The following is a 47,946-nucleotide window of genomic DNA, read 5'->3' as shown; positions in this document are numbered from 1 at the left end:
ACCGTGACCCCACAAGCCCGCCGAGCCGCCCGCGCCACCCGGGCCGCCATTGGCGCCGGCGACACCCGACCCACCATCGCCGCCGTTTCCAATCAAGATCCCGCCCGGCCCACCCGCCTGCCCCGTGCCCGCCGCGCCATTGGTGCCATTGCCAATCAGTGGCCGCCCCATCAACAGCTCGGTGGGCGCATTGATCACATCCAAAACGCTTTGCTCCAGAGCCTGCAACGGTGACACATTCGCCGCCTCGGCCGCCGCAAAGGCGCTGCCGGCCCCCGACAGCGCTTGCACAAAACCGTCGTGAAAGACCGCCGCCCGCGCGCAGAGCGCTTGGAACTCATCACCGTGACCGCCGAACACCGCCGCGATCGCGGCCGACACTTCATCACCAGCGGCCGGCAACACTCCCGTCGTCGACGCCACTGCCGCCACATTGGCCGCGCGGATCGCCGACCCGATCCGGGCCAAATCCGCCGACACCGCTTCTAACGCCTCCGGCGCCGCAAGCACAAAAGATGACATGGGGCACCTTCCGCGAATACCTCGAGAACGGTGACAATACAGTTGTATCGTCGATTGGTCGATGGTAGTCCCGCTCGCGATGATTCGTACCGCTTCGCCGGAAATTCACGTGTTACGTACCAACAGTTCAGTAAATGGGACGGTTGCCGCCGATTTGGATACCATACAACTGTATGGCTAGCCCGTATGCGCGTTGCCCCGCCGCGGGGGCGCGCGTGTTTACCCTGAAATGATGTCCAGCGAGCCGGCGCCGAGGGAATCCGTTAGTACGAGCGAGCCGTCGCGCGTGGAGCGGATCCTCAACGCAGCGCTGAAGACGTTCGCCGCCCGTGGCACCGAAGCGACCTCATTGCGAATGATCGCCGCGGCCGCGGGCGTCTCGCTCGGGCTGGTGCAGCATCACTTCGTCACCAAGGCCAACCTCATCCAGGCGGTCGACGATCACGTGACGGCGGTGCTGACGGCCTCACTGGCCACCACCGCATCGGCACCGGACGAAGACCCCGTCGCCGACATCGCGAACCGGGTGACCTCACTACTCGTCGACCACGGTGACGTCGTCGACTATCTATGTCGCGCACTCGTCGACGCCACTCCCACCGGGACGCGGGTCTTCGACACGCTGGTGGCGGTCGCGGGCGGGCACTGGGCTCAGCTCCAGGAGCAAGGGCTGGCCAAGCCCGACCTCGACCCGGTCTGGATGACACTCAACCCGCTGGTGCTGGTGCTGGGCATGTTCATCCTGCGCGCCCAACTGAACCGGCACCTGCCCGAACCCCTCACCAGCCCAACCGAAGTGGAGCGCTGGCGAAACGCCACCGAACAGATCATTGCCGACGGCCAACTGCGAAGGCCGCCAGGCGCCTAGCTTTCCAGCGTGTAGCCCATCGGCATCAGCACGCTCTTCTGCTGCGTGAAGTGCTCGACTCCCTCGGGGCCGTTCTCGCGGCCGATGCCGGAGTTCTTGTAGCCGCCGAACGGGCAGCACGGATCGAACGCGTACCAGTTGATCGCGTATGTCCCGGTGCGAATCTTCTCAGCGACCTCGATGCCGTGCGGCACATCGGAGGTCCACACGCTGCCGGCCAGCCCGTACGCCGAGTCGTTGGCGATCTTGATCGCGTCCTCCTCGGAGTCGTAGGGGATGATGCTCAGCACCGGGCCGAAGATCTCCTCCTGGGCGATCGTCATCTTGTTGTCGACGTCGGCGAACACGGTCGGCTGCACGAAGAACCCGCTGTCCAGGCCCTCGGGGCGGCCGCCGCCGCACACCAGGCGGGCGCCCTCCTCGACGCCCTTGGCGATGTAACCCTCGACGCGGGCACGCTGCTTCTCCGAGATCAGCGAGCCGATTTGCGCGGCCGGGTCCGACGGCAGCCCGACCGGCAGCATCTGCACGAAGTTGCTGACCGCCTCCACCACCTCGTCGTAGCGGGAGCGGGGCGCCAGGATGCGGGTCTGGGCCACGCAGGCCTGCCCGGTGTTCATGATCCCGGAGAACACCAGCATCGGGATCGACGAGGCCAGGTCGACGTCGTCGAGGACGATGGCCGCCGACTTGCCGCCCAGCTCCAGGGTGCACGGCTTGAGCATGTCCGCGGCGCGACGGCCGATCTCCTTGCCGACGGCGGAGCTGCCGGTGAAGGAGAAGAGGTCGACGTTCGGGTTGGAGGTCAGCGCCTGGCCGGTCTCGATGCCGCCGGGCACCACCGACAGCACGCCCTCGGGCAGGCCGGCCTCGGTGAGGACCTCCGCCAAAAGGTTTGCGCTCAAGGGTGTTTCGGCGGCCGGCTTGAGCACCACGGTGCAGCCGGCCAGGAGCGCCGGGCCCAGCTTGTTCACCGCCAGGAACAGCGGCACGTTCCACGCGACGATCGCGCCCACCACGCCGATCGGCTCCCGGTAGACGATGGTCTGCCCGTAGCCGCCGGTGCGGACCTCGCGCCACTTGACTTCGTCGGCGGCGGGGCCGGCGAAGTAGCCCATCGCGCCCATCGTGCTCATCCAGTGCATCGTTTCGATGCCGGTGGGCGGCTGACCGGTTTCGCCCGCGAGCACCGCGGTGAACTGGTCCTTGCGCTCCTCCAGCAACTTGAGCGCGTTGGCCAGGACGGCCGCGCGCTCCTTCGGCGGCGTGGTGGGCCAAGGGCCGTTGTCGAACGCGGCGCGGGCCGCGGCCACCGCGGCGTCGACGTCGGCGGCCGCCGCCAGGGGGGTCTTGCCGACGTACTCGCCGGTGGCCGGGCACCGCACCTCGATGACCTCGGCGGTGGACGGCTCCGTCCACTTGCCGCCGATGAACAGCTTGTCGTATTCGGTCGTGGCCGCAGTCTTGGTGTCGCTCATCTAGCGCCGCTCCTCCTCAGTGCTGCGCGCTGCATCGTCGCCGGCGCGCATGAAACGCCACCCTACCCAAGCGAGGGCGAAACGAGAACACGTTCATTACTGCGGTGACAGCACCAGGACGAGATTGCTGACGAGGAACTCGCGCAGCACCGGAACGGAGGTCAGCTTCCACGCCCATCGCGGGTGGTAGCGCGGAAATGCCGCCACCAGGGCGCCGGTGCTGGCGGCCCAGTCCAGCCCCTCGGCGACCGACACGGCGAACAACGACGACCCGTAGTTGTTTTTCGGGGGACGGCCGTGGATGCGGGCGTAGCGCCGGGCCGCGCGTGCGCCGCCGAGGTAGTGTGCCAGGCCCGTCTCGTGCCCGCCGAAGGGACCGAGCCAGACGGTGTAGGACAGCACGGCCAGCCCGCCCGGCTTGGTGACGCGCAGCATCTCAGCACCGAGTTGCCACGGCCGCGGCACGTGCTCGGCGACGTTGGACGACAGGCAGATGTCGACCGAGTCGTCGGCGATCGGCAGCGCCATCCCCGACGCCCGCACGGTGGTTCCGGGCGCGCGGGCGACGGCGGGGCCGCCGGCGTGCATCTCGCGCGGGTCGGGTTCCACGCCGATGTAGCGGACACCGGCGTCCGCGAACGCCGCCGCGAAGTACCCGGGGCCGCCGCCGACGTCGAGCACCGTGCGCCCGGCTGGGGATTCGCCGTGCAGCCCCCGCCACAGGTCGCCGACCATCGCGGCCGTGTCGGCACCCAGCGCACGGTAGAACCGGGCCGGGTCGTCGCGCTCGAAGCGGAACTCGGCGAGCAGCCGCACCGACCGGGGGAGGGTTGCCCGCCGCGCGAAAACGTTCGTGATGGGAGGGGCGACGGCCACCGGCCAACACTAAGGCCCGGGGTTCGCCTGCCCAGGCTGCTGCGTCCTAACGGCCCGCACAGGTCCGACGGTTAGGCTGACCATCGATGTCCGATCTCCGTTCCGTGTTGCTGCTGTGCTGGCGCGACACCGGCCACCCCCAGGGCGGCGGCAGCGAGGCCTACCTGCAGCGGATCGGCGCCCAGCTCGCCGCGTCGGGGATCGCGGTCACGCTGCGCACGGCGCGCTACCCCGGCGCCGCCCGGCGGGAAGTGGTCGACGGGGTGCGGATCCACCGCGCCGGCGGCCGGTACTCGGTGTACGTCTGGGCGTTGCTGGCGATGGCGGCGGCGCGGTTCCTCGGCCTCGGGCCGCTGCGGCACGTGCGGCCCGACGTGGTGGTCGACACCCAGAACGGGGTGCCCTTCCTCGCGCGGCTGGTCTACGGGCGCCGGGTCATGGTGCTGGTGCATCACTGCCACCGCGAGCAGTGGCCGGTGGCCGGTCCGCTGCTCGGCCGGGTGGGCTGGTTCGTCGAGTCCGCGGTGTCGCCGCGGGTGAACCGGCGCAATCAGTACACGACCGTCTCGCTGCCGTCGGCCCGCGACCTCGTCGCGCTGGGCGTGGACAACGGGCGAATCGCGTTGGTGCGCAACGGACTCGACGAGGCGCCGGCGCAGTCCCTGTCCGGCCCGCGCGCGGCGGGGCCGCGGGAGGTGGTGCTGTCGCGGCTGGTGCCGCACAAGCAGATCGAGGATGCGCTGGAGGCGGTCGCGGAGCTCAACCGCCGGACGCCCGGCGTGCACCTCGACGTGGTGGGTGACGGCTGGTGGCGGCCGCGCCTCGTCGACCACGTGCGACGCCTCGGCATCGCGCAAGCGGTCACCTTCCACGGCCACGTCGACGACGTCACCAAACACCATGTGCTCCAAAGCGCGTGGGTGCACGTCCTGCCGTCCCGCAAGGAGGGCTGGGGGCTGGCCGTGGTCGAGGCGGCCCAGCACCGGGTGCCGACGATCGGGTATCGATCCTCCGGCGGGCTGTCCGACTCGGTGGTCGACGGGGTGACCGGGATCTTGGTGGACAGCCACGCCGAACTGGTGGACCGCCTCGACGAGCTGTTGGCGGATGCGGTGCTGCGCGACGAGCTCGGCGTCAAGGCGCAGGCGCGCTGCGGCGAGTTCTCGTGGGCGCAGAGCGCCGACGCCATGCGCACCGTCCTCGAAGCGGTGCACGCCGGCGAGTTCGTCAGCGGCGTCGTCTAGCCGCGGCGAGGCGGGCCAGCTCGCCGGCGCCTCCCACCACCAGCAACGCCAGCCACGCCAGGTGCGCGCCGACGGCCGCGCGGCGCCGCGGGGCGGGGACGCCGGGGGTGTCACCGCCGATGCGGTAGAGCGCCAGGTCGCGGTCCCGGTACGTGGGCGTCAGGGCGTCGACGGTGCGCGCGGCCGAGCCCGTGTCCCCGGCGGTGTCCGATTCGGCGACCAGCCAGCCCACGCCCGCCGAGGCCAGCGCCGGGGGATTGGCCCCGGCCAGCAGCGACGACTGGACGCTCCGCGCGCGATCGCCCTCGCCCGGCACCACGACGCCCGAGATCACCAGGTCCCCGGTGCTCAGCACGTCGGCGCGTACCCACCGCGGCAGCGGGTCCAGAACCGGCGCGGGACCGGACCAGGAAAACCGCCGCATGGTGCCCGCGGGCAACACCGCGACCGTCCGGGGATCGGCGTTGATCCGCGCCGCCACCGCCGCCCACCCGGGCGGGTAGCGCACCGGGAGCACCCGGCCCCACACCCCCCACGCCAGGTCGGGCAGCGCGAGGATCAGCGCCACGCAGCACGCCGACGCCACGACCGCCGGCCGGACGCGACGCAGCGCCAACACCGCGCCGGCGCCCGCCAGCGCGTAGCCGGGCAGCGCCAGCGCGACCCACTTCTGGCCGTCGCGCAGCACGCCGAAGCCGGGCGACGCGTCGACCACCGCGCCCAGGAGGCGCAGCCCCGGGCCGGTCGCCAGGGCGGCCGGCACCAGCACCGCGACCGCGGCCAGCGTCAGCAGCGGCGCCGCCGCGCGCCGCCGCGCCGCCATCACCATTCCTGCTCCCACTATCGCCAGCAGCACGGCGGCCGACGGCAGCGCGAAAAGCGTTGCCCGCGAACCGGGCACCGCCTGTCCGTTCCAGGTGCCACCCAGGCTCGCCAGCGTGACCAGCGTCCCCAACCCGGGTTCGGCGCGCGGCGCGAAGGCGTTCACCCCGAGCGCGTTGGCGGCGGTGTGCGCGGCCGGCGCGGATCCCGTCAGCGCCGCCGTCAGCCAGGGCAGCGCCCCCACCACCGCACATGCGACGGCGACGGCCGCGCAGCGCAGGCGCGACCACCCGTCCCCGGGCGCGACGACGCACACCAGCGCCACGGTCGCGGCCAGCAGCAGCCCGGTCGGGGTGAGCCCCGCCAGCGCGACCCAGAACGCCAGCGCGAACGCAAAAGCCCCACCCGACGTGCGCAGCGCCAGCATCGCCGTCGCGACCCAGGGCAGGCAGCCGTAGCCCAGCAGCAGGCTCCAGTGGCCCTGCAGAAGTCGTTCCGCCACATAGGGATTCCAGATCGCGAGCGTGGTCGCGACGAACTCGCCGGGCGCGCCGGCGTCGGGCAGCACGGTCGCGGCCAGCCGCGCCGCGCCCCAGCCCGCCAGCCACAGGCCCGAGACGAGCAGCGCCTTGACCACGACGCCGCCGTCCAGCAGGTGGGAGGCGAGCGCGACCGCGAAGTCCTGCGGCGTCGCCCGCGGCGCCGAGGTCAGCCCCAGCGCGGCGTCGGACAGGTACGAGCGCGGCGTCGACACCGCGTCGCGCAGCAGCAGGTAGCCGGGCGCCAGGAGCGGGGCCGCCACCAGCAGGGCGAGGGCCAGGGCGTAGCCCGGGCGGATCCAGCGCACGGTCAAAGCATCCCGGGCGGGACTACTCCCGTTCGGGCGGGCCGGGCGGCTTGGCTTCGGGCGGCCCGGGTTCGGTCGGCTCAGCCCGGGCATCGCTCCGCCCCTCACCAAGGGCCGTCGTGGGCGGGTCGGCCCCGGCCGTGGGCGACTCCCCCTCGACGGGGCGCTGGGTGGGCAGCTTCTCCGTCTCGGCCTCGGCGCCGGGCACCGGTTGGTCGGGACCGCGGCCGAACAACTCGTCGTCGCCGCGGTCCAGGCCCGGGTCGGTCAGGGCGCTTTCGGTCCGCAGGCTGAACGAGGCGAGCAGGCCGCCGCCGACCAGCGCGATCAGGCCCACCGCGGTGAACGTGATGGGCAGCACGCGCGACCACAGCGCCAACCGGTCGCGCTCGTCGCGGGCCGTGTTGACCTGCGATTCGACGGTCTCCTGGTTGGAGGTCACCTTGTAGTCGACCAGCGTCAGCTCGGGCTTGAGCGGATCGCGGGCGAAGTAGTGGTGGGCGTGCTCGGTCTCCTTGACGATGGTGCCCGACACCGGGTCGACCCAGAAGGTTCGCTGGGCCGCGTAGTAGCGCGTCATCGTGATCTGCTCGCCCGGATCGCCGGGCACCCCCCACATCGCCGCCGAGGTGGTGAACTTGGAGTCCGTCGTCTGGTCGGCGTACAGGGTCGGGTAGGTCACGGGCGCCACGAGTCTGCCGTCGGCGTTGTAGCCGACGTTCTGGGTGAACTTGTAGGCGGTGAGGCCGTTGACGTCTTCCTGGCTGTCGTAGTTGACGTCGAACGGCTTCTGCGCGATCGGGTCGAAGAAGGGGTACGTCTTCTTCTCGGTGTGGAACGGGAACCGGTAGGCCAGCCCGTCGTGGTGCAGCGGGATCGCGGTCGGCGGGTTCTCGTCGCCGAAGGCGCGTGGCTTCTGGACCGAGCCACCGGTGTGGGTGTCGTCGGAGACGGCCATCGCCGTCTTGCGGTTCAGGGTGACGGTGTCGACGATCGCCAGCAGGAGCCCGCTGTCCTTCTGCTTGTCGGTGCGCCGCAGCGACGAACCGACCTGCAGCGTGACGACGTCGGCGTTGGCGGGCGACTCGACGCTTTCCTGCTGCTGCGACACCAGCGGCACGTTCTGGTTGACCACCAGGTGGTCGGTCGACAGCGACGCCGCGTCGAGCGCGCTGCCCGTGCCGTCGCTGACCAGCGTGGCGTCGATGTCGAGGGGGACCTTGGTGATCCGGTGACTGGTGTAGGTGGTCAGCAGGAGCGCGGCGATCAGCAGGGCGGCCCCGAGCCCGATGATCCCGCATGCGGCAAACCGCAACATGACTGCTCGGTTCACGTTGCCGTGCCCTCCTCGTGTCCCCAGAATCGGCCGCCGCGACCCGTTGCGACCCCGACGCGAAGCAAACCCGTTCGACCCTAACAGCAGGTTCTAAGGCCTCGGCTTATGAACCCATCGCACCCTGGGGGCCCCGCGTCCGGTGCAGACTGTGATCGTGAGCGACAACCCGCTTGTGGGAGGCGTGCGCAGCTTCCTGCCCGCCGTCGAGGGCATGCGTGCGTGCGCGGCCGCGGGCGTGGTGGTCACCCACGTCGCGTTCCAGACCGGGCACTCGAGCGGTGTCTTCGGCCGGCTGTTCGGCCGCTTCGATCTGGCGGTGGCGGTGTTCTTCGCGCTGTCGGGCTTCCTGTTGTGGCGTGGGCACGCCGCGGCGGCGCGGAACATCGCGCCGCGCCCCCGCACGGGTCATTACCTGCGGTCCCGCGTGGTGCGCATCATGCCCGCCTACCTGGTGGCGGTGGTGGTGATCCTGTCGCTGCTGCCCGACGCCGACCACGCCAGCCCCACCGTGTGGCTGGCCAACCTGACGCTCACCCAGATCTACGTGCCCCTCACCCTCACCGGCGGCCTGACCCAGATGTGGAGCCTGTCGGTCGAGGTCACCTTCTATCTGGCGCTGCCAGTCCTGGCGCTGCTGGCCCGGCGCCTGCCCGTGGGGGCCCGGGTGCCGGCCATCGCCGCCCTGGCCGCCCTCAGCTGGGCCTGGGGCTTTTTGCCGGTGCACACCGCTCCCGGAACCAACCCGCTGAACTGGCCGCCGGCGTTCTTCTCCTGGTTCGCCGCCGGCATGCTGCTGGCCGAGTGGATCCACAGCCCCGTCGGACTGCCGCACCGGCTGGCCCGCCGAAGGCCGTTGATCGGCGCCGTGGCGGTGGCGGCCTTCCTGGTGGCGGCTTCGCCGCTGGCCGGGCCCGAGGGCCTCACCCCGGGCACCGCCGGCCAGTTCGCCGTCAAGGCGGCCATGGGTTCGCTGGTGGCGTTCGCGCTCGTCGCGCCGCTGGTGCTGGACCGGCCCGACACCCCGCACCGCCTGCTGGGCAACGCGTTCATGGTGACGCTGGGCCGGTGGTCCTACGGGCTGTTCGTGTGGCACCTCGCCGCCCTGGCCATGGTGTTTCCGGTGCTGGGCATCTTCCCGTTCTCCGGCCACATGCCCTCGGTCCTCGCGCTGACGCTGGTGTTCGGCTTCGCGATCGCCGCCGTCAGCTACGCCCTGGTCGAGTCTCCGTGCCGGGAATGGCTGCGCCGCTGGGAGAAACGCGCCACGCGGACCCCCGACGCGGACGAGGCCGTGGACGCGGAGGCGGACGCCGTCGCGCCGTGACGGAAATTTTGGGTAGCCTGCGAGTGAACGGTCGTTCGCCGACGGCGACCGTCCACCGGGCGCGACCCGGTTAGCGTCGCGATCGCGAGCGCGGCGTAGCCGGGCGAGACGGGTCGCGACCATCGAGCTAGTCAGGGGGGAGGGTTCGACGCATGGACGACCAGATGACCGCGACACAGACACTCGCACGTGCGCCGCACGAGCGGTTACAGCCGGGGGAACGTCCACTTCCGCCGAACGAGGACCCCTTCTACCAGCCGCCGCCGGGGTATCAACACTCTCTGCCCGGCGCCGTTCTGCGCTCACGGACCGTCGAGCTGGGCTTCCTCGGAGTGATCCCGCAGAGCTGCACGGCCACCCAGCTGCTGTACCGCAGCACGAACCTGCACGGTGACCCCGAGGTCGCGGTGACCACCGTCCTGGTGCCTGAACAGCGCGACCCGCAGGCCCAGTGTCCGATCCTGTCGTATCAGTGCGCCATCGACGCCGTGGACTCGCGGTGTTTCCCGTCTTACGCGCTGCGCCGGGGGGCCGGGCCGATCGGCGCGTTCACGCAGGCGGAGTATCTGCTCGTGGCGGCGGCATTGGCCGAAGGCTGGGCGGTTTCGGTGCCCGACCACGAGGGCTGTCATGGCATGTGGGGTGCGCCGCGCGAGCCGGGCTACCGCATCCTCGACGGGCTGCGCGCCGCCGTGAATTGCGAGCGGCTGGGGCTGTCATCGGCCGCCCCGATGGGCCTGTGGGGGTACTCGGGCGGCGGGCTGGCCTCCGCCTGGGCCGCCGAGCTGTGCGCGGACTACGCGCCGGAACTCGACATCGCCGGCGCCGTCCTGGGCTCGCCGGTCGGTGACCCGGGCAGCGTCGCCCGCCGCCTGAACCGGTCCGTGTTCGCGGGGCTGGCCGCGCTGATGATCGCGGCGCTCACCGACGTGTTCCCGGAAGCGCGGCGAGTCGTCGACCACCACGCCAGCGACGAGGGCAGGTCGCTGCTGGAGGAACTGCGGTCCTTCACCACCGCGCAGGCGGTGTGGCGACTGCGCCGTTCCGACATCGGGACGTACGTCGACATGTCCGCCGACGAACTGTGGGACCTCCCCGAGGTGCGCCACATCTTCGACGAGACCCAGCTCGGCAAGACCCCGCCACGCCCGCCGGTGCTGGTCGTGCAGGCGGTCCACGACCGGATCATCAGCGTCACCGATATCGATCGACTCGTCGACACCTACGCGGCCGGCGGGGTGGCGATCGCTTACCACCGCGACCGGTTCTGCGGTCACCTGCTCCTGCACCCGCTGTCCACGCCCATGACGCTGCGCTGGCTGCGCGACCGGTTCACCGGTCAACCCCTGGACAAAGACCGCATCGAGACGATGTGGCCGACGCTGTTCAACCCGCTGACCTACTTGGGGATGCTCAAGCTCGGCGTCGTCACGGGGAAGGTCATCCTCGGGCGGCCGGTGCGACGTCGCCCCCGGTAGCGGCCGCCGCCACCGACCGACGGCGCGCGATGACGTCGGCGCGCACCGCCGACCGCCGCGCCTTACCCGCGTCGTCGCGCAGGGGGGTGTCGACGAACTCGATGACGTGCGGCACCTTGTACGACGAAACACGTTCGTGCAGAAAGCTTTTCACGCCCTCGGCGTCCAGCGCCGAACCGTCGGCCGTGTGGACCAGGGCGTAGGGCACCTGGCCCAGGTCCTCGTGCGGGACGCCGACCACCAGGCAGGACAGCACGTCGGGGTGCGCCGACAGCGCGTTCTCGATCTCGGCGGGGTAGACGTTGCGGCCGCCGACGGTGAACATGTCGACCCGGCGGTCCGACAGGTAGAGGAATCCGTCTTCGTCGAAGTACCCGAGGTCGCCCAGCGAGTCCCAGCCGTCCCGGGTCTTGGCCGTGGCGCCGACGTAGCGGTAGGTCGGGGCGCTGCCGGGGGCGGGCCGCATGTAGATCTCGCCGACGACGCCGGGCGGGCACGGGTTGCCGTCGTCGTCGAGCACGGTCATCTCCCCGGCGACCACGACGCCGACCGAGCCGCGGTGGGTCAGCCACTGGTCGCCGCGGATGAACGTCAGCGCCTGTAACTCGGTGCCGCCGTACAGTTCCCAGACGACCTCGGGCCCGAGCAGCTCGATCCACGCCTCCTTGACGGCGGGCGGGCACGGCGCGCCCATGTGCCAGAACCGGCGCAGCGACGACAGGTCGTAGGCGTGCGGGGCCACCCGGTAGACGGGCAGCGCCCGCTGCATGATCGTCGGCACCGTGGTCAGGAACGTGACGCGATGGTCGGTGATCAACTCGAGGAAGCGGTGCGGGTCGAAGCGGCTCATCAGCACCAGGTGGTGGCGCATCAGCAGCGCGATCGTCGCGGTGGTGAAGCCGGTGTTGTGGGACAGGGGGATGGGCACCAGGGTGGTGTCCCCCTCCTGCGCGCCCAGGGGGTAGCCGATGGCGGCCGGGATGCGGCTGTCGCCGCCGGACTCGATCAGCTTGGGCCGGCCGGTGCTGCCACCCGACCCCATCGCCTTCCACACCGGTGAGACCGCTTCGGGCAGCTCGGCGTCCGACAGCGCCGGGTCGGGCGTGAAACCCGCTGGCACAGAAAAAATTTGGTCGCTTTCGCGCCCCACGAGCAGGGCGGGCGGCCGCAGCTCCAGCAGACCCTGTAGCTCCGCGTCGGGCAGCCGCGCCGACAGCGGCTGGGGCACCGCGCCCAGCTTCCAGCACGCCACGGCGGCCTGAATCCACTCGATCGAGTTGGGCAGCACCATCGTCACGTAGTCGCCCACCCCGACGCCGCGCTCGGCGTAGGCCCGGGCCAACCGGTTCGTGGAGGCGTCCAGCTCGGCGCGGGTGAGGGTCACCCCGTCGCAAGTGACCGCGGGCTCGTCGGGGGCCAGTGCCGCCAGCGCGGAGATCTGCTTCCCGATCGGTTGGACCGGCTGGGTCATCAGTACGCGCCCTGCCGTTCGAAGATGCGGCGCGGGTTGTCGACCAGCATCGCGTGCAGCTGCTCGTCGGTGACGCCGCGCTCCTTGAGGGCGGGGATCACGTCGTTGTGGATGTGCAGGTAATGCCAGTTCGGCATGACCTGCGGCACCAGCTCCTCGGGCAGCGCGTCGAAGTAGCAGTTGGCGTCGTGTGAGAGCACCATCTTGTCGGCGTGCCCGCGCTCGCACATCTGCGCCACGATGTTGACCCGGTCCTCGAACGGGGAGATCGCGTCGATGCCGAACCGGTCCATCCCGAGGTAGGAGCCGGCGGCGATGAGCTCCTCGAGATAGCCGACGTCGGTGCTGTCGCCGGAGTGGCCGATGACCACGCGGGTGAGGTCGACGCCCTCCTCCTCGAAGATCTTCTGCTGCTCGAGGCCGCGCCGCAGCCCGGCGTGGGTGTGCGTCGAGATCGGCACACCGGTGCGCTTGTGCGCCTGGGCGACCGCGCGCAGCACCCGCTCGACGCCGGGGGTGACGCCGGGCGCGTCGGTGGCGCACTTGAGGATCCCGGCCCTGACGCCCGTGTCGGCGATGCCCTGCTCGATGTCGCGGACGAACATGTCGGTCATGATCTCCGGGCCGCCCAGCTCGGCGCCGGGACCGAGGTAGTGGAAGTAGAAGGGCACGTCGTTGTAGGTGTAAAGACCCGTCGCCACAACGATGTTCAGGTCGGTCTGGGCCGCGACGCGCGCGATGCGCGGGATGTAGCGGCCCAGCCCGATCACGGTGAGGTCGACGATGGTGTCCACCCCGCGCGACTTCAGCTCGTTCAGCCGGGTGATGGCGTCGGCCACCCGCTGCTCCTCGTCGCCCCACCCTTCCGGATAGTTCTCGGCGATCTCGGTGGTCATGATGAACACGTGCTCGTGCATGAGCGTCACGCCGAGTTCGGACGTGTCGATGGGCCCGCGGACGGTATTGAGTTCTGACACCCGTCTGATGCTAGGGCGCAGCGGCGGTTCACCGACAGGGCTTTCTGCAGTACGTTGCCCCCATGCTCCTCAATCCGCACCACCTGCAGCGCAAGTACCCGGACCGCCGCTCGGGGGAGATCATGGCCGCGACGGTCGACTTCTTCGAGTCGCGCGGGAAGGCGCGGCTGAAGTCCGACGACCACAACCGGGTGTGGTACTCCGACTTCCTCGACCACATCGGCCGCGAACGCATCTTCGCGTCGCTGCTGACGCCGTCCGAGTACGGCTCCGACGATTGCCGCTGGGACACCTACCGCATCAGCGAGTTCGCCGAGATCGTCGGCTTCTACGGCCTGAGCTACTGGTACCCCTTCCAGGTCACGGCGCTGGGGCTGGGCCCGATCTGGATGAGCGACAACGAGGACGCCAAGCGCAAGGCCGCCGCGCAACTCGAGGCGGGGGAGGTCTTCGCGTTCGGGCTCTCGGAGCGGACCCACGGCGCCGACGTCTACCAGACCGACATGATCCTCACGCCCTCCGAGCGCGGCTGGACCGCGAGCGGCGAGAAGTACTACATCGGCAACGCCAACGTCGCGCGGATGGTGTCGACGTTCGGCAAGATCGGCGATACGGACGAGTACGTGTTCTTCGCCGCCGACTCCCAGCACGACCGCTACCGGCTCATCAAGAACGTGGTGAACTCGCAGAACTACGTCGCCAACTACGCGCTCGACGACTACCCCGTCACCGAGGCCGACCTGCTGCACCGCGGCCCCGACGCCTTCCACGCCGCGCTCAACACCGTCAACGTGTGCAAGTACAACCTCGGCTGGGGCGCCGTGGGCATGTGCACCCACGCCATGTACGAGGCCGTCACCCACGCGTCCAACCGCATCCTGTACGGCACCGTCGTCACCGACTTCAGCCACGTGCGCCGGCTGCTCACCGACGCCTACGTGCGGCTGGCCGCCATGAAGCTGGTGTGCACCCGCGCGTCGGACTACATGCGCAGCGCCTCGGCGACCGATCGTCGCTACCTGCTGTACAGCCCGCTCACCAAGGCCAAGGTGACCAGCGAGGGCGAGCGGGTGATCATCGCGCTGTGGGACGTCATCGCCGCCAAGGGTGTTGAGAAGGACACCATCTTCGAGGCGATGACCCGCGAGATCGGTTTGCTGCCAAGGCTCGAGGGCACCGTCCACATCAACATCGGGCTGCTGGGCAAGTTCATGCCCAACTTCCTGTTCGCCCCCGACGCCGCGCTGCCCGCGATCGGCCGCCGCGACGAGGCCGCCGACGACGCGTTCCTCTTCGCGCAGGGGCCGACCGGCGGCCTGGGCAAGGTGCGCTTCCACGACTGGCGCGCCGCGTTCGACAGCTACGGCCACCTGCCCAACGTCGCCCGGCTGCGCGGGCAGATCGACGTGCTCACCGAGATGCTCGCCAGCGCCACCCCCGACGCGGCGCAACAGCGCGACGTCGACTTCGCGTTCGCGGTGGGGCAGCTGTTCGCGACGGTCCCGTACGCCCAGCTCATCCTCGAGGAGGCGGCGCTGTCCGGCGTCGACGAGGCCCTGCTCGACCAGATCTTCGCCGTCCTCGTGCGGGACTTCAACGGCTACGCGGTCGAACTCGGCGACAAGCCGTCGACCACCGACGAGCAGGCCCGGTTCGCGACGCGCATGATCCGCCGCCCCGTCCACGATGCCAGGAGCTACGACCAGGTGTGGAAGGAACACGTCCAGCCGCTCAACGGCGCCTACGAGATGCGGCCCTAGGCCGCGCGGGTCAGCGGCTGGCCCGGGCGGCCTCGATCGGGACGATCGCCGTGAGCGTGTCCTCGTTGACCACGTGGTAGGCGTCGTACCGGTCCACCGTCGGGTCGCAGTGGGGGGTGACGAGTTCGACGCGATCGCCGAGGCCCAGGGGTGTATCGGCGGGCCGGGTCAGGGCGCCGTGCTCGTCTCCGAAAAACCCGTACCGGGAGTCGGCGAAACGTTCACCCGCCGGGCGCGGCGGGGGCCCGTCGGTGGCGAACGCCTTCAGGCCCGCGTCGACGGTGACGACGGGTCCGGCGTTGACGCTGATCACCTGGGCCGACACGAACAGGCTGGTGCGAAACTCGCCATCGGCGTCTTCCCCCAGCGCGTCGCGGTATTGCGCGTCCATGAATACGTAAGAGCCGGGCTGTAATTCGGTGAGCAGTCCGATGTCCAGATCGGACTGCACGGTCCCCGTGCCGCCGCCGGTGATGGTCTCGATGCGGTGGCCGGCGCCCCGTAGCGCCTCGACGACGCCCGCGAGCACGTCCATCCCCGCGCGCACCGCGTCGCGACGGGCCGTGAATCCGGCGATGTGTTGCCAGTGACCGCCGTAGCCCTGAACACCGGCCAGTGTCAGCGAGGGGCGCCGCGCGATGTGATCGGCGAGCGTGAGGGCCTCGGCCGGGCCCGGCACGCCGGTGCGCATGAGCCCGACATCGACGTCGATGACGACCCTGATCGAGCCGCCGCGCTCGGCCGCCTCCCTGGCCAGCGCCGAGACGGGAGCGGGATGGTCGACGACGCAGGCGAATCCGGGGTCGACCGCCGCCAGGTCGCACAACCGTCCCGGCATGGCGGGATCGGCGACCGGCGAGGTCAGCAGGATGTTGCGCACACCGGCCGCCGAAAGCGCCTCGGCCTCACCAACTTTCGCGCAACAGACGCCCACTGCCCCCGCGGCCGTCTGCTTGTGGGCGATCCATGAGCACTTGTGCGTCTTGGCGTGTGGCCGCAGGGCGACCTTTCCCCGGGTGCGTTCGGCCATGCGGGCGATGTTGGCGTCCAGCGCCGCCTCGTCGAGGATGAGGGCCGGCGTCGGCACCCGGGCACGCGAACCCGGCCGCCCAATCTCCGCCCGCGCCAACGCTTCCGCGACCGACACGGCTATCCGCGGGCCGCGATCGGGGTCAGGTGTTCGAATCCGGCTATCGACGCGACCTCCGGCAGGCGGCGAATGGTGCCGTTCTGCGCCCACTGCCCTTCGGGCACTTCGTGGATGACGCACGACGTGACCACCATCCGGTCGCCGGGGACGGCCACGGCCGATTCGGCCGCTTCCTGAAGATCCTGGGCGAACCGCGCTTTGCGCGCGCCGTCGAGCACGCCGGCGCTGACCTGCCAGTCGATGAACACGCCGGCGACGGCGGCGTCCGCGCTGACTCCTGCGGAATAGAAGTTGTTCGGACCCAACTCCTGCAGGAGCACCAGTGCCCGCATCCGGCTCTCGGGGCGGTCGGGCACCGACTCGGCGCGGCAGGCCGCCTCGGTGAGGGCCGCGGCGAGGCGCGCCTTCTGGGCGTCGTCAAAAGCGCCGGGCGTCAGGGTCACTCGCATCAAGGGCATGACATGACCTTCCGGCAATGGACGCCCGCAAGCCAGTGGCGAGAACGACAATTTTCTTGCATAATTCGCCACATGATCGGCGTCGACGTCCTCGTGCTCGACGGGGCGAGCGCCAGCGCCGTCGGCGCCACCGTCGATGTCGTCCACGCGGCCAATCGAATTCACGGCAAGGCGATCTTCGACCTCCGGTTCGTGGCGCCCGACACCCGCGCCGTCCTGCGCGGCGGTCTGGCCGCCACGGCCCAGCCGCTGGAGCGCGCCAGGCCGCGCGATGTGATCGTCATCCCCGGGCTGGGGGCGGCCGAGCCGGCGGAAATCGACGCCCGACTCGGCGCCGCCGACGTGGGCGCCGCCACGCGATGGCTGGCGGGGGCGGGCGGCCGCGGCGCCGACATCGCGGCCTCCTGCACGGCGGTGTTCCTCCTCGGGGTCGCCGGCCTGCTGGACGGTCGGCGCTGCGTGACGACGTGGTGGCTGGGGGCGGACCTGGCCGGCGTCGCGCCCGCCGCCCATGTCGTCATCGACGAGATGGTCGTCCGGGACGGATCGATCTGGACCGCGGGCAGTGCCTTCGCGCACATCGACCTGATGCTGGCGCTCATGCGCCACTTCGGCGGGGCGGCGCTGACCGACGAACTCGCCAACCGGCTCGTCGCCGATCAGCGCACCTCGCAAGCCAGCTTCCTCATCCCGTCGCATCTGGCGGCCCGCGACGAGACCGTCGCCGCGCTCGAGAGATTTCTGCGCTCCCGCATGGACGAGGCGCACACGCTCGATTCGTTGGCGCACCGGTGCGGGCTGAGCCCGCGGACGCTGGCGCGCCGGACGCAGAAGGCGGTCGGTCTCAGTCCCCTGCAGCTCGTGCAACGAGTGCGCCTCGAACGCGCGCTGCACCTGCTGCGGACCACCCGCATGCCGCTCGAGGAGATCACCGCGGCCGTGGGGCTCGCCGACCCGGCTACGCTGCACCGACTGGTCAAGCGGCACACGGGTCGGTCCCCCGGCGCGCTGCGTCCGGGCGCCCGGCCGAGGTCTGCCTAGGCTCGCCGGGCGTTCATTTCGCGGGCAGCTTGAGAACCCGGTCGTTGCCGTAGTCGGTGACGTAGACGTTGCCTGCGGCGTCCGCCGCCACCGCCTCGGGGTGGCTGAGCCCCGTGAACGGCAGCTCCACCGAGGTGTTCGAATCCGCCGGCAGCTCGAGGACGCGGCTGTGCCAATAGTCGGTGACGTAGACGTTGCCGCGGGGGTCGACCGCCACCCCCTCGGGATGGTCCACGCCGGCGAACGGCAGTTCGACGGCGGCCTTCGCCCCCGCCGGCAGCTTGAGCACCCGGTCGTTGCCGTAGTCGGTGACGTAGGCGTCGCCGGCCGCGTCGACCGACACCCCGGCCGGGTTCTTCAGGCCGCTGAACGGCAGCTCGACCTGGGCCGTCGATCCGGACGGCAACTCGAGCACCCGGTTGTTGTTGGCGTCGACGGTGTAGACGTTGCCCGCGGTGTCGACGTCCACGTCGGTCGGACCGTTCAGGCCGGCGAACGGCAACTCGACCTGGGTGACGGACCTCGCCGGCAGCTCGAGCAGCCGGTTGTTGTTGGTGTCCGCGACGTAGACGTCGCCCGCGCTGTCGACGGCCACGCCCGAGGGATTCTTCAGCCCGTTGAACGGCATGATGGCGGCGATCGTCGACCCCGCGGGCAGCTTGAGCACGCGGTTGTAGGTGGAGTCGGGGGAGTAGACGGCGCTGGTGTTGTTGGCGTCGGCGATGTAGACGTTGCCCGCCGTGTCGACCGCCACGCCGTAGGGTTCGCGGATGCCGGCGAAGGGCATCACGACCTGTCCTCGCTGATGGGTGTGGCGCGAGAAGAGCCAGGCTCCGATGCCGCCGGCCACCAGGACGACAACCAGGGCGGCGCCGCCCAGCAGCAGCCATCTCCTGCGTGTGGCCGGGTGCGGCGAAGGGCTCGGCGCCGGTGGGGAATCGGTGCCTTCGGTGGCGGATGCCCGCCCGTCGTCGATCACGGTCGGTCAGCCCCCTTTCCGCCCAACGGTCCTTCGCCTGTCTAACGCTTCAAACCTCGCAGATTGTGGGCATCCCAGCCGGTCGATCTTGTCGCGGTTGCTTGATGTTGGCCGGTCGTTAACGTCTGGGGCGCGACGCCCTTGACTGTGGTGTGGCTCACAGTAGGATGACCACTGGTCATCAATTCCCGAGGGGGCCCAGTGCCAACAGTGACGTGGGCGCGCGTCGACCCCGCCCGCCGCGCGGCCATCATCGAGGCCGCGGAGTCGGAATTCGGCGCGCACGGATTCTCCGGCGGCAGCCTCAACGTCATCGCCCGCCGCGCGGGCGTGGCCAAGGGCAGCCTGTTCCAGTACTTCGCCGACAAGCGCGACCTGTACGCGTTCATCGCCGACATCGGCAGCCAGCGGGTGCGCTCCTACATGGAGGACCTGATCCGCCGGCTCGACCCGAGCCGGCCGTTCTTCGAGTTCCTCACCGACCTGCTCGACGCCTGGGTGGCCTACTTCGCCGAGCACCCGCACGAGCGCGCGCTGCACGCCGCGGCGACGCTGGAGGTCGACACCGAGGCGCGCGTCAGCGTGCGCAGCGTCATCCACCGCCACTACCTGGAGGTGCTGCGGCCGCTGGTGCGCGACGCCCTGGCCCGCTGCGACCTGCGCGCCGACGCGGACACCGAGGCGTTGCTGTCGCTGCTGCTGCTGCTCTTCCCGCACTTGGCGCTCGCCCCCTACATGCGCGGCCTCGACCCCATCCTGGGGCTCGACGAGCCGAGCCCCGAGCAGCCGGCGCTGGCCGTGCGCAGGCTCGTGGCCGTGCTCTCGGCCGCGTTCTCGGGCCAGCCGGTCAAACAGCCCGTCAAACGATCGGAGGAGGTCACATGAAACGGACCCACGTCGGCGCCCTAGCCGCAGGCGGACTCAACTGGGACAGCTTGCCGCTCAAGCTGTTTGCCGGAGGCAACGCGAAGTTCTGGAATCCGGCCGACATCGACTTCTCGCGCGACCGCGCCGACTGGGAGAGCCTCACCGACCTCGAACGTGACTACGCCACCCGCCTGTGCGCGGAGTTCGTCGCCGGCGAGGAGGCGGTCACCGAGGACATCCAGCCGTTCATGTCGGCGATGCGGGCCGAGGGCCGATTGGGCGACGAGATGTACCTGACCCAATTCGCGTTCGAGGAGGCCAAGCACACCCAGGTGTTTCGCATGTGGCTCGACGCGGTCGGTGTCAAAGACGACCTGCACCGCTACCTCGACGACCTTCCGGCGTACCGGCAGATGTTCTACGACGAGCTGCCCGAGTGCCTGCACGCGCTGTCCATCGACCCGTCGCCGTCGGCCCAGGTCCGGGCGGCCGTGACGTACAACCACATCGTGGAAGGCATGCTGGCGCTGACCGGGTACTACGCGTGGCACAAGATCTGCGTCGGCCGGGGCATCCTGCCCGGCATGCAGCGACTGGTCGGCCACATCAGCGACGACGAGCGGCGCCACATGGCGTGGGGCACCTTCACCTGCCGGCGCCACGTCGCCGCCGACGACGCCAACTGGGGCGTGTTCGAGCAGCGGATGAACGAGCTGCTGCCGCTGGCGCTGAAGGTCACCGAGGAGAGCTTCGCCCTCTACGGCGACGACGTGCCCTTCGGCATCTCCCCGGAGGAGATGACGCAGTACGCCGCCGACAAGGGGATGCGGCGGTTCGGCACGATCTCCAGCGCCCGCGGGCGGCCGGTCGAGGAGATCGACCTCGACTACTCGCCGGTGCAACTCGAGGACACCTTCGCCGACGAGGACGAGAAGGCGCTGGCGGCAGTCGGCTGAACCTCGCCGGCTACTCGACCTTCTTGCCGCTGCCGGAGTCGCCGGTGTCGGGTGAGCCGATCCAGACGGTCTTGGCGTTGCAGAACTCGCGGATCCCCAGACCCGCCAGCTCGCGGCCGTAGCCCGAGCGCTTGACGCCGCCGAACGGAAGCTCGGGGTAGGACACCGTCATCCCGTTGATGAACACCTGCCCGGCCTCGATGTCGTCGATGAACCGCTGCTGCTCGGCCTCGTCGCGCGTCCAGGCGTTGGAGCCCAGCCCGAACGTCGTCGCGTTGGCGATCTCGATCGCCTCGTCGATGTCCGCCGCCCGGTACACCGACGCGACGGGCCCGAACACCTCCTCGGTGTAGAGCGCCATGTCCTTGGTGATGTCGGTGACCACCGTCGGTGGGTAGAACCACCCCGGCCCGTCGGGACGCTTTCCGCCGCAGCGGATCACCGCGCCCGCCGCGGCCGCGTCCTCCACCTGCTTGGCGACGTCGTCGCGGCCGGACTCGGTCGCGAGCGGGCCGACGTCGGTGTCCGGGTCGGTCGGGTCGCCGACGCGCAGCGCCTCCATCTTCTCGACGAACTTCTCCACGAACTCGTCGTAGATGTCGGCGTGGGCGATGAACCGCTTGGCCGCGATGCAGGACTGGCCGTTGTTCTGCGTCCGCGCGGTGACCGCGGTCTTGACCGCGGCGTCCAGGTCCGCCGACGGCATGACGATGAAGGGGTCGCTGCCGCCGAGTTCCAGCACGGACGGCTTGATCTCGTCGCCGGCGATGGCGCCCACCGACTGGCCCGCCGGTTCGCTGCCGGTGAGGGTGACCGCGGCGACGCGGGGGTCGCGCACGATGCGCTCGACGGCGCTGGACGAGACGAGCAGCGTCTGGAAGCAGCCGTCCGGGAAGCCGCCCCGGGCGATGACGTCGGCCAGGTACAGCGCGGTCTGGGGGACGTTCGACGCGTGCTTGAGCAGGCCGACGTTGCCGGCCATCAGGGCGGGCGCGGCGAACCGGACGGCCTGCCACAGCGGGAAGTTCCACGGCATCACGGCCAGCACCACGCCGAGTGGCTGGTAATGGGAGTAGGCCTTGGCGGCGTTGACCTTGGCGGCGTCGGCCGGCTCGTCGGCGAGCAGCGCCTCGGCGTGCTCGGCGTAATAACGAAATCCCTTGGCGCACTTGATCACTTCTGCCTTGGCCGAGGCGAGCGTCTTGCCCATCTCCTCGGTCATCATGGCGGCGGTCTGGTCGGCCTCGGCCTCGAGCAGGTCGGCGGTGGCGTTCGCCCACTGGGCGCGCTGGGTGAAGCTGGTGCGGCGGTAATCGGCGAAGCGCTGGTGGGCGCGGGCGATAGCCGCGTCGACCTCGTCGTCGGTGGCCGGGGTGAAGGTCTTGATTGTCTCGCCGGTAGCCGGGTTGATGGTGGCGATGGGCACGTTGACGTCCTTCGCGTTTAAGGGTTGATAAAACGTCCAACACCTAGCCTGCCACTATCGTTCCCGACAGGGAGGTGCCGGATGACCAAAGCGGCCGAGTTGATGATCAAGTGCCTGGAGAACGAGGGGGTCGCCGTCATCTTCGGGGTGCCGGGCGAGGAGAACATCCGCTTCGTGACGGCGCTGGCCAACTCGGAGATCCGCTACGTGCTGACCCGGCACGAACAGGCGGCGTCGTTCATGGCCGAGATGTACGGGCGCGTCACCGGGCGGGCGGCGGTGGTCTCGTCGACCCTGGGGCCCGGCGCGATCAACATGCAACTCGGCGTCGCCGACGCCACCACCAACAGCACCCCGCTGGTGGCGATCTCCGCGCAGGTCGGCCAGGACCGCGAGTTCAAGGAATCGCACCAGTACGTCGACCTGGTGCGGATGTTCGCGCCCATCACCCGCTGGGCGGCCGACATCCCGACCTCGCGCGCCATACCGGAGATGTTCCGCAAGGCGTTCAAGGTCGCCGAGACCGAACGCCCCGCCGCGGTCTACCTGGCGGTACCGGAACACATCGACGCCGACGAAGCGGACTACGACCTGAAGCCGCTGCCGCGCAACGTCGTTCGCCCCGACGCCCCCGCCCCGGGGCAGGTCGAGCGGGCGGTCGACATCCTGCGGCACGCCAAGCGTCCGGTGCTGCTCGCCGGGCACGGCGCGGCGCGCGCCGGCGCGACCGACGCCCTGGTCCGGTTCTCCGAGGAGATCGGCGTCCCGGTCGCCAACACCTTCCACGGCAAGGGCGTGATGCCCGACGACCACCCGAACAGCATCGGCACGTTGGGCTTCATGCGCCACGACTACGTCAACTTCGGGTTCGACAACGCCGACGTGGTGATCGCGGTCGGCTACGAGCTCCAGGAGTTCGACCCCGTCCGGATCAATCCGCAGGCCGACAAGAGGATCATCCACATCCACCGCTTCCCCGCCGAGGTCGACGCCCACTACTCGGTGGACGTCGGGATCATCGGCGACATCAGCGCCTCCCTCGATGCGCTCACCGACTCGCTCGCCGGTCACGCCTACGAGGCGAGTCCGGAGGTGCCCGGATCCGGGTTGCTGTCCGAGGAATTCGCACGGGGACAGCAGGATTCGCGCTATCCGCTGGCGCCCGCGCGGCTGGTGGCGGACACCCGGGCCGCGCTGGGCCGCGGCGACGTCGTTCTGGTCGACACCGGCGCCACCAAGATGTGGATGGCCCGGCTCTATCCGACCTACGAGCCCAACACCTGCCTGGTCTCGAATGGCTTGTCCACCATGGGTTTTGCGCTGCCCGGCGCGCTCGGGGTCAAGCTGGCGCGGCCCGAAGTCAAGGTGCTGGCGGTCGTGGGCGACGGCGCTTTCATGATGAACTCCCAGGAGATCGAGACGGCCGTACGCGAGAGGATCCCGCTCGTCGTGCTCATCTGGGAGGATGGCGGCTACGGCCTCATCGAGTGGAAGATGGACCTCGAGCTGGGTGAGCACGCCTACGTCAACTTCGGCAATCCCGACATCGTCACGTACGCGGAAAGCTTTGGCGCGAAGGGATATCGGATCAGCAGCGCCGACGAACTGTTGCCGACGCCGCGGGCCGCGCTCGACGACGACGGGGTCTCGCTGATCTGCTGCCCGGTCGACTACTCCGACAACTTGCGGCTCACCGACCGGCTGGGCGAGCTGGACGAGACGCTGTAGCGGCCACGTCCGAGCTCTATGGCCCGCACCGCGCGGCGCCCGCCAGCCACGAACGGCTGTCCCGACCAATAGGCATGTTTCGAATCCGCTAGCAGAGGTGATAGCGCTTTCGAGAGTCACCTTTCTCCCTTCAGAGACCGGCGGCACACCTTCGCTGACCGCGAGGTGGGAAAGCCGCCGTAGAAAGGGCTGGTTGCGAGTACCCTCTCATCGGTGCCCTATGTCGTCACGACGCCCGATGTGCTGACGGCCGCGGCCGGGGACGTCGCCGGGATCGGAAGGGCGGTCAACGACGCGGCATCCGCCGCGGCGGCTGCCACCACATCGATGGCGACCGCAGGCGTCGACGAGGTGTCGACAGGCATCGCGGCGGTGTTCGCCGCGCACGGCCGCTGGTACCAGGCGGCCATCGCGCAAGCGGCACAGGTTCACCAACGATTCGAGTCCGCGCTGGCGGCAAGCGCCGACGCCTACCTCACCACCGAGATCGACAACGCCGCCGCCGCGGCCCCGACGGCCGCGGCCGCCACGAGGATCACGATCCCCGGCGCGGGACCGCTCTACTATCCGAGGTTCATCACCGAGCTGCCGTACCTCGGTCGCCTGGTCGTCTCGGGGATCGGCATGCCGGGGCCGATGTCCGCATCGATTCTGCAGGAATACGACGCACTGAACCGAGCGATCGGGGAGAACTGGTTCCCCGGCACCACCTCCCAGGTGGTCGACTACCCGGCGAGCATCGGCATCGTGAGCGGGAGCCTGGCCGCCCCCACGGTCAACAGCGCCGTGACCATGGGGCAACAGGCGCTCAACAGCCAGATCATGAACGCGTTCGCCAGCGGCAGCGGTTCGCCCGTGTACGTCGCCGGTTTGTCCGAGGGAACCGTCGTCGTCAACCGGGAGTTGGCATTCCTCGCGTCCAGCCCGAGCGCTCCGCCGCCGAATGCCCTGAAGTTCGCCATGTTCTCCAGCCCCGAAGTCGGTTTGGTCAACACCTACCTTCCCGAAGGGTTCACCATTCCGGTGATCGACTACACCGCGCACACCGTGCTCAACACCCAGTACGACGTCAGCGTCGTCTCACCCCAATACGACTTCTTCAGCAATCCGCCCGACCGGCCGTGGAACCTGCTCGCGGATGTCAACACGCTGTTCGGCGCGTTCTACTACCACAACACGGCATCACTCTTGACCCCCTCGAATGCGGTCGTGATGTCCAGCGTGACAACGCCTTTGGGGGGCACGGTCACCGACTACATGATCCCGTCGCCGACGCTGCCGATGTTGCTGCCGCTCGAGCAGATCGGCGTGCCACAGCCGATCGTCGACGGCCTCAACGGGTTCTTGAAACCGATCGTCGACGACGGGTACTCGTCCCTGACGCCGGGTGCCGGGCCGTACTTCTCGCACGGGTCACTGGTCGGCTGGCCGCAGTTCGGCCCGTGACGTGGGCCTGACGTAGCCGCCGATCAGCTCGCGATGCCACCACGCCCGATCCCGGCGCAGCTCGGCGAAGGTCGTGAAGCGGTACTCGTACAACATCGCCCGCACAAAGCGGGGCGGCGCGTCCGGGAAAGGGTTGTGCCGCAGCAGCTTCAGTGTCGGCCCGTCGTTGCGCAGCAGCCGTTGCAAGAAGGGGCCCAGCCACGGCTGCGCGTACCCGGGGGAGATGGCGGCGAACCACATCAGCCAGTCCAGTCGCAGGTGGTAGGGCGCCCACTGCCGCGGCAACCGGCGCACGTCTCCCGGCTTGCCCTTGAACTCGTATTCCCGCCATACGGTTTCGGGGCCGAGGCGCTCGTCGCCGGTGCCCTCGATCACCACCTCGTGGCGCACGCGCCCGATGCTGCCGAAGGCGCCGTAGGTGTTGATGAGGTGAAAGGGGTTGAAGGACATGTTCATCCGCTGCCGCGACGAGAGCATGTTACGCACCGGCCAGTAGCTCAGGAACAGCACGCCGGCACCGAAACCGACCACCAGCCCGGCGAACCACTGGGGCGGGGCCGGCCAGTGGTGCGGCGGCACACCGACCAGGGCGCGCACCGACGCGTCGTCGATCGCGCTGAACGCCAACAGGATCGTCAGCCAGTTGAGCCACGCGAAGTTGCCCGACGCCACCAGCCACAGCTGCGTCACCACGACGATCGCCCCGGCCACACTGGCGATCGGCTGCGGCGCGAACAACCCGAACGGCACGATCAGCTGCGCAAAGTGGTTGCCCGCCACCTCAATCCGGTGCAGCGGCCTGGGCAGGTGGTGGAAGAACCAGCTCAACGGCCCGGGCATGGGCTGGGTCTCGTGGTGGTAGTACAGGCAGGTCAGGTCGCGCCAGCATTCGTCGCCGCGCATCTTGATCAGCCCGGCGCCGAACTCGACGCGGAACAGCAGCAGCCGGGCCGCCCAGAGCGTCACCAGCGGGGGCGCCACGGCGTCGTTGCCGAGGAAGACCATCAGGAACCCGCTCTCCAGCAGCAGCGATTCCCAGCCGAACGAGTACCAGGCCTGCCCCACGTTGACGATCGACAGGTACAGCGCCCACAGCGCCAGCCACATCAGCATCGCGGCCCACAGCGGTGCGAGGTCGGCCACGCCGGCGACGGCGGCCGCCGCGAGCGCCGCGCCGAACCACGAGACGCCCGCGAAGAGCCGATCCGAGTAGCGCAGGTGAAAGACGCTGGGCGCCTGCCAGAACGACCGTCCCGCCAGGAACCGCGGCACGGGCAGGATGCCGCGCTCGCCGATGAGCGCGCGGAACTGCGCGGCGGCCCCGACGAACGCGATCAGGTAGACGGCCGCGACGCCGCGCTCGAGCACCAGCCGGCCCAGCCAGTATCCGGGTGCCGAGAACCATCCCATGCCCGTCACGTATAGCCACTCAACCAGCCGATAACCCGGCGGCCAAGGCTATTCCGCGTCGCGCCGATGCCTCCCGGGCGCCGTGACGACCGACGCCGCGACCGCCGCCAGCGAAATCAGCGCCAGCAGTTGCACACTCGCCGTATGGCCGGCGTAGCCGCCGACCGAGTGCCACGGATGCCGCGACAGCGCCGCCCCCGCCAGGATCAGGCCGCCCGCGCTCAGCCCGACCGTCACCCGCGACCGCCACGGCTCGCGCAGCCCCCACCGCAACCCGAGCGCCGCCGCGACCACCGCGACACCGGCGAACCCCGCGATGACGGCCGCGGCCGCCAGCACTCCGCCCGCCGCCCAGGCGCCGGGCGCCCACGGCCGCGCGGGCGGGTCGTCGTCGTCGCGGTCCCTGCGCCACCAGGCGAGCGCGGCCAGCAGCGGCAGCAGCGCCAGCCCGAGGGCCAGGCCCGCGCGGTAGAGCCCGTTGGAGGCGAACGTCAGCGTGATGGTGCCGGGGTCGCCCGCGGGAACCACCCAGCCCTGCTGCCAGCCATTGACCGCGACGGGCGTCAGCCGGGCGCCGGTGGCGGTGCGCGCGACCCACCCGGGGTTGACACTTTCGGGGATGACCAACACGCGGGGGGTGGCCGACGGCGACGCCCGCACCTCGCGGCGGGCCTCGGTCCAGGCGCCGGTCGACGCGGGAGCCGTTGCCGCGCTGGATATTTGGTCGGGGCCCGTCAGCTCGGCCCCGTCGACCACGAACTGGGCGCCCGGGCTGATCAGCAGCTCTTGCCGGCCCGACGGCAGCTCGACCGGGTCGCGCTCGCACGGCACCGCGGCCAGCGGGTCGCCGTCGAGGAGCGCGCCGACGGTGGTGTGGATGGCGGTGTGCACGAAGCGGCCCGCCACCGCGATGACGGGCCCGTGCTCGCAGTCGACGGTGACCTGCCGGCCGCGGTTGCGGCCGGCGTCGGCCGGTGCGATCGGGTTGCCGTCGCCGCCCAGCACCGCGATGTCGGCCAGCCCCGGCGGCTTGAGCTGGTCGAAGCCCAGCGCATTGCGGTCGATCACGTCCTCCCAGTCGAGCAGGCTGACGCTGACGGTGTCGGTGACCCGGGGCCGCAGCGCGAGGGTCTGCGGCTGGTCGCCCTCGAGCTGCCGCACCTGCGGCCCGTCGCCGAGGTTGACGGCCACCATCGTCGGGTGGGCCGGCAGCGTCGACCGGCTAGGGGTCAGCCGCAGGCCGGCGACCTCGGCGGGCCGCGGCAGTGTGAGGGTGAGGGACGGCGCGGTCTTGTGCTGGACCACTCGCTGCGGTGCGGTCCACGCGGTCGCCGGGTCGCCGTCGGTGGCCGCGTACGCCGAGCCCTGTACGTCCACCAGGTCGGAGTCGCCGCGGGCGCGGGTGGTGCCCGGCTCGGCGACCAGATCGGCGAGCCGGGGGCCCTGCCGGGGGCGCACCCACACCACCGGTGTCAGCGACGTCGGCGCCGGCACCGTCAGCGTCCGGCTGAAGGTGACCGGTTCCTCGGGCGTCAGGGCCATCGACGCGGCGCAGTGCACGCCGTCGGGGCCGCGGGCGCAGCCGGGCCGGCCCAACAGGTCCGACCCGAGGTCCCAGCCCGTCACCGCCGACCCGGACGGCGGCCCGGGCACCGCCACGGTGTGCCGCAGGTCGACGGGGTGGGCGAAGCCGGACGCGTCGTACTGGGTGATGGACAGGTCGGTGATGCCGAACTGCACGCCCGCCGAGCCGTCGTCGGTGCCGGCGGCGGTGATGCGCACCCACGGCGTCTCCCCGTAGGGCAGCGCGGCCGCGAGCGGTTTACCGGGCTCGTCGAACCGCAGCGTCGTGCTGCCGTTGGCGGTCTCGACCAGGATGCGGCGGACCTGGGCCCCGACGGCCGTCGCGCTGGGGGTCAGCGTGATCGCGGCGTTGGTCAGCGGGTGGTCGAAATCCACCTGCAGCCACTGCCCGACGGCCGCCTGCAGCGAATTGGAGACCCACGCGGTGGCCGGGTCCCCGTCGACCGCGGCGACGGCCGAGGTGGCCGGCGCGACGTCGGGCATCGCGGTGGAGTCCGCCGACGAGCTCGACACCGTGATCCGCCCGCCGGACCAGGCGCCGGGCACCGGGTCGGCGCCGGGCACGGGGTAGTCGGGCACCCGGTTATACGTATGGCGGGGGTCGCCGGGCGCCCGGATCGCCGACGAGTGCTGGTCGACGCGGCCGTAGTCGGTTTCGCGGGCCAGCGGCGTGTCGGTGACGGTGATGTCCGGCGCGGGCAGGCCCGCGGCGCGGGCGTCCGCCGTCATCAGCACCGGCCCGAGCGGCGGCCGGCCCAGCACGCGGCGACGCTCGTCGAGGCGCAGCAGCACCTCGGGCCCGCCGTCGACGCGGGCCAGGGCGCCCGCGTCGGCGAAGTAGGGCGCCCCGGGATCGCCCGGCGCGCCGACGCGGAAGATCTCGACCGCCGGGTAGCGCGGCCGCAACCCGCTGTCGGCGACGAAGCCGGCCAGCGTGCCCGGGCCCACCGGCGCGCCGAACTGCGCCACCTTCTGCAGGCCGGGTGACCCCTCGATGGCGCGGTGCACCAGGATCGGGCGCGCCGACCGAGACGTCTCGGGGTCCAGGTCGTTGCGGACGGCCACATACGAAATGCCTTGCCGCGCAAGGGTATCGGCCAGGCCGGCCGACGGCCGCCCGTCCGCGATCAGGCGTTGCACCGAGTCCAGCGCCCGGATGGTCTGCGGCGGGGTCAGCGGGATCGAGTCGCGCACCCCCCACGGGCCGCTGCCGAGCACCTGCAGCGGCTCGTCGTGGCTGTTGCCCCAGACCTGGGTCGCGAACGGCGCCCCGGGGACCACCAGCACCCGCCCGGGCGCGGGCGTCCCGGTGTTGTGCGCGGTGAGCCAGTCGGCGGCGTCCTGCCAGTAGCGGGGTATCGCGCGGAACGTCCCCGGCGGGGCGAGCCGGCCCGTCCACGCCAGGGACGTGCCGACCGCCAGGGCGGTCAGCACCACGGCCGTCACCGCCACCCGCCTGTCGCGTTCCGGGTGGGCGAACGCCCGCACCCACACGCGCGCCGGCGCGCTGCCCGGCAGCGGAACCCGGCTCAGCAGCGCAGCGATGCCCAACGCGACCGGGATGCGGATGACCGACCCGAGCTTGTGCACGTTGCGCAGGGGCGCGCCGGACGCGTCGAGGAACGCCTGCACCTCGTGGGCGAAGGGGGAGCCCAGCCCGCCGCTGTAGCCGGCGGCCATCAGCGTTACGCCCACCAGCAGCATGGTGACCAGCCGCCCCCGGGCCGGCAGCGCCGCGTTGGCGAGACCGGCCAGGCCGGCGGCCGCGACCAGGCAGGTCGCCAGGATGGCCGCCGACCCCGTCACCAGCGGCGCGCCCGCGGTGGCGGTCGGCGCGACGAACGGGGTCCAACTGTCGGTGCCGCGCAGGATCTCCGTCAGCGACGACCATTGCGTGGTGACGCCGGAGGATTCGATGAAGTCGAGGAAGGGCGGGCTGATGGCCCGCAACAGTGTCAGGGCCACGACCCACCACAGCGTCGCCAGAACCAGCGCGACCGCCCACCAACCGGTGTAGCGCCACCAGCGCCGATTCGGCCGGTGGCACGCCCACCAGATCACCGCCGGCAGGCACCCGGCCAGGGTCGCGATCGCGTTGACCGCGCCCATCAGCGCCACGGCCACTCCCGCCTGCGCGGCCAGCACCCGCACCGGCCGGCCCGCCGTGCCCCGCAGGGCGAGAATCGTCGGCAGCAACACCCAGGGCGCCAGCATCATCGGCAGGGTCTCCGACGAGATCGACCCCAGGGTGGTCAGCACCCGCGGCGACAGCGCGAACGCCAGCGCGCCGATCACGCGCGACGGCGTGCTGCCGATGCCCAGCGCCTCGGCGACCCGCAGCAGGCCCCAGAACCCGACCGTCAGCAGCAGCGCCCACCACAGTCGCTGCGTCACCCAGCCCGGCAGGCCCAGCGCGTGGCCGGCAAGGAAGAACGTGCCGTGCGGGAACAGGTAGCCGTAGGCCTGGTTCTGCGCCTGGCCGAATGGCAGTTCGCTGTTCCACAGGTTGGTGGCACGCGCCAGGAACCGCAGCGGGTTGGCGGTGAGGTCGAGCTTGGTGTCGGGGGATATCTGCCCCGGCGACTGAAAGAACGCCAGCACCAGGGCGATTGCGCCCACCAGCCACAACCACCGGCGTGACAGAGGCGCGACCGGCGAGGGATCGGCGGCCGGAGCCCCGGCCCTAGTCCTGGCCGGGCTACAGATGAGCGGCGACCCGCTTCGCCCGGCTTCGCCGCGCTTGCGATCGCCGCTAGCTACGGTTGCCGTACTCGACCCGGTTGAGCACTGACGACTGCGGATCGCCCCCGGGAAGTGGCGGCTTCGTGTCCTGCTGCACCATCAAGGTGATCCCGAAAATGGCGGCCGCGCCGAGCAACAGACCGACCAGCACGCTCGCGGCGGCGGGCGCAACGATCCGGTTCATCGAGGGCTCCTTCGGGGCTTGGCGGTCTTTCGCGACTACGTCGTGGCGACCTAGCGCCAACCTAGCAGAACCGCCCGCGGCCGCCCCGAAGCTAGGGACGCAGCGCCGGCGGCAGCTCGTTCAGGCAGCTCGCCTTGCTGTCGCACGGCAGGCAGTGCCCGTGGAAACACCGATCGCCGTATTCGACGAGATTGGGTCCGGCCGGGACCGCCGGGCCGCGCGCCGGTGCCGCGCTGTGGCGGTCGGCCGCGAGCGTGACCCCAACCGTCGCCGCCGCGCCGATCGACAACCCCACGGCGACGCTGGCCGCCGCCGCCAACGTCAGCCCACTCATCCTGGCTCCTCCCTGCCAGTCAAAGGGTGCGCTGGCCAACGTAACAGGGGGTTGCCGTGCCGGCCGGGCAAGAAACGCCGTCGGCGCGCCCCGATGGCCGCCCGCGGTTCCTGGCCTGAAACCATGGCCCGATGGCCTTCCCCCGCATCCTCGCCGTGCTCGTCGCCGCATCGGCTTCGGTGGCGCTGGTGGCGGGCTGCGGCCACCACGGCGCGCGGCCGCCGGCCGCGTCGTCGACCAAAGCCACCACCCCCGCCCACCCGCCGCCCAGTTGCGGCGACGTCACCGCGCTGCCGCCGCGCGACAAGCTCGCTCAACTGCTGATGGTCGGCGTGAAGAACGCCGACGACGCCAGGGCCGTCGTCAGCGAACAGCACGTCGGCGGGATCTTCATCGGCAGCTGGACCGACCAGTCGATCTTCGACGGCCCCCTGGCCGAGATCAAGAACGGCGCCGGCCCGCTCGCCCTGGCCGTGAGCGTCGACGAGGAGGGCGGCCGGGTCTCGCGGCTGAAGAAGCGGATCGGCGACGCACCGTCACCCAAGCAGCTCGCCCAGACCATGACGCCGGAGCAGGTCCACGACCTCGAGCTGGACCGGGGCAAAAAGATGCACGACCTCGGCATCACCGTCGACTTCGCGCCCGACATCGACGTCGTCACCAACGCCCCCGACGACAGCGTGATCGGCGACCGGTCGTTCGGCGCGGACCCGCAGCGGGTCACCGACTTCGGCAAGGCCTACGCCCAGGGGCTGCGGGACGCCGGGATCGAGCCGGTCTTCAAGCACTTTCCCGGCCACGGCCGCGGTTCCGGCGACACCCACAAGGGCTCCGTCGTGACGCCGCCGCTTGACCAGATGCAGGACGTCGACCTCGTCCCCTTCCGCAACCTGGTGGGCGTCGTCCCCGCCGGGGCGATGGTGGGCCATCTGGAGGTGCCGGGGTTGACGGGCGACCTGCCGGCCAGCCTGAGCCGCGAGGCCGTGCAGATGCTGCGCACCGGAAACGGCTACGGCGGCAGGCCTTTCGACGGGCCCATCTTCAGCGACGACCTCTCCAGCATGGGGGCGATCTCGGACAAGTACGACGTTCCGGAGGCCGTGCTGCGGACGCTGCAGGCCGGCACCGACGTCGCGTTGTGGGTCACCACCAAGGAGGTGCCGGCGGTGCTCGACGGCCTGGTCAAGGCGCTGGACTCCGGGCAGCTGCAGATGCCGGCGGTCGACGAGGCGCTGGGGCGGCTGACCCGGATGAAGGGCGAAAGCCCCAAGTGCGGCCACTGATTGCTTACCCTTGAGTAAGAGTGTTCTGAAAGGGAAGCGAATGGCGGGTGGCACCAAGCGGTTACCGCGTGCTGTCCGCGAGCAGCAGATGCTCGACGCGGCCGTGCAGATGTTCTCCGTCAACGGCTATCACGAGACCTCGATGGACGCCATCGCCGCCGAGGCGCAGATCTCCAAGCCGATGCTGTACCTGTACTACGGCTCCAAGGAGGACCTGTTCGGCGCCTGCCTGAACCGCGAGATGACCCGGTTCATCGACGTGGTGCGCGCCGACATCGACTTCACGCAGGGCCCAAAGGATCTGCTGCGCAACGCGATCGGGTCGTTCCTGCGCTACATCGACGCCAACCGTGCGTCGTGGATCGTAATGTACACCCAGGCCATCAGCTCCCAGGCGTTCGCCCACATGGTCCGCGAGGGCCGCGAGCAGATCATCGAAATCGTCGCCGGCCTGATGCGGGCGGGCAGCCGCGTCCCGCGGCCGGAGCGCGAGTACGAGCTGATGGGCGTCGCGCTGGTGGGAGCCGGCGAGGCGATGGCCACCCGGCTCAGCGCCGGCGACATCGACGTCGACGAGGCGGCCGAGCTCATGATCGACCTGTTCTGGCACGGCCTGCGCGGCGGCCCGGAGGAGCGGGAAGCCGCCTCGGCCGCGGCCGCGGGTTAGCCGCATGCCGGCTGCCGTCGACCCACGAACGTGCAGCCAACGTCACGGTGGGCGACGAGGGTGAAGCCGGTTTCACACTCGTCGCGCAACGTCGAGTTCTTCTGCGCCGTCGTCATCGTCGGGCTGCTGGCCGGGGTCGCCGGGCTGGCGACGACGTGGCTGCTGCGTTTCGTCGAACACGCGACGTACCACTACACGTTCGGCACGCTGCTCGAAGGAATCGCGGGCAGCAGCCCCACCCGCCGCATCCTGGGCCCGATGGTCGGCGGCGCGCTGGCCGGCTTGGGGTGGTGGATTTTGCGCCGCCGCGCCGAGGTGCCGCCGCTGGCGCACACCATCGCGCGCCGCGACCCCGTTCCGCGCCGGGCGTGGAGCATCGACGCCGCGCTGCAGGTGCTGCTCGTCGGCAGCGGGGCGTCCCTCGGCCGCGAGGGGGCGCCGCGCCAGTTCGCGGCGGCGCTCGGCGACCTCGCGACCGGCTGGCTTCAGCGCCTGTCGGGCCGCGACCGGGAAATCCTGCTGGCCTGCGCGGCCGGCGCGGGCCTGGGGGCCGTCTACGCCGTCCCGCTGGGCGGGGCCTTGTTCGCCGTGCGCATCATGCTGAAGACGTGGCATCCGCGTGCGCTGGGGGCTGCGCTGATCACGTCCAGCCTGGCCGTCGCGGTCGGCTCGGCGGTCACGCACGACCAGTCCTCCCTGACCTGGCCGCAGGGCGAGTCGTCGTACCTGCTGACCGCCCACGCCCTGATCCTCGCGCCGGTGACCCTGGCGGTCGGCTTGGCATTCAATCGGCTGATGGCGGCGGCACGCCCGGCCGCCACCAGACGGACGTGGGTGCTGGTTCCCGCGCTGGCCGGCGCCGGGCTGGTGATGGGCGTGTGCTCGCACCGGTGGCCGGAGCTGCCGGGCAATGGCCGCAGCATCCTGACCGTCAGTCTGGCCAGCGGGATGACCCTGTCGGCCGCCGCGGCAATCCTCCTGCTCAAACCGCTGCTCACCGCGCTGTTCCTGCGCGCCGGCGGCGCCGGGGGAATGCTGACGCCCTCGCTGGCGACCGGTGCCGCGGCGGGATCGGTCCTCGTGCTGGCGATGAACTGGGCCGTCGGCTCCCACCTGCACGTCGCGGCCGTCTCGCTGGCCGGTGCGGCCGGCGTGCTGGGCATCACCCAGGGGTCACCGATCTGGGCCGCCATCTTCGTCTGGGAACTCGCCCGGCCCCCGCTGTGGCTGTTTTTCGTCTTCCTGACCACCGCCTGCGGCGCCCACGGGTTGAAGGTGCTGGCGCTCGGACGCAGGCAGTCTGGCTAGAGGCGATCGCGAGCGCGGCGAAGCCGGGCGACGCGGGTCGCCGCCATCTGGCTAGAGGCGATCGCGAGCGCGGCGAAGCCGGGCGACGCGGGTCGCCGCCATCTGGCTAGAGGCGATCGCGAGCGCGGCGAAGCCGGGCGACGCGGGTCGCCGCCATCTGGCTAGAGCGGTCGGACCGTCCCCGTCAGGTGCGGATAACCCTTGGCGAGGTTGCGCAGCGAGATGTCCCAGCAGCCTTCGTCATCCTGCTCGATGTAGAGCCCAGCGGTGGCCGGCAGCACGAGCGGCTTGCCGAACCGCACCGAATAGCGCACCGCGTCGGGGAACCGGGCCTCGATGTTCGGCAGCACCGCCGCGGCGCTGAACATCCCGTGCGCGATCACCGTCGGGAACCCGAACAGCCGCGCGGCGATCGGGTTGGTGTGGATCGGGTTGTGGTCGCCGCCGACGACCGCGTAGCGCCGGATCTGTCCCGCGCTGACGCGTAGGACGCTGCTGGGCGGGGGCAGCTTCGGCCGCTTCTCCGGCGGCGGCTTCGGCTCGTCGGACAGGCTGGTGCGCTGTTGATGCAGGAACGTCGTCACCTGGTGCCAGGCGGTCTCGCTGCCGACGCTGACGTCGGTGACCAGGTCGACCAGCAGGCCCTTGCGGTGCTCGCGCAGGTTCTCCGCGTGCACCCGCACGCCCACGGTGTCGGTAACGGCGATCGGGCGGTACTGGGTGATGTGGTTCTCGGTGTGCACCGCGCCCATGGCCGCGAACGGGAAGTCGAAGCCCGTCACCAGCGACATCACCGCGGGGAACGTCAGCGCGAAGGGATAGGTGAGGGGCACGTGATTGCCGTAGCGCAGGCCGGTGACCTCTGCGTACTCCGCCACGTTGGCGCGGTCGATCGCCAACTCGTCGATGGTGACCGTCCGGGTGGGCACCTGGCCGCCGCGCGACACCACCGGCAGCGCCCCGGCCACCGCGCGCAGCATGTTCCTCAGGCCGCTTGGCTGGTTCATCGCGTCACCCTCACGCGCCCAGCATGGCCTGGCCGCAGACGCGGATGACGTTGCCCGTCACCGCGTTCGACGCCGGGCTGGCGAAGTAGGCGATGGCCTCCGCGACGTCGACCGGCTGGCCGCCCTGCAGCAGCGAGTTCAGCCGGCGACCGACCTCGCGGGTGGCCAGCGGGATGGCGGCCGTCATCTGGGTCTCGATGAAGCCCGGCGCGACGGCGTTGATCGTGATGCCCTTCTCGTAGAGCCCCGGCGCCAGCGCCTGGGTGAGCCCGATCATCCCCGCCTTGGTGGTGGCGTAGTTGGTCTGCCCGCGGTTGCCCGCGATGCCGGCCATCGACGACAGGCCGATCACCCGGCCGCCCTCGCCGATGCTGCCGTTGCCGACCAGCCCCTCGGTGAGCCGCAGCGGCGCAAGGAGATTCACCGCCAGGACGGCGTCCCAGCGGGCGTCGTCCATGTTGGCCAGCAGCTTGTCGCGGGTGATGCCGGCGTTGTTGACCAGGACGTCGGCGTGCCCCGCGTAGTGGTCGCGCAGGTGCTCGGCGATCTTGTCCACGGCGTCGTCGGCGGTGACGTCGAGCCACAGCGCCGTGCCGCCCACCCGGCTGGCGGTCTCGGCGAGCGTCTCGGACGCGGACTCGACGTCGATCGCGACGACGCGGGCGCCGTCGCGGGCGAACACCTCGGCGATCGTGGCGCCGATGCCGCGCGCGGCGCCCGTGACGATGGCGACCTTCCCGTCCAGCGGGCGGTCCCAGTCGGCCGGCGGCGTGGAGTCGGCCTCGCCGACGTAGAACACCTGCCCGTCGACGTAGGCGGACTTGCCGGACAGGATGAACCGCATCGTCGATTCCAGGCCCGTGGCGGCGGGCTTGGCGTGCGGCGACAGGTACACCAGCTGCACGGTGGCGCCGTTGCGCAGCTCCTTGCCCAGCGAGCGGGTGAAGCCCTCCAGGGCGCGCTGCGCGATCCGCTCGTCGGTGCTCGACGCGGCGTCGGGCGTGGTGCCCACCACCGCGACGCGCGCGCTGTGGCCCAGGTTGCGCAGGACGGGCGTGAAGAATTCGTACAACCCCTTGAGGCCGGCGGGTGTGGTGATGCCGGTGGCGTCGAACACCAGCCCGCCGAACTTGTCGGCCCAGCGCCCGCCCAGGTTGTTGCCCACCAGGTCGTAGTCCAGGTCGAGCGCCGCCCGCAGCGGCTCGACGACGCGGCCCTCGCCCCCGATCAGCAAAGACCCGGCCAGCGGCGGCTCGCCGGGCCGGTACCGGCGCAGCGTCTCGGGCTGGGGGATGCCGAGCTGCTTGGCGAGGAACGAGCCGGGGCCGGAGTTGACCACCTGCGAGAACAGATCGGACGAAACTTTGGGAGCCACTGAGCTGCCTTCCGTGTCGTGCTGGGGTTGAGGTTCTAGGGCAACCGTATCGGGGGCGAACTTACTTGAGAGTAAGAACAATGGGTATTATGGCCCTAGACGGCCGACGCCTACTCATGTACCCCCCGGAGACGAACGAGACCCGAGACGGAGAAAAACAGTGGCCCCTGAACGTTCCGAGACCAGACGACGTGTCGCCGTGCTCGGCGGAAACCGGATCCCGTTCGCCCGATCGGACGGCGCGTACGCCGAGGCGTCCAACCAGGACATGTTCACGGCGGCCCTCGGCGGTCTGGTTGACCGGTTCGGGCTGGCCGGCCAGCGGCTCGGCGTGGTGGTCGGGGGCGCGGTGCTCAAGCACAGCCGCGACTTCAACCTGGTTCGCGAGTGCGTGCTCGGATCCGAATTGTCCTCGTACACACCGGCGTTCGACATCCAGCAGGCCTGCGGCACCGGCCTGCAGGCGGCCATCGCCGCCGCCGACGGCATCGCGTCCGGCCGCTATGAGGTGGCCGCCGCCGGCGGCGTGGACACCACGTCCGATGCCCCGATCGGCCTCGGCAACAACCTGCGGCGCCAGCTGCTCAAGCTGCGCCGGTCCAAGTCCAACGTGCAGCGGTTGAAGCTGGTGGGAACGCTGCCCGCCACGATCGGGCTGGAGATCCCGGCCAACAGCGAGCCGCGCACCGGCCTGTCGATGGGCGAGCACGCCGCCATCACGGCCAAGGAGATGGGCATCAAGCGCGTCGATCAGGACGAGCTGGCGGTCGCCAGCCACCGCAACATGGCCGCCGCCTACGACCGCGGCTTCTTCGACGACCTCGTCACGCCGTTCCTCGGGGTCTACCGCGACGACAACCTGCGGCCCAACGCCAGTGTGGAGAAGCTGGCCTCTCTGCGCCCGGTGTTCGGGGTGAAGGCGGGCGACGCGACGATGACGGCGGGCAACTCCACCCCGCTGACCGACGGCGCCTCGGTCGCGCTGCTGGCCAGCGAGGACTGGGCCGCCGAGCGGTCCCTGACCCCGCTGGCCTACCTGGTGGACGCCGAGACCGCCGCGGTCGATTACGTCAACGGTCGCGACGGCCTGCTGATGGCGCCGACGTATGCCGTCCCGCGGCTGCTGGCCCGCAACGGCCTGAACCTGCAGGACTTCGACTTCTACGAGATTCACGAGGCGTTCGCGTCGGTGGTCCTGGCGCACCTGCAGGCGTGGGAGTCCGAGGACTACTGCAAGGAGCGGCTCGGCCTGGACGCCGCCCTGGGGTCGATCGACCGGTCCAAGCTCAACGTCAACGGTTCGTCGCTGGCGGCCGGGCACCCGTTCGCGGCCACCGGTGGGCGCATCCTCGCGCAGATGGCCAAGCAGCTCGCCGAGAAGAAGGCGGCGAACGGCGGCAAGCCGGTGCGTGGTCTGATCTCGATCTGCGCCGCCGGCGGCCAGGGCGTCGCCGCGATCGTCGAGGCCTGATGGTGGGCGATGAACTTGGTCACAGGGAGTTAGGCATGAGCGGGACGAGGGTATGCAGCAGCGTGGACGGCTCCGTGTTGTGGTCTGACCCCCCGACCCCGACGACAACACGGGGCCTCCCCTAAGTCGACCGCCCGCCGGTTGCTGATGCCGCCGGGCGTACGAAAAGGACCGCCGCTGGTTTGAGGGGATCCAGCGGCGGTCTTTTTCGTGCCCGGACCTTACAACGCCCCGCCGAGCCCGCGCCCAGCGCGCCGAGCCTGCACCCAGTGCGCCAAATAGACCGAAAACTCGCGCTGAACGCAGACTCGACGGCTCGGGCCCGCTTCCCTTCAGACGCGAAATCCCCCGCCCGGAAGGCGGGGGATTTCGGCGTTGTGCGATTAGAAGGCGGCCTCGTCGAGCTCCATGATGTCGTTGTCCAGCGTCTCGATCACCTCGCGGGTGCTGGCCAGCAGCGGCAGGAAGTTCTTCGCGAAGAACGACGCCACGGCGACCTTGCCCTCGTAGAAGGACCGCTCGGCGCCGCTGGCGCCCGCGTCGAGCGCGGCCACGGCCACGGCGGCCTGACGCTGCAGCAACCAGCCGATGACCAGGTCGCCGACGCTCATCAGGAAGCGCACCGAACCCAGACCCACCTTGTACAGGCTGGTCACGTCCTCCTGCGCGGCCATCAGGTAGCCGGTCAGCGTCGCGGCCATCGCCTGGACGTCGGCCAGGGCCTTGCCCAGCAGCTCGCGCTCGGTCTTCAGCCGGCCGTTGCCGGACTCGCTGTCGACGAACTTCTGGATCTGCTCCGACACGTGGGCCAGCGCCACACCCTTGTCGCGGACGATCTTGCGGAAGAAGAAGTCCTGCGCCTGGATGGCCGTGGTGCCCTCGTAAAGGGAGTCGATCTTAGCGTCCCGGATGTACTGCTCGATCGGGTAGTCCTGCAGGAAGCCGGACCCGCCGAACGTCTGCAGGCTCTCGGTGAGCTTGGCGTACGCCTGCTCCGAGCCGACGCCCTTGACCACCGGCAGCATCAGGTCGTTGACCCTGACCGCCAGGTCGGCGTCCACGCCGTGGATCGTCTCGGCGACCGCCGCGTCCTGGTAGGTCGCGGTGAACAGGTAAAGAGCACGCAGACCCTCGGCGTAGGCCTTCTGGGTCATCAGCGACCGGCGCACGTCGGGGTGGTGCGTGATGGTCACCCGCGGCGCGGTCTTGTCCGTCATCTGCGTCATGTCGGCGCCCTGCACGCGCTCCTTGGCGTAGGCCAGCGCGTTGAGGTAGCCGGTCGACAGGGTGGCGATCGCCTTGGTGCCGACCATCATGCGGGCCTGCTCGATGACCTCGAACATCTGCGCGATGCCGTTGTGCACCTCGCCCACCAGCCAGCCCTTGGCGGGAACGCCGTGCTGGCTGAAGGACAGTTCACAGGTCGCCGAGACCTTCAGGCCCATCTTGTGCTCGACGTTGGTCACGAACACGCCGTTGCGCTCGCCCAGCTCGCCCGTCTCGAAGTCGAACAGGAACTTCGGTACGAAGAACAGCGACAGGCCCTTGGTGCCCGGCCCGGCGCCCTCGGGGCGGGCCAGCACCAGGTGGAAGATGTTCTCGAACAGGTCACCGGAGTCGGCCGAGGTGATGAACCGCTTCACCCCGTCGATGTGCCAGGAGCCGTCCTCCTGCTGCACCGCCTTGGTCCGGCCTGCGCCGACGTCCGAGCCGGCGTCCGGCTCGGTGAGCACCATGGTGGAGCCCCAGCCGCGCTCGGCGGCGATGACGGCCCACTTCTTCTGCTCCTCGGTGCCGAGGTGGTACAGGATGTTGGCGAAGCCCGCGCCACCGCCGTACATCCAGACCGCCGGGTTGGCGCCCAGGATGTGCTCGTGCAGCGCCCAGAGCAGCGCCTTCGGCATCGGCACGCCGCCGAGGGCCTCGTCGATGCCGACCTTGTCCCAGCCGCCGTCGACGACCGCGCGAACGGACTTCTTGAACAGCTCGGGCAGCGTCACCGAGTGGGTCTCGGGGTCGAAGACCGGCGGGTTGCGGTCACCCTCGACGAACGACTCGGCGACGGGCCCCTCGGCCAGCCGGCTGATTTCGGAAAGCATTTCTTTTGCGGTGTCGGCGTCCATGTCGCTGTACTCGCCGGCGCCCAAAGCCTGGTCAACGCCCAGAACCTCGAACAGGTTGAACACCTGGTCGCGGACGTTGCTCTTGTAGTGGCTCACTACGGTCCTCCTCGTTGAGAATGCCACTCGATGGTTGGGTACTAGGTCTAAGTTACCCACCAGTAACTCTGTCAAAATATCCCTGACGGACTGTCCAACGCAAGCGAGTGTGACCTAAATTTCATCGTCTAATTAACCAACCGGTTGGGAAGCGTCGTATGGGAGCTCTGACCAGCGGTGACGGCGAGGTGGCGGACGTCACCGCCGTACCCGTGGTGGATCTGCGGTCCGCGCCCGATCAGCTGCGCCAGCGCCTGCGCCGGGCCGCCCACGAGGTGGGTTTCTTCTACCTGACCGGACACGGCGTGCCGGATCGGCTGATCGCCCGCATGTTCGCGGTCGCACGGCGGCTTTTCGCGCTGCCGCAGGCCGAGAAGGACGCGGTGGCGATGGTGCGCAGCCCGCACTTCCGCGGCTACACCCGCCTCGGGGGCGAGCTGACCCGCGGCGAGGTGGACTGGCGCGAGCAGATCGACATCGGCCCGGAACGCGCCGCGATCGCCGGCCCCGGGCGGCCGGACTACCTGTGGTTGCAGGGCCCGAACCAGTGGCCGGCCGCGCTGCCCGAGCTGCCCGCCGTCGTCGCCGAGTGGGACGCGGCGCTGTCATCGGTGGCGCGCACGTTGTTGCGGCACTGGGCCGCCGCGCTCGGCAGCCCGCCGGACGTCTTCGACGCCGCATTCGCCGACGCTCCGGCCACGCTGATCAAGATCATCCGCTACCCGGCCCGCGCGGCGGGTTCGCAGGGGGTGGGCGCGCACCGCGACGCCGGGGTGCTCACGCTGCTCCTCGCCGAGCCGGGCAGCCGGGGCCTGCAGGTGCGCACGGCGACGGGCGAGTGGGTCGACGTGCCGCCGCTGGCCGGCGCGTTCATCGTCAACATCGGCGAGCTGCTCGAGATCGCGACCGGCGGCTACCTGAGGGCGACCGAGCACCGGGTGGTCCTGGACGAGTCGGCGGCCGAGCGGATCTCGGTGGCGTACTTCTTCAATCCGCGGCTGGACGCCCGGATACCGGTGCTCACGCTGCCGCCCGAGCTCGCGGCCCGCGCCAAACCCGTCGAGGACCCGGCGGACCCGATCTTCTCGGTGTACGGGCGCAACGCCTGGAAGAGCAGGCTGCGCGCCCACCCGGACGTGGCCGCCGCGCACGGTTATTCGGCGGGTAGGGTCGGATCCGAGAATTCCGGCTCGAGGGGCAACGCAAAAGGCGAATGACCACGGTGAACCCGAACAAGAACCTGACACCGTCCACGCTTCGCGAGGCCTTCGGCCATTTCCCCTCCGGGGTGGTGGCCATCGCCGCCGAGGTGAAAGGAAACCGGGAAGGCCTGGCGGCCAGCACCTTCGTCCCGGTCTCGCTGGAACCCCCACTGGTGTCGTTCTGCGTGCAGAACACCTCGACGACGTGGCCCAAGCTCAAGAGCGCGCCGATGCTCGGCATCAGCGTCCTGGGCGAATCGCACGACGAGGCGGCCCGCACCCTGGCCGCCAAGACCGGCGACAGGTTCGCCGGCCTGGAGACGGTGTCCAGGGACAGTGGCGCGGTGTTCATCAAGGGCACCGGCCTGTGGCTGGAGAGCGCAATCGAGCAGCTGATCCCGGCGGGCGATCACACGATCGTCGTGCTGCGGGTCAGCGAGGTGACGATCGACGCCGAGGTGGCCCCGATCGTGTTCCACCGCAGCGCATTCCGGCGCCTCGGGGTCTGACCGCGTACGAGCCGGCTGGCGCACCCGGCCTGCATCCGCCGCACCGAGCCCGCGTCCACTGCGCCAATTGAGCCCGCACGACGCCATGCGCGCAGGCTCGTCGCGCTACGCGCAGGCTCGTGCGCGACCGGGCGGCTAGGGCCGACGCCCGAGCTCGTCCCGATAGCCGGCGATGCGCCGCTCGATCTCGGCCGCGTCGTCGTGCCGGCCCTCCCGGCGCGCGACGTCGGCGCGGACGGACAACTCGCGGATCGCGGTTCGGATCTCGTTGACGCTGGTGGTACCTCGCATGGGTGTCGGGTACCCCGTCGGCTCAGCGGCGGAACAGCTTGTTGCCCAGCCAGACCACCGGGTCGTACTTGCGGTCGGCGACCCGCTCTTTCATCGGGATCAACGCGTTGTCGGTGATCTTGATGTTCTCCGGGCACACCTCGGTGCAGCACTTGGTGATGTTGCAGTAGCCCAGCCCGTGTTCCTCCTGGGCCTGGTCGCGGCGGTCCGCGGTGTCCAGCGGGTGCATCTCCAGCTCGGCGATGCGCATGAGGAACCGGGGACCCGCGAACGCCTGCTTGTTCTCCTCGTGGTCGCGGATCACGTGGCAGACGTTCTGGCACAGGAAGCATTCGATGCACTTGCGGAACTCCTGCGAGCGCCCGACGTCCTCCTGGGCCATCCGGTACTCGCCGGGCTGCAGTTCCTTCGGTGGCGCGAAAGCCGGTATCTCCCTAGCCTTCTCGTAGTTGAACGAGACGTCGGTGACCAGGTCGCGGATCACCGGGAAGGTCCGCAGGGGCGTGACGGTCACGACCTCGTCCTCGGCGAACGTCGACATCCGCGTCATGCACATCAGCCGCGGGTAGCCGTTGATCTCGGCCGAACAGGATCCGCACTTGCCCGCCTTGCAGTTCCAGCGCACCGCCAGGTCGGGGGTCTGCGTCTGCTGCAGGCGGTGGATGATGTCGAGCACCACCTCGCCCTCGTTGACCTCAACGGTGAAGTCCTGCAGCCCGCCGCCGGCCTCGTCGCCGCGCCAGACCCGCATGGTCGCGTTGTAGGTCATCAGCCTCTCCGTCCTGGGTGGTCGGCCAGCTCGTCGTCGGTGTAGTACTTCTCCAGCTCGGAAATGTCGAAGAGCTCGAGCAGGTCGGGCCGCATCGGCACCTGCTCCTTGCGCTCGATCCTGACGTCGGGGATCACGTCATCGCCAGACGTGCTGCACACCAGCAGGATGTTGCGCCAGGACGAGTCCATCGACGGGTGGTCGTCGCGGGTGTGGCCGCCGCGGCTCTCGGTGCGTTCCAGCGCCGCCTTGGCGACGCACTCGCTCACCAGGAGCATGTTGCGCAGGTCGATGGCCAGGTTCCAGCCGGGGTTGTACGGGCGGTTGCCCTCGACGTGCATGTTCTTGAAGCGCTCGCGCAGCTTGTCGAGCCGGTTGAGGGCCTCGGTGATCTCCTCCGCCTTGCGGATGATGCCCACCAGGTCGTTCATCGACTGCTGCAGTTCCAGCTGCAGCGTGTACGGGTTCTCCGCGGCGGCGCCGTTCGTCGGCCCCTCGAAGGGGGCCAGCGCCCGGGCGGCGGCCTCGTCGATGGCCTGCGTGGAGATGCCGGGGCGGCTGCTCAGCGCGCGCACATAGTCGGCGGCGCCCAGCCCCGCGCGGCGCCCGAACACCAGCAGGTCGGACAGCGAGTTGCCGCCCAGCCGGTTGGATCCGTGCATGCCGCCGGAGCACTCTCCCGCGGCGAACAGCCCGGGCACCACCGCCGCCCCCGTGTCGGCGTCGACCTCGATGCCACCCATCACGTAGTGGCAGGTGGGGCCGACCTCCATGGGCTCCTTGGTGATGTCGACCCCGGCCAGCTCCTTGAACTGGTGGTACATCGACGGCAGCCGCCGCTGGATCTCCTCGGGCGTCAGCCGGGACGCGATGTCGAGGAAGACGCCGCCGTGCGGGCTGCCGCGGCCGGCCTTCACCTCGGAGTTGATCGCCCGGGCCACCTCGTCGCGGGGCAGCAGGTCAGGCGTGCGGCGGGCCGAGTCGTTGTCCTTCAACCACTGGTCGGCCTCCTGTTCGGTCTCGGCGTACTGACCCTTGAACACCGGCGGGATGTAGTCGAACATGAACCGCTTGCCGTCGGAGTTCTTCAGCACGCCGCCGTCGCCCCGGACGCCCTCGGTGACCAGGATCCCCTTGACGCTCGGGGGCCACACCATGCCGGTGGGGTGGAACTGGACGAACTCCATGTTGATCAGCGTCGCGCCGGCGCGAAGCGCCAGGGCGTGGCCGTCGCCGGTGTACTCCCAGGAGTTCGACGTGACCTTGAACGACTTGCCGATGCCCCCGGTCGCCAGCACCACGGCGGGCGCCTCGAACAGGATGAATTGCCCGCTCTCGCGCCAGTACCCGAATGCGCCGGCGATACGGTCGCCGTCCTTGAGCAGCTCGGTGATCGTGCACTCCGCGAACACCTTGATGCGCGCCTCGTAGTCGCCGAGCTCCGCGTAATCCTCCTGCTGCAGCGACACGATCTTCTGCTGCAGCGTGCGGATCAGCTCCAGCCCGGTGCGGTCCCCGACGTGCGCCAGGCGGGGGTAGGTGTGCCCGCCGAAGTTGCGCTGGCTGATTTTGCCGTCTTTCGTGCGGTCGAACAGCGCGCCGTAGGTCTCCAGCTCCCAGACGCGGTCCGGGGCCTCCTTGGCGTGCAGTTCGGCCATCCGCCAGTTGTTGAGGAACTTCCCGCCGCGCATGGTGTCGCCGAAGTGGGTCTTCCAGTTGTCCTTCGGGTTGGCGTTGCCCATCGCCGCGGCGCAGCCGCCCTCGGCCATGACCGTGTGGGCCTTGCCGAACAGTGACTTGGACACCACCGCGACCCGCAGACCGCGTTCGCGCGCCTCGATGACCGCCCGCAACCCGGAGCCGCCGGCACCGATGACGACGACGTCGTAGGTGTGCCGTTCGACCTCAACCATGGAACCCTCGCTAAATTGTGTTTCTTCTCAAAGTCGTTGTCAGCCGACGAATCTCAGGTCGGGGATGGCGCCGGCGGCCACCAGCGCGATGTAGAAGTCAGTCAGCATCAGGGTGCCCAGCGTGATCCACGCATACATCTTGTGCCGGGTGTTGATTCGGCTGACCTGGGTCCAGATCCAGTACCGCACGGGGTGCTTGGAGAAGTGCTTGAGCCGCCCGCCCGTCACGTGGCGGCATGAGTGGCAGGACAGCGTGTAGACCCACAGCATGATGACGTTGCCCACCATGACGACGTTGCCCAGACCGAAGCCGAAGCCGCCGGGGCCGGAGTCGGAGTGGAAGCCGATGATCGCGTCGTAGGTGTTGATCACCGAGATGATGCCGGCGATGTAGAAGAAGTACCGGTGGGTGTTCTGCACGATCAGCGGGAAGCGGGTCTCGCCGGTGTAGTGGACGCGGGGCTCGGCCACCGCGCACGCGGTGGGTGACTGCCAGACCGTGCGGTAGTAGGCGCCGCGGTAGTAGTAGCACGTCAGCCGGAACAGCAGCAGGAACGGCAGCGTCAGCGCCGCGAACGGCAGCCACCACACGTTGGGCAGGATCTGCGGCCAGAAGTCGTGGGCCTCACCGCAGGCCGTGCTCACGCACGGCGAGTAGAACGGCGTCAGGTAGTGGTACTTCGGGACGAAGAAGTAGTCCTGTTGGAACGCGCGGAACGTCGCGTAGATCAGGAACGCGGCGAAGCCCAGGTCGATCCGCAGCGGCGACATCCACCACCGGTCGGTGCGTAGGCTGCGTTGTTCGATGTGGGCGCGTGTGGGTGAAAAGACACCTGACGCAGGACGGTTCGCCGCGGGTGCGCTCATGCAAATGTTCCTCTTCGAACGGGCTGTCTGCTCGAAGAGTACACAGGAAGCACCCCCCTTTTGCCGGGGGGTTTGGGTTGTCAGTAGCGGTTGTGACCCCCGACACCCTCGTCGTCGACATCGCGCCAGAATTCGCTGTCGTACTGGGTGTCGGGAATGACGACCTTCTCGCCGGACGACTGCACGGTGGCGCGCGCCAGGTCCAGTTCGGACGCGTCGGTGTCGAGCAGTTCGACGTCGGACAGGATCCGGTCGGCGTCGATCACGATCCTGCGCATCGCCGGGCTGTCGCCGTAGCGCGCCCGCAGGGAGCTGACGCACCGTCGCAGGCCGCCGATGAGGTCGTGCAGTTCGGCGAGGTCGCTGGTGCCGGTAGTGCTCGTCAACGGATCTCCTTGGCAGACGGTGTCGCAAATCACAGTACGCTCACCGATAGTATCCGCGGCACACGCCCGACGTCGGATGGTCGAGAGAGATAGGCGTTTCATGCCAGGTCACGCAACATTGGCGGAGCGCGCCGCGACGCTGCTCGAGCTGCACCGGCCGGGCGATCCCGTGGTGCTGCCGACCGTGTGGGACGCCTGGTCGGCGCGGCTGGCCACGGACGCCGGATTCGTCGCGCTCACGGTCGGCAGCCACCCGCTGGCCGACTCCATCGGCAAGCCGGACAACGAGGGCATGTCGTTCGACGACGTGCTCGCCCGGGTCGCGCAGATCACCGCCGCGGTGGACGTGCCGGTGTCGGTGGACGTCGAGTCCGGCTATGGGTTGCCGGCGCAGCGATTGATCGAGGGCCTGCTCAGCGTCGGCGCGGTCGGGCTGAACATCGAGGACACGGTGCACTCGGAGGGCAAGCGGCTGCGGTCGGCCGGCGAGCACGCCGAACTCGTCGGCGCGCTGCGCGCGGCGGCCGACGCCGCCGGGGTCCACGTCGTCGTCAACGCCCGCACCGACGTGTTCCTGCGGCAGGACGGTGACCCGTCCGACCGCGTCGAGCGGGCCGTGTCCCGGCTCACCGAGGCCGCGGCGGCGGGCGCCGACGTGCTCTACCCGGTGGGCCGCCACGACCCGGAAACGTTGCGCCGCTTGGCTTCCGAGCTACCGCTGCCCGTCAACGCCATCGCGCTGCCGGACCAGGACGACCCGGCGTCGTTCGGTCCGCTGGGCGTGGGCCGCATCAGCTTCGGCCCCTTCCTGCAGGCGGCACTGGCACAGCGGGCCGCGGAACTGCTGGCCCGCTGGCGCTAGCCCGACGCGGAATCCGGCGAGGCCGTGCGGCCCCGCCGGAATCCGTTACCGCGTGCGCGAATCACTTGGTGATCTCGATGCGCTTCGCCTGGCTTCCGGCGTACGCCCCGGCTACCCGGACGCTCAGCACGCCGGCGTCGTAGGAGGCGGTGATGGCCTCCCCGGTGACATGGGCCGGCAGCTGGAAGGACCGGCGGAACGATCCGTACCGGATCTCCCGCAGCGTGCGTCCGTCCTTCTGCTCGGCGTGCTCGTCGCGGTGCTCGCCGTGGATCACCAGGCGTCCGTTCTCGACCTCGACGTTGACGTCCTTCTCGACGTCGACACCCGGCAGTTCGAGGCGGACCACCGCGTCGTCGCCGTCCTTGACGATCTCGGCGGCCGGGGTGAACCCGGTGGCGGCCGGCTTGGCCCAGTCCGCGGCGGGGCCGAAGAAGTCGCGCAGCCAGCGGTCGGTGTCCCACGCCGGTCGCGACCACAATGCGAGGTTGCTCATGGGGATCTCCTTA

Annotated in this window: 41 protein-coding genes; 17 read left to right on the top strand and 24 right to left on the bottom strand. The window is 70.3% G+C overall.

Annotated elements, in window-relative coordinates; all coding sequences use genetic code 11:
- A partial coding sequence (locus tag GPY60_RS10305) for a PE family protein (RefSeq protein WP_156687561.1) occupies positions 1 to 522 on the bottom strand: 522 nt, incomplete at its 3' end.
- A 232-nt stretch (positions 523 to 754) separates the two neighbouring features.
- Here GPY60_RS10305 and GPY60_RS10300 point away from each other — a divergent pair.
- Entirely contained in the window at positions 755 to 1,390 is a 636-nt protein-coding gene (locus GPY60_RS10300) for a TetR/AcrR family transcriptional regulator (RefSeq protein WP_156687560.1), read from the top strand.
- Here GPY60_RS10300 and GPY60_RS10295 read toward each other — a convergent pair.
- Together GPY60_RS10295 and GPY60_RS10290 are read right to left on the bottom strand one after the other, a co-directional pair.
- Complete coding sequence (locus GPY60_RS10295; protein WP_156687559.1) at positions 1,387 to 2,868, bottom strand: aldehyde dehydrogenase; 1,482 nt, start codon at positions 2,866 to 2,868, stop codon at positions 1,387 to 1,389. The two genes, GPY60_RS10300 and GPY60_RS10295, sit on opposite strands and share 4 nt — an antisense overlap.
- Positions 2,869 to 2,964: 96 nt before the next feature.
- Positions 2,965 to 3,726, bottom strand: a complete 762-nt coding sequence (locus GPY60_RS10290; protein ID WP_156687568.1) for a class I SAM-dependent methyltransferase — start codon at positions 3,724 to 3,726, stop codon at positions 2,965 to 2,967.
- Between the two features lie 104 nt (positions 3,727 to 3,830).
- Between GPY60_RS10290 and GPY60_RS10285 the strand changes: the two genes are divergently transcribed.
- On the top strand, positions 3,831 to 4,988 hold the full coding sequence (locus GPY60_RS10285) for a glycosyltransferase family 4 protein (RefSeq protein WP_156687558.1): 1,158 nt from the start codon (positions 3,831 to 3,833) through the stop codon (positions 4,986 to 4,988).
- Here GPY60_RS10285 and GPY60_RS10280 read toward each other — a convergent pair.
- Positions 4,972 to 6,657 (bottom strand): hypothetical protein, encoded by a 1,686-nt coding sequence (locus GPY60_RS10280; RefSeq protein WP_156687557.1) that lies wholly within the window; start codon positions 6,655 to 6,657, stop codon positions 4,972 to 4,974. The two genes, GPY60_RS10285 and GPY60_RS10280, sit on opposite strands and share 17 nt — an antisense overlap.
- Before the next feature lie 22 nt (positions 6,658 to 6,679).
- The gene (locus tag GPY60_RS10275; protein WP_156687556.1) at positions 6,680 to 7,990 is read right to left on the bottom strand and encodes a DUF3068 domain-containing protein; all 1,311 of its coding nucleotides are present in this window, start codon (positions 7,988 to 7,990) and stop codon (positions 6,680 to 6,682) included.
- Positions 7,991 to 8,204: 214 nt separating this feature from the next.
- Here GPY60_RS10275 and GPY60_RS10270 point away from each other — a divergent pair, with 214 nt between their 5' ends.
- Together GPY60_RS10270 and GPY60_RS10265 are read left to right on the top strand one after the other, a co-directional pair.
- The gene (locus GPY60_RS10270) at positions 8,205 to 9,317 is read left to right on the top strand and encodes an acyltransferase family protein (RefSeq protein ID WP_370462686.1); all 1,113 of its coding nucleotides are present in this window, start codon (positions 8,205 to 8,207) and stop codon (positions 9,315 to 9,317) included.
- A gap of 152 nt (positions 9,318 to 9,469) precedes the next feature.
- Positions 9,470 to 10,795 carry a lipase family protein gene (locus GPY60_RS10265; RefSeq protein WP_156687555.1) on the top strand — a complete coding sequence of 442 codons (1,326 nt, stop codon included), beginning with the start codon at positions 9,470 to 9,472 and terminating at the stop codon, positions 10,793 to 10,795.
- Here GPY60_RS10265 and GPY60_RS10260 read toward each other — a convergent pair.
- Together GPY60_RS10260 and GPY60_RS10255 are read right to left on the bottom strand one after the other, a co-directional pair.
- Positions 10,758 to 12,266 (bottom strand): AMP-binding protein, encoded by a 1,509-nt coding sequence (locus GPY60_RS10260; protein ID WP_156687554.1) that lies wholly within the window; start codon positions 12,264 to 12,266, stop codon positions 10,758 to 10,760. The genes GPY60_RS10265 and GPY60_RS10260 overlap by 38 nt on opposite strands.
- Positions 12,266 to 13,243 (bottom strand): phosphotriesterase-related protein, encoded by a 978-nt coding sequence (locus GPY60_RS10255; protein WP_156687553.1) that lies wholly within the window; start codon positions 13,241 to 13,243, stop codon positions 12,266 to 12,268. The genes GPY60_RS10260 and GPY60_RS10255 overlap by 1 nt, the downstream gene beginning before the upstream one ends.
- 62 nt (positions 13,244 to 13,305) lie before the next feature.
- On the opposite strand from GPY60_RS10255, the gene GPY60_RS10250 reads away from it, so the two are divergent.
- Positions 13,306 to 15,003, top strand: a complete 1,698-nt coding sequence (locus GPY60_RS10250; protein ID WP_156687552.1) for an acyl-CoA dehydrogenase family protein — start codon at positions 13,306 to 13,308, stop codon at positions 15,001 to 15,003.
- 10 nt (positions 15,004 to 15,013) lie between these two features.
- Here the strand turns inward: GPY60_RS10250 and GPY60_RS10245 are convergent, their stop codons facing one another.
- Positions 15,014 to 16,090, bottom strand: a complete 1,077-nt coding sequence (locus GPY60_RS10245) for a DSD1 family PLP-dependent enzyme (RefSeq protein WP_197283622.1) — start codon at positions 16,088 to 16,090, stop codon at positions 15,014 to 15,016.
- A gap of 62 nt (positions 16,091 to 16,152) precedes the next feature.
- Complete coding sequence (locus GPY60_RS10240) at positions 16,153 to 16,611, bottom strand: tautomerase family protein (protein WP_156687551.1); 459 nt, start codon at positions 16,609 to 16,611, stop codon at positions 16,153 to 16,155.
- A gap of 72 nt (positions 16,612 to 16,683) precedes the next feature.
- Between GPY60_RS10240 and GPY60_RS10235 the strand changes: the two genes are divergently transcribed.
- Positions 16,684 to 17,652, top strand: coding sequence for a GlxA family transcriptional regulator (locus tag GPY60_RS10235; protein WP_197283621.1), 969 nt, complete (start codon positions 16,684 to 16,686; stop codon positions 17,650 to 17,652).
- A gap of 13 nt (positions 17,653 to 17,665) precedes the next feature.
- Here GPY60_RS10235 and GPY60_RS10230 read toward each other — a convergent pair whose 3' ends face one another.
- Positions 17,666 to 18,631, bottom strand: coding sequence for an NHL repeat-containing protein (locus tag GPY60_RS10230; protein ID WP_156687549.1), 966 nt, complete (start codon positions 18,629 to 18,631; stop codon positions 17,666 to 17,668).
- A gap of 201 nt (positions 18,632 to 18,832) precedes the next feature.
- On the opposite strand from GPY60_RS10230, the gene GPY60_RS10225 reads away from it, so the two are divergent.
- Complete coding sequence (locus GPY60_RS10225) at positions 18,833 to 19,516, top strand: TetR/AcrR family transcriptional regulator (RefSeq protein WP_156687548.1); 684 nt, start codon at positions 18,833 to 18,835, stop codon at positions 19,514 to 19,516.
- Positions 19,513 to 20,454: a R2-like ligand-binding oxidase gene (locus GPY60_RS10220; RefSeq protein ID WP_156687547.1), complete on the top strand. Its 942-nt coding sequence runs from the start codon at positions 19,513 to 19,515 to the stop codon at positions 20,452 to 20,454. The genes GPY60_RS10225 and GPY60_RS10220 overlap by 4 nt, the downstream gene beginning before the upstream one ends.
- 10 nt (positions 20,455 to 20,464) lie before the next feature.
- On the opposite strand, the gene GPY60_RS10215 is transcribed toward GPY60_RS10220, so the two are convergent.
- Positions 20,465 to 21,880 carry an NADP-dependent succinic semialdehyde dehydrogenase gene (locus tag GPY60_RS10215; protein WP_156687546.1) on the bottom strand — a complete coding sequence of 472 codons (1,416 nt, stop codon included), beginning with the start codon at positions 21,878 to 21,880 and terminating at the stop codon, positions 20,465 to 20,467.
- Between the two features lie 81 nt (positions 21,881 to 21,961).
- Between GPY60_RS10215 and GPY60_RS10210 the strand changes: the two genes are divergently transcribed.
- Together GPY60_RS10210 and GPY60_RS10205 are read left to right on the top strand one after the other, a co-directional pair.
- Positions 21,962 to 23,608: an acetolactate synthase large subunit gene (locus GPY60_RS10210; RefSeq protein ID WP_156687545.1), complete on the top strand. Its 1,647-nt coding sequence runs from the start codon at positions 21,962 to 21,964 to the stop codon at positions 23,606 to 23,608.
- A gap of 213 nt (positions 23,609 to 23,821) precedes the next feature.
- Complete coding sequence (locus tag GPY60_RS10205) at positions 23,822 to 25,054, top strand: PE-PPE domain-containing protein (RefSeq protein WP_156687544.1); 1,233 nt, start codon at positions 23,822 to 23,824, stop codon at positions 25,052 to 25,054.
- On the opposite strand, the gene GPY60_RS10200 is transcribed toward GPY60_RS10205, so the two are convergent.
- From GPY60_RS10200 to GPY60_RS10185, 4 genes are all read right to left on the bottom strand, one after another.
- A complete protein-coding gene (locus GPY60_RS10200; RefSeq protein ID WP_156687565.1) occupies positions 25,022 to 26,464 on the bottom strand; it encodes a lipase maturation factor family protein in 1,443 nt (480 codons plus the stop codon). The two genes, GPY60_RS10205 and GPY60_RS10200, sit on opposite strands and share 33 nt — an antisense overlap.
- A gap of 48 nt (positions 26,465 to 26,512) precedes the next feature.
- A complete protein-coding gene (locus tag GPY60_RS10195) occupies positions 26,513 to 30,691 on the bottom strand; it encodes an alpha-(1->3)-arabinofuranosyltransferase domain-containing protein (protein ID WP_156687543.1) in 4,179 nt (1,392 codons plus the stop codon).
- A 109-nt stretch (positions 30,692 to 30,800) separates the two neighbouring features.
- Positions 30,801 to 30,974 carry a DUF2613 domain-containing protein gene (locus GPY60_RS10190; protein ID WP_156687542.1) on the bottom strand — a complete coding sequence of 58 codons (174 nt, stop codon included), beginning with the start codon at positions 30,972 to 30,974 and terminating at the stop codon, positions 30,801 to 30,803.
- 91 nt (positions 30,975 to 31,065) lie between these two features.
- Positions 31,066 to 31,308 (bottom strand): DUF2613 domain-containing protein, encoded by a 243-nt coding sequence (locus GPY60_RS10185; protein ID WP_156687541.1) that lies wholly within the window; start codon positions 31,306 to 31,308, stop codon positions 31,066 to 31,068.
- 131 nt (positions 31,309 to 31,439) lie between these two features.
- On the opposite strand from GPY60_RS10185, the gene GPY60_RS10180 reads away from it, so the two are divergent.
- The 3 genes from GPY60_RS10180 to GPY60_RS10170 are packed head-to-tail and all read left to right on the top strand — an operon-like array spanning position 31,440 to position 34,566.
- Entirely contained in the window at positions 31,440 to 32,591 is a 1,152-nt protein-coding gene (locus GPY60_RS10180; RefSeq protein ID WP_156687540.1) for a glycoside hydrolase family 3 N-terminal domain-containing protein, read from the top strand.
- A 40-nt stretch (positions 32,592 to 32,631) separates the two neighbouring features.
- Positions 32,632 to 33,258, top strand: coding sequence for a TetR/AcrR family transcriptional regulator (locus GPY60_RS10175; protein ID WP_156687539.1), 627 nt, complete (start codon positions 32,632 to 32,634; stop codon positions 33,256 to 33,258).
- A gap of 60 nt (positions 33,259 to 33,318) precedes the next feature.
- Positions 33,319 to 34,566 (top strand): chloride channel protein, encoded by a 1,248-nt coding sequence (locus GPY60_RS10170; protein ID WP_156687538.1) that lies wholly within the window; start codon positions 33,319 to 33,321, stop codon positions 34,564 to 34,566.
- Positions 34,567 to 34,727: 161 nt separating this feature from the next.
- On the opposite strand, the gene GPY60_RS10160 is transcribed toward GPY60_RS10170, so the two are convergent.
- A complete protein-coding gene (locus GPY60_RS10160) occupies positions 34,728 to 35,573 on the bottom strand; it encodes a MaoC/PaaZ C-terminal domain-containing protein (protein ID WP_156687537.1) in 846 nt (281 codons plus the stop codon).
- 10 nt (positions 35,574 to 35,583) lie between these two features.
- Positions 35,584 to 36,948, bottom strand: coding sequence for a 3-oxoacyl-ACP reductase (locus tag GPY60_RS10155; RefSeq protein ID WP_156687536.1), 1,365 nt, complete (start codon positions 36,946 to 36,948; stop codon positions 35,584 to 35,586).
- A gap of 160 nt (positions 36,949 to 37,108) precedes the next feature.
- On the opposite strand from GPY60_RS10155, the gene GPY60_RS10150 reads away from it, so the two are divergent.
- Positions 37,109 to 38,419, top strand: coding sequence for an acetyl-CoA C-acetyltransferase (locus tag GPY60_RS10150; protein WP_156687535.1), 1,311 nt, complete (start codon positions 37,109 to 37,111; stop codon positions 38,417 to 38,419).
- A 383-nt stretch (positions 38,420 to 38,802) separates the two neighbouring features.
- On the opposite strand, the gene GPY60_RS10145 is transcribed toward GPY60_RS10150, so the two are convergent.
- On the bottom strand, positions 38,803 to 40,638 hold the full coding sequence (locus tag GPY60_RS10145) for an acyl-CoA dehydrogenase (protein ID WP_156687534.1): 1,836 nt from the start codon (positions 40,636 to 40,638) through the stop codon (positions 38,803 to 38,805).
- Positions 40,639 to 40,796: 158 nt separating this feature from the next.
- Between GPY60_RS10145 and GPY60_RS10140 the strand changes: the two genes are divergently transcribed.
- The gene (locus GPY60_RS10140; protein WP_156687533.1) at positions 40,797 to 41,855 is read left to right on the top strand and encodes an isopenicillin N synthase family dioxygenase; all 1,059 of its coding nucleotides are present in this window, start codon (positions 40,797 to 40,799) and stop codon (positions 41,853 to 41,855) included.
- Positions 41,856 to 41,860: 5 nt separating this feature from the next.
- The gene (locus GPY60_RS10135; RefSeq protein WP_156687564.1) at positions 41,861 to 42,349 is read left to right on the top strand and encodes a flavin reductase family protein; all 489 of its coding nucleotides are present in this window, start codon (positions 41,861 to 41,863) and stop codon (positions 42,347 to 42,349) included.
- A gap of 135 nt (positions 42,350 to 42,484) precedes the next feature.
- Here the strand turns inward: GPY60_RS10135 and GPY60_RS26590 are convergent, their stop codons facing one another.
- From GPY60_RS26590 to GPY60_RS10115, 5 genes are all read right to left on the bottom strand, one after another.
- The gene (locus GPY60_RS26590) at positions 42,485 to 42,640 is read right to left on the bottom strand and encodes a hypothetical protein (protein WP_197283620.1); all 156 of its coding nucleotides are present in this window, start codon (positions 42,638 to 42,640) and stop codon (positions 42,485 to 42,487) included.
- Between the two features lie 22 nt (positions 42,641 to 42,662).
- Positions 42,663 to 43,409 (bottom strand): succinate dehydrogenase/fumarate reductase iron-sulfur subunit, encoded by a 747-nt coding sequence (locus GPY60_RS10130; RefSeq protein ID WP_156687532.1) that lies wholly within the window; start codon positions 43,407 to 43,409, stop codon positions 42,663 to 42,665.
- The gene (locus GPY60_RS10125) at positions 43,409 to 45,322 is read right to left on the bottom strand and encodes a fumarate reductase/succinate dehydrogenase flavoprotein subunit (protein WP_156687531.1); all 1,914 of its coding nucleotides are present in this window, start codon (positions 45,320 to 45,322) and stop codon (positions 43,409 to 43,411) included. The genes GPY60_RS10130 and GPY60_RS10125 overlap by 1 nt, the downstream gene beginning before the upstream one ends.
- 39 nt (positions 45,323 to 45,361) lie before the next feature.
- Entirely contained in the window at positions 45,362 to 46,189 is an 828-nt protein-coding gene (locus GPY60_RS10120) for a hypothetical protein (protein ID WP_156687530.1), read from the bottom strand.
- 80 nt (positions 46,190 to 46,269) lie between these two features.
- Positions 46,270 to 46,575, bottom strand: coding sequence for a hypothetical protein (locus GPY60_RS10115; protein ID WP_156687529.1), 306 nt, complete (start codon positions 46,573 to 46,575; stop codon positions 46,270 to 46,272).
- A 100-nt stretch (positions 46,576 to 46,675) separates the two neighbouring features.
- Here GPY60_RS10115 and GPY60_RS10110 point away from each other — a divergent pair, with 100 nt between their 5' ends.
- Positions 46,676 to 47,437: an isocitrate lyase/PEP mutase family protein gene (locus GPY60_RS10110; protein ID WP_156687528.1), complete on the top strand. Its 762-nt coding sequence runs from the start codon at positions 46,676 to 46,678 to the stop codon at positions 47,435 to 47,437.
- A gap of 61 nt (positions 47,438 to 47,498) precedes the next feature.
- Here GPY60_RS10110 and GPY60_RS10105 read toward each other — a convergent pair whose 3' ends face one another.
- Positions 47,499 to 47,933, bottom strand: coding sequence for an Hsp20/alpha crystallin family protein (locus GPY60_RS10105; RefSeq protein ID WP_156687527.1), 435 nt, complete (start codon positions 47,931 to 47,933; stop codon positions 47,499 to 47,501).
- Positions 47,934 to 47,946: the final 13 nt, after the last annotated feature.

It is taken from the genome of Mycobacterium sp. Marseille-P9652, from assembly GCF_902652685.1.
Lineage (GTDB): Bacteria > Actinomycetota > Actinomycetes > Mycobacteriales > Mycobacteriaceae > Mycobacterium.
The sequence above is the reverse complement of the archived record's forward strand: the minus strand, read 5'-3'. Positions and strand labels throughout refer to the sequence as shown.

Bases quoted from the DNA above. Each gene is read 5' to 3' on its own strand.
- GPY60_RS10270 (WP_370462686.1), top strand. From the start codon at position 8,205: ATGCGTGCGTGCGCGGCCGCGGGCGTGGTGGTCACCCACGTCGCGTTC.
- GPY60_RS10250 (WP_156687552.1), top strand. From the start codon at position 13,306: ATGCTCCTCAATCCGCACCACCTGCAGCGCAAGTACCCGGACCGCCGC.
- GPY60_RS10175 (WP_156687539.1), top strand. From the start codon at position 32,632: ATGGCGGGTGGCACCAAGCGGTTACCGCGTGCTGTCCGCGAGCAGCAG.
- GPY60_RS26590 (WP_197283620.1), bottom strand. From the start codon at position 42,640: ATGCGAGGTACCACCAGCGTCAACGAGATCCGAACCGCGATCCGCGAG.
- GPY60_RS10140 (WP_156687533.1), top strand. From the start codon at position 40,797: ATGGGAGCTCTGACCAGCGGTGACGGCGAGGTGGCGGACGTCACCGCC.
- GPY60_RS10240 (WP_156687551.1), bottom strand. From the start codon at position 16,611: ATGCCCTTGATGCGAGTGACCCTGACGCCCGGCGCTTTTGACGACGCC.
- GPY60_RS10200 (WP_156687565.1), bottom strand. From the start codon at position 26,464: ATGGGATGGTTCTCGGCACCCGGATACTGGCTGGGCCGGCTGGTGCTC.
- GPY60_RS10300 (WP_156687560.1), top strand. From the start codon at position 755: ATGTCCAGCGAGCCGGCGCCGAGGGAATCCGTTAGTACGAGCGAGCCG.
- GPY60_RS10120 (WP_156687530.1), bottom strand. From the start codon at position 46,189: ATGAGCGCACCCGCGGCGAACCGTCCTGCGTCAGGTGTCTTTTCACCC.
- GPY60_RS10265 (WP_156687555.1), top strand. From the start codon at position 9,470: ATGGACGACCAGATGACCGCGACACAGACACTCGCACGTGCGCCGCAC.
- GPY60_RS10160 (WP_156687537.1), bottom strand. From the start codon at position 35,573: ATGAACCAGCCAAGCGGCCTGAGGAACATGCTGCGCGCGGTGGCCGGG.
- GPY60_RS10260 (WP_156687554.1), bottom strand. From the start codon at position 12,266: ATGACCCAGCCGGTCCAACCGATCGGGAAGCAGATCTCCGCGCTGGCG.
- GPY60_RS10295 (WP_156687559.1), bottom strand. From the start codon at position 2,868: ATGAGCGACACCAAGACTGCGGCCACGACCGAATACGACAAGCTGTTC.
- GPY60_RS10185 (WP_156687541.1), bottom strand. From the start codon at position 31,308: ATGAGTGGGCTGACGTTGGCGGCGGCGGCCAGCGTCGCCGTGGGGTTG.
- GPY60_RS10105 (WP_156687527.1), bottom strand. From the start codon at position 47,933: ATGAGCAACCTCGCATTGTGGTCGCGACCGGCGTGGGACACCGACCGC.
- GPY60_RS10130 (WP_156687532.1), bottom strand. From the start codon at position 43,409: ATGACCTACAACGCGACCATGCGGGTCTGGCGCGGCGACGAGGCCGGC.
- GPY60_RS10190 (WP_156687542.1), bottom strand. From the start codon at position 30,974: ATGAACCGGATCGTTGCGCCCGCCGCCGCGAGCGTGCTGGTCGGTCTG.
- GPY60_RS10210 (WP_156687545.1), top strand. From the start codon at position 21,962: ATGACCAAAGCGGCCGAGTTGATGATCAAGTGCCTGGAGAACGAGGGG.
- GPY60_RS10220 (WP_156687547.1), top strand. From the start codon at position 19,513: ATGAAACGGACCCACGTCGGCGCCCTAGCCGCAGGCGGACTCAACTGG.
- GPY60_RS10125 (WP_156687531.1), bottom strand. From the start codon at position 45,322: ATGGTTGAGGTCGAACGGCACACCTACGACGTCGTCGTCATCGGTGCC.
- GPY60_RS10110 (WP_156687528.1), top strand. From the start codon at position 46,676: ATGCCAGGTCACGCAACATTGGCGGAGCGCGCCGCGACGCTGCTCGAG.
- GPY60_RS10285 (WP_156687558.1), top strand. From the start codon at position 3,831: ATGTCCGATCTCCGTTCCGTGTTGCTGCTGTGCTGGCGCGACACCGGC.
- GPY60_RS10180 (WP_156687540.1), top strand. From the start codon at position 31,440: ATGGCCTTCCCCCGCATCCTCGCCGTGCTCGTCGCCGCATCGGCTTCG.
- GPY60_RS10235 (WP_197283621.1), top strand. From the start codon at position 16,684: ATGATCGGCGTCGACGTCCTCGTGCTCGACGGGGCGAGCGCCAGCGCC.